Origin of the sequence: Roseibium sp. (assembly GCF_051016195.1) — a bacterium.
GTDB lineage: Bacteria > Pseudomonadota > Alphaproteobacteria > Rhizobiales > Stappiaceae > Roseibium.
Genome location: NZ_CP134616.1, coordinates 4,447,287 through 4,504,957, shown reverse-complemented (window position 1 = coordinate 4,504,957; position 57,671 = coordinate 4,447,287). Strand labels below are relative to the sequence as shown.

The 57,671-nt window shown below is 58.2% G+C and carries 48 protein-coding genes (2 of these 48 cut by a window edge); 24 read left to right on the top strand and 24 right to left on the bottom strand.

Annotated features, from left to right (window positions below; translation table 11 throughout):
- From accC to RDA78_RS20625, 3 genes are all read left to right on the top strand, one after another.
- Positions 1-168 carry the 3' end of an acetyl-CoA carboxylase biotin carboxylase subunit gene (gene accC / locus RDA78_RS20635; protein WP_434051671.1) on the top strand. 1,179 nt of this gene lie to the left of the window's left edge, so 168 of the gene's 1,347 nt are visible here — the last part of the coding sequence; the start codon falls outside the window, past its left edge; the stop codon is at positions 166-168.
- Between the two features lie 50 nt (positions 169-218).
- Complete coding sequence (aat, locus tag RDA78_RS20630; RefSeq protein WP_434051670.1) at positions 219-899, top strand: leucyl/phenylalanyl-tRNA--protein transferase; 681 nt, start codon at positions 219-221, stop codon at positions 897-899.
- A gap of 266 nt (positions 900-1,165) precedes the next feature.
- Positions 1,166-2,074: a hypothetical protein gene (locus RDA78_RS20625; protein ID WP_434051669.1), complete on the top strand. Its 909-nt coding sequence runs from the start codon at positions 1,166-1,168 to the stop codon at positions 2,072-2,074.
- A gap of 60 nt (positions 2,075-2,134) precedes the next feature.
- Here RDA78_RS20625 and RDA78_RS20620 read toward each other — a convergent pair whose 3' ends face one another.
- Both RDA78_RS20620 and RDA78_RS20615 read right to left on the bottom strand, forming a co-directional pair.
- Entirely contained in the window at positions 2,135-2,521 is a 387-nt protein-coding gene (locus RDA78_RS20620) for an NADH:ubiquinone oxidoreductase subunit NDUFA12 (protein WP_434051668.1), read from the bottom strand.
- Positions 2,522-2,700: 179 nt separating this feature from the next.
- Positions 2,701-3,423 (bottom strand): response regulator, encoded by a 723-nt coding sequence (locus RDA78_RS20615; RefSeq protein WP_306143780.1) that lies wholly within the window; start codon positions 3,421-3,423, stop codon positions 2,701-2,703.
- Between the two features lie 638 nt (positions 3,424-4,061).
- Between RDA78_RS20615 and RDA78_RS20610 the strand changes: the two genes are divergently transcribed.
- Complete coding sequence (locus tag RDA78_RS20610; protein WP_434051667.1) at positions 4,062-7,748, top strand: vitamin B12-dependent ribonucleotide reductase; 3,687 nt, start codon at positions 4,062-4,064, stop codon at positions 7,746-7,748.
- 499 nt (positions 7,749-8,247) lie between these two features.
- Positions 8,248-9,396, top strand: a complete 1,149-nt coding sequence (locus RDA78_RS20605) for a manganese-dependent inorganic pyrophosphatase (protein ID WP_434051666.1) — start codon at positions 8,248-8,250, stop codon at positions 9,394-9,396.
- 296 nt (positions 9,397-9,692) lie between these two features.
- On the opposite strand, the gene RDA78_RS20600 is transcribed toward RDA78_RS20605, so the two are convergent.
- Positions 9,693-10,664, bottom strand: coding sequence for a LysR substrate-binding domain-containing protein (locus tag RDA78_RS20600; protein WP_434051665.1), 972 nt, complete (start codon positions 10,662-10,664; stop codon positions 9,693-9,695).
- 151 nt (positions 10,665-10,815) lie between these two features.
- Here RDA78_RS20600 and chvE point away from each other — a divergent pair, with 151 nt between their 5' ends.
- The 12 genes from chvE to RDA78_RS20540 all read left to right on the top strand — a co-directional run bounded on the left by chvE (position 10,816) and on the right by RDA78_RS20540 (position 28,163).
- Positions 10,816-11,880 (top strand): multiple monosaccharide ABC transporter substrate-binding protein, encoded by a 1,065-nt coding sequence (gene chvE, locus RDA78_RS20595; RefSeq protein WP_434051664.1) that lies wholly within the window; start codon positions 10,816-10,818, stop codon positions 11,878-11,880.
- Between the two features lie 75 nt (positions 11,881-11,955).
- Complete coding sequence (mmsA, locus tag RDA78_RS20590; RefSeq protein ID WP_434051663.1) at positions 11,956-13,470, top strand: multiple monosaccharide ABC transporter ATP-binding protein; 1,515 nt, start codon at positions 11,956-11,958, stop codon at positions 13,468-13,470.
- 9 nt (positions 13,471-13,479) lie between these two features.
- Positions 13,480-14,733 (top strand): multiple monosaccharide ABC transporter permease, encoded by a 1,254-nt coding sequence (gene mmsB / locus RDA78_RS20585; protein WP_434051662.1) that lies wholly within the window; start codon positions 13,480-13,482, stop codon positions 14,731-14,733.
- 4 nt (positions 14,734-14,737) lie between these two features.
- The gene (araD1, locus tag RDA78_RS20580; RefSeq protein ID WP_434051661.1) at positions 14,738-15,733 is read left to right on the top strand and encodes an AraD1 family protein; all 996 of its coding nucleotides are present in this window, start codon (positions 14,738-14,740) and stop codon (positions 15,731-15,733) included.
- 4 nt (positions 15,734-15,737) lie between these two features.
- Positions 15,738-17,480: an L-arabinonate dehydratase gene (gene araD / locus RDA78_RS20575; RefSeq protein ID WP_434051660.1), complete on the top strand. Its 1,743-nt coding sequence runs from the start codon at positions 15,738-15,740 to the stop codon at positions 17,478-17,480.
- A complete protein-coding gene (locus tag RDA78_RS20570; RefSeq protein ID WP_434051659.1) occupies positions 17,480-18,403 on the top strand; it encodes a Gfo/Idh/MocA family protein in 924 nt (307 codons plus the stop codon). Before araD ends, RDA78_RS20570 begins: the two co-directional genes overlap by 1 nt.
- A gap of 385 nt (positions 18,404-18,788) precedes the next feature.
- On the top strand, positions 18,789-19,778 hold the full coding sequence (locus tag RDA78_RS20565) for a helix-turn-helix domain-containing protein (protein WP_434051658.1): 990 nt from the start codon (positions 18,789-18,791) through the stop codon (positions 19,776-19,778).
- A 440-nt stretch (positions 19,779-20,218) separates the two neighbouring features.
- Positions 20,219-20,680 carry a hypothetical protein gene (locus tag RDA78_RS20560; RefSeq protein ID WP_434051657.1) on the top strand — a complete coding sequence of 154 codons (462 nt, stop codon included), beginning with the start codon at positions 20,219-20,221 and terminating at the stop codon, positions 20,678-20,680.
- Between the two features lie 72 nt (positions 20,681-20,752).
- A complete protein-coding gene (locus RDA78_RS20555; protein ID WP_434051656.1) occupies positions 20,753-21,820 on the top strand; it encodes a hypothetical protein in 1,068 nt (355 codons plus the stop codon).
- 9 nt (positions 21,821-21,829) lie between these two features.
- Positions 21,830-23,398: a CHAT domain-containing protein gene (locus tag RDA78_RS20550; RefSeq protein WP_434051655.1), complete on the top strand. Its 1,569-nt coding sequence runs from the start codon at positions 21,830-21,832 to the stop codon at positions 23,396-23,398.
- Positions 23,386-26,598, top strand: a complete 3,213-nt coding sequence (locus RDA78_RS20545; RefSeq protein ID WP_434051654.1) for an FHIPEP family type III secretion protein — start codon at positions 23,386-23,388, stop codon at positions 26,596-26,598. The genes RDA78_RS20550 and RDA78_RS20545 overlap by 13 nt, the downstream gene beginning before the upstream one ends.
- Positions 26,595-28,163 carry an FHIPEP family type III secretion protein gene (locus RDA78_RS20540; protein ID WP_434051653.1) on the top strand — a complete coding sequence of 523 codons (1,569 nt, stop codon included), beginning with the start codon at positions 26,595-26,597 and terminating at the stop codon, positions 28,161-28,163. The genes RDA78_RS20545 and RDA78_RS20540 overlap by 4 nt, the downstream gene beginning before the upstream one ends.
- 125 nt (positions 28,164-28,288) lie before the next feature.
- Here the strand turns inward: RDA78_RS20540 and RDA78_RS20535 are convergent, their stop codons facing one another.
- Positions 28,289-28,960: a cyclic nucleotide-binding domain-containing protein gene (locus RDA78_RS20535; protein ID WP_434051652.1), complete on the bottom strand. Its 672-nt coding sequence runs from the start codon at positions 28,958-28,960 to the stop codon at positions 28,289-28,291.
- Positions 28,961-29,038: 78 nt separating this feature from the next.
- Between RDA78_RS20535 and RDA78_RS20530 the strand changes: the two genes are divergently transcribed.
- Entirely contained in the window at positions 29,039-30,364 is a 1,326-nt protein-coding gene (locus RDA78_RS20530; protein WP_434051651.1) for an amidase, read from the top strand.
- Positions 30,365-30,505: 141 nt separating this feature from the next.
- Here RDA78_RS20530 and RDA78_RS20525 read toward each other — a convergent pair whose 3' ends face one another.
- The gene (locus RDA78_RS20525; protein ID WP_434051650.1) at positions 30,506-31,810 is read right to left on the bottom strand and encodes an NAD(P)H-dependent oxidoreductase; all 1,305 of its coding nucleotides are present in this window, start codon (positions 31,808-31,810) and stop codon (positions 30,506-30,508) included.
- Between the two features lie 280 nt (positions 31,811-32,090).
- Here RDA78_RS20525 and RDA78_RS20520 point away from each other — a divergent pair, with 280 nt between their 5' ends.
- Positions 32,091-32,735: a spermidine synthase gene (locus tag RDA78_RS20520; RefSeq protein WP_434051649.1), complete on the top strand. Its 645-nt coding sequence runs from the start codon at positions 32,091-32,093 to the stop codon at positions 32,733-32,735.
- Positions 32,736-32,738: 3 nt separating this feature from the next.
- On the opposite strand, the gene RDA78_RS20515 is transcribed toward RDA78_RS20520, so the two are convergent.
- Positions 32,739-33,377, bottom strand: a complete 639-nt coding sequence (locus tag RDA78_RS20515; RefSeq protein WP_434051648.1) for a DUF938 domain-containing protein — start codon at positions 33,375-33,377, stop codon at positions 32,739-32,741.
- A 59-nt stretch (positions 33,378-33,436) separates the two neighbouring features.
- The gene (locus RDA78_RS20510) at positions 33,437-34,186 is read right to left on the bottom strand and encodes an SDR family oxidoreductase (RefSeq protein ID WP_434051647.1); all 750 of its coding nucleotides are present in this window, start codon (positions 34,184-34,186) and stop codon (positions 33,437-33,439) included.
- A gap of 142 nt (positions 34,187-34,328) precedes the next feature.
- Between RDA78_RS20510 and RDA78_RS20505 the strand changes: the two genes are divergently transcribed.
- Positions 34,329-35,213, top strand: coding sequence for a LysR substrate-binding domain-containing protein (locus RDA78_RS20505; RefSeq protein ID WP_434051646.1), 885 nt, complete (start codon positions 34,329-34,331; stop codon positions 35,211-35,213).
- 305 nt (positions 35,214-35,518) lie between these two features.
- Here RDA78_RS20505 and RDA78_RS20500 read toward each other — a convergent pair whose 3' ends face one another.
- From RDA78_RS20500 to RDA78_RS20475, 6 genes are all read right to left on the bottom strand, one after another.
- Complete coding sequence (locus RDA78_RS20500) at positions 35,519-36,082, bottom strand: hypothetical protein (protein ID WP_434051645.1); 564 nt, start codon at positions 36,080-36,082, stop codon at positions 35,519-35,521.
- A 162-nt stretch (positions 36,083-36,244) separates the two neighbouring features.
- Positions 36,245-37,192: a cation transporter gene (locus RDA78_RS20495; protein ID WP_434051644.1), complete on the bottom strand. Its 948-nt coding sequence runs from the start codon at positions 37,190-37,192 to the stop codon at positions 36,245-36,247.
- A gap of 99 nt (positions 37,193-37,291) precedes the next feature.
- Positions 37,292-38,413, bottom strand: coding sequence for a hypothetical protein (locus tag RDA78_RS20490; protein WP_434051643.1), 1,122 nt, complete (start codon positions 38,411-38,413; stop codon positions 37,292-37,294).
- A 132-nt stretch (positions 38,414-38,545) separates the two neighbouring features.
- Positions 38,546-40,090 carry a sulfatase family protein gene (locus RDA78_RS20485; protein ID WP_434051642.1) on the bottom strand — a complete coding sequence of 515 codons (1,545 nt, stop codon included), beginning with the start codon at positions 40,088-40,090 and terminating at the stop codon, positions 38,546-38,548.
- The gene (locus RDA78_RS20480) at positions 40,074-42,419 is read right to left on the bottom strand and encodes a TRAP transporter fused permease subunit (RefSeq protein WP_434051641.1); all 2,346 of its coding nucleotides are present in this window, start codon (positions 42,417-42,419) and stop codon (positions 40,074-40,076) included. The genes RDA78_RS20485 and RDA78_RS20480 overlap by 17 nt, the downstream gene beginning before the upstream one ends.
- Before the next feature lie 63 nt (positions 42,420-42,482).
- Complete coding sequence (locus RDA78_RS20475) at positions 42,483-43,526, bottom strand: TAXI family TRAP transporter solute-binding subunit (protein WP_434051640.1); 1,044 nt, start codon at positions 43,524-43,526, stop codon at positions 42,483-42,485.
- A gap of 135 nt (positions 43,527-43,661) precedes the next feature.
- On the opposite strand from RDA78_RS20475, the gene RDA78_RS20470 reads away from it, so the two are divergent.
- Positions 43,662-44,339, top strand: a complete 678-nt coding sequence (locus RDA78_RS20470) for a glutathione S-transferase family protein (RefSeq protein ID WP_434051639.1) — start codon at positions 43,662-43,664, stop codon at positions 44,337-44,339.
- Between the two features lie 100 nt (positions 44,340-44,439).
- On the top strand, positions 44,440-46,053 hold the full coding sequence (locus RDA78_RS20465; protein WP_434051638.1) for an alkaline phosphatase family protein: 1,614 nt from the start codon (positions 44,440-44,442) through the stop codon (positions 46,051-46,053).
- A 19-nt stretch (positions 46,054-46,072) separates the two neighbouring features.
- On the opposite strand, the gene RDA78_RS20460 is transcribed toward RDA78_RS20465, so the two are convergent.
- From RDA78_RS20460 to RDA78_RS20420, 9 genes are all read right to left on the bottom strand, one after another.
- On the bottom strand, positions 46,073-46,816 hold the full coding sequence (locus RDA78_RS20460; RefSeq protein ID WP_434051637.1) for a hypothetical protein: 744 nt from the start codon (positions 46,814-46,816) through the stop codon (positions 46,073-46,075).
- Positions 46,813-47,331, bottom strand: coding sequence for an RNA polymerase sigma factor (locus tag RDA78_RS20455; RefSeq protein ID WP_434051636.1), 519 nt, complete (start codon positions 47,329-47,331; stop codon positions 46,813-46,815). The genes RDA78_RS20460 and RDA78_RS20455 overlap by 4 nt, the downstream gene beginning before the upstream one ends.
- A gap of 51 nt (positions 47,332-47,382) precedes the next feature.
- Positions 47,383-47,826 (bottom strand): DUF4399 domain-containing protein, encoded by a 444-nt coding sequence (locus tag RDA78_RS20450; protein ID WP_434051635.1) that lies wholly within the window; start codon positions 47,824-47,826, stop codon positions 47,383-47,385.
- A gap of 142 nt (positions 47,827-47,968) precedes the next feature.
- The gene (locus RDA78_RS20445; RefSeq protein WP_434051634.1) at positions 47,969-48,514 is read right to left on the bottom strand and encodes a tetratricopeptide repeat protein; all 546 of its coding nucleotides are present in this window, start codon (positions 48,512-48,514) and stop codon (positions 47,969-47,971) included.
- A 123-nt stretch (positions 48,515-48,637) separates the two neighbouring features.
- Positions 48,638-49,816: a beta-ketothiolase BktB gene (gene bktB / locus RDA78_RS20440; protein ID WP_434051633.1), complete on the bottom strand. Its 1,179-nt coding sequence runs from the start codon at positions 49,814-49,816 to the stop codon at positions 48,638-48,640.
- 133 nt (positions 49,817-49,949) lie between these two features.
- The gene (locus tag RDA78_RS20435; protein WP_434051632.1) at positions 49,950-50,939 is read right to left on the bottom strand and encodes an NADPH:quinone reductase; all 990 of its coding nucleotides are present in this window, start codon (positions 50,937-50,939) and stop codon (positions 49,950-49,952) included.
- 197 nt (positions 50,940-51,136) lie between these two features.
- Entirely contained in the window at positions 51,137-51,646 is a 510-nt protein-coding gene (locus RDA78_RS20430; RefSeq protein ID WP_434051631.1) for a fasciclin domain-containing protein, read from the bottom strand.
- Between the two features lie 148 nt (positions 51,647-51,794).
- A complete protein-coding gene (locus tag RDA78_RS20425; protein ID WP_434051630.1) occupies positions 51,795-52,457 on the bottom strand; it encodes an SDR family NAD(P)-dependent oxidoreductase in 663 nt (220 codons plus the stop codon).
- Positions 52,454-52,948: a nuclear transport factor 2 family protein gene (locus RDA78_RS20420; protein WP_434051629.1), complete on the bottom strand. Its 495-nt coding sequence runs from the start codon at positions 52,946-52,948 to the stop codon at positions 52,454-52,456. Before RDA78_RS20420 ends, RDA78_RS20425 begins: the two co-directional genes overlap by 4 nt.
- Before the next feature lie 127 nt (positions 52,949-53,075).
- On the opposite strand from RDA78_RS20420, the gene RDA78_RS20415 reads away from it, so the two are divergent.
- Positions 53,076-54,014 (top strand): LysR family transcriptional regulator, encoded by a 939-nt coding sequence (locus tag RDA78_RS20415; RefSeq protein ID WP_434051628.1) that lies wholly within the window; start codon positions 53,076-53,078, stop codon positions 54,012-54,014.
- 54 nt (positions 54,015-54,068) lie between these two features.
- Here the strand turns inward: RDA78_RS20415 and RDA78_RS20410 are convergent, their stop codons facing one another.
- Positions 54,069-54,455 carry a Rap1a/Tai family immunity protein gene (locus tag RDA78_RS20410; RefSeq protein ID WP_434051627.1) on the bottom strand — a complete coding sequence of 129 codons (387 nt, stop codon included), beginning with the start codon at positions 54,453-54,455 and terminating at the stop codon, positions 54,069-54,071.
- A 64-nt stretch (positions 54,456-54,519) separates the two neighbouring features.
- On the bottom strand, positions 54,520-56,865 hold the full coding sequence (locus RDA78_RS20405) for a hypothetical protein (protein ID WP_434051626.1): 2,346 nt from the start codon (positions 56,863-56,865) through the stop codon (positions 54,520-54,522).
- Positions 56,866-57,102: 237 nt separating this feature from the next.
- Here RDA78_RS20405 and RDA78_RS20400 point away from each other — a divergent pair, with 237 nt between their 5' ends.
- Positions 57,103-57,671 carry the 5' portion of a Crp/Fnr family transcriptional regulator gene (locus tag RDA78_RS20400; protein ID WP_434051625.1) on the top strand. 238 nt of this gene lie beyond the right edge of the window, so the window shows 569 of its 807 coding nt (coding positions 1-569); its start codon is at positions 57,103-57,105; its stop codon lies beyond the right edge, outside the window.

The following is a 57,671-nucleotide window of genomic DNA, read 5'->3' as shown; positions in this document are numbered from 1 at the left end:
CGCGTGGAATGCATGATGCGCCTGAGGCGCTGTCTGGACGAATTTGTCGTTGACGAAATCAAGTCAACTATTCCGCTGTTCCGCGATTTGGTGGACAATCAGGCGATCGCGAACGGTCAGTACGACATTCACTGGCTGGAAAAATATCTGGCTGACAAGTCGAACTGACCGGGCAATGACGGGGAAAAATCCCTCGCACCTGGAAGGCGAGACCACGCATGGCCGGATATAAAGACGATATTGTCATGGAAATAACACCGCAGGTGCTGCTGAAGGCCTATGCCTGCGGGCTGTTTCCGATGGCAGAATCGGCGGATGATCCCGGGCTGTTCTGGCTCGAGCCCGAGCAGCGCGGCATCTTGCCATTCGATGCATTCCACCTGCCCCGCCGCCTCAAGCGCACCATCCGCAACGATGTATTCGAAATCAGGGTGAGCACCGACTTTCAGCGCGTCATCGACGGCTGCGCCGAACCGATGCCGGGACGCCAGAAAACCTGGATCAACCGCGAGATCCGCCGCCTTTATGGCGAACTCTTCGACATGGGATACTGCCATACGATCGAAGCCTGGCTGGAGGGCGAACTGGTTGGCGGACTTTATGGGGTCAGCCTGAACGGAGCTTTTTTCGGCGAGAGCATGTTCACTTTCCGGACCGACGCCTCAAAGGTCTGCCTGGCTCATCTGGTTGCACGCCTGATTGTCGGCGGTTACTCCCTTCTCGATACTCAGTTCGTGACGGATCATCTCAGCAAGTTCGGCACGCTCGAAGTGACCCAGTCCGATTACAACGAGCGGCTGTCCGAAGCCTTGAAGCTGGAAACGGACTTTTATGCATTGCCCACAAACGCAAGCGGGCACGAGGTATTATCAGTCCTCCAAACGCACCGGATACCTTGAAGGCTTATCAGAAACTCCGCCGCAACCTTGACACAGCAACCAAGACGCGCACACGCGGTTGTAGGTGATCAAAGAGAACTTTGCTAAGTTTCCCTTTAGTAAACTCAGTTCAGGGAAACGATATGGCGGGGGACACCAAGCAAACAGGTAACAACAACGGCCTGGGCAGATCGGCAACTGCAACAGGAGCGAAAGAAGAACAACGTTCTGTTTCGGGTCGGGACCAACGTCTTCCAGAGACCGTCAGCCCAGGCCAGCCAACACATGTGGCGCAGCACCCTGCAACACATTCAGGCCTCGTCAGCGACATCAAGAAGGCAACGAAAAGCGTTACGGACTATGTGACCACCGCCGGTCGGACATCGGACCCGGAGAACACCATTGTCGATGCCAAATTCAACAAGGATCTGGAAACGCTGCGCGACCTGCATTCCTTCCTGATCCGGGAAGCGAAATCGCTGCCGGAAGATTTTTCACTCGGCATTCTGAACGCGCTGAAGGCCGGCGGTGCAAACGAAAAGGGCCGCAGTCCCACCGCAGATGAATGGAAGGCGATCGAGAAAAAGACACAGGTGTTGTTCGCACAACTGACCGACGCCGACAGAAAGAAGTTCCTGGCTTCCCAGATGCCGAATTTCCTGCCGAGGATCGCAGTCTGGCTCGTGGCGGTGTCGATCGGATCGATGATCATGTCGGTGGTGATGGCCGAGTTGACGCTTTTCAGCGTCGGTATCAACGGCGCCTTCATGGTCTTTTTCTTCCTGGTATGGCTGATGTCGCTCGGCGCAATTGGAGCAGCCGCGTTCATCGGATTCAATGCGATCTCGGTGAGCAACGACATCACATTTGATATCTCCGATTCCCGTTTCATCATTCAGCGCATCGTGTTGGGTGCGCTGTTCGCCTTGTTCTTCACCCTGCCCTTCGGCTTCCACGAATTCATCAGCTTCGCCCGCAGTCTGAGCACCGCCGCACTGAACCGTGCGACCGTGCCGACACAATCCGAACTTGCCTTCACCAATCAGTCCCTGCTTCTGATCATGCCCTTTGTGCTCGGATACAGCACCTCGCTGGTGATCCTGATTCTCAACAGGCTGATCTCCTCCGCGAGCACCCTTTTTGGAGCGCAGCCGGAAACCAAGGCGAAGATGAGTTCCGGTCAGGACGGACGATAGACTTGGCAACAAAAAGCCCCGCGAAAGCGGGGCTTTGAAACGACTTCTTCTTATCCGACTTTAACTACCCGGCGTCCAGGCCTCGTAGTCGCCCGTAACTTCCGGGCGTTTTTCAGGCGTCAGAATCGAACCGTGAGGCCTGTAGGCCTCCGGCGTTCCCGTTGGATTGCTCTTGTGCTGCTGCTGCCAGTGCTTCGGGTGATAGGTCTCATCGGACGGCGGCGTGTCCACGCGGTGATGCATCCAGCCGTGCCAGCCCGGAGGGATCGAAGACGCTTCGGCAAGCCCGTTGTAGATAACCCAGCGCTTCTTGCCGCCGCGCTCCTTGTAATACTTGTTGCCGGCTTCATCCTCGCCGACAAACTCGCCCTTACGCCATGTAAAAAAGCGCGTGCCCATTGTCTGGCTGTTCCACCAGGTGAAGATTTCAAGCAGAAGTGTCTTCATGGCCCTTGAGAGGTCCTCTTGGGAAATTTGTCCTTGGTCCGGCCTCTCCACTCGGAGCGGCGGCAATTTCGCGGAATATGGCCTTAAGATTGGCTCCTGTCCAGTGCCGCACTGCCGCATGGCACCAGAAATCGGCCGATACCGCGAACCGGCAGTCCGCAATGCGCAGGTCTGAAAAGCTAGTGGAGCTTCAGGTCCTTGGACTTTACATATTCCGCATTCCGGATGTGCCTTGCCGCAGCGGAGTGCTTTGCGGTCGTTCCGCCCTTTTTCACGCCGGCAAACACCTCTTCCTTTTTCTCCGGTTCCACCTTCGGCGCCCTGTCGAACTCCTCTTCGACCACCTCTTCGACTTCGGCCCGTTTCTGGATCGCGATCTTGTGGTGAAGGCGTGCGCCCGCCAGCGATTGCATCTTTTCCGCCTGCTCGTCGAGCGTCTTTTGAATGCCGTAGATGTTGTAGAACCCGGAATGTTCCAGGATCATCGGCCTCTCGTCGGCCATCAGCCATTGGAGGCGCTTGCAAAGTGTCGAAGGTGACACGGGCTTGACCAGCACATGATGAGCGCCCGCTCTAAGTGCCTTGTCGACAAGCGGACGCGTGCCGTGAGCGGTGATAAAGAGAATCGGAACATAGCACAGCGGCTCCATGTGGCGGTGCCGGACAAGGCGCAGAAACTGGTATCCGGAAGTCGGCTCCATCCGCCAGTCGGTCAGAATCACGTTCGGCGGTTCGGCGAGACTCGCTTCCAGGGCATCGTCGACCGAATCAAACACCCGGACACGCGATACCTTGAAGCTCAGAAGAATCGATCGGAGAATCGTTTGCATCGGTTTGCTGTCTTCAACAACGACAGCATCGATATCCTCCATCGCAAGTCCGTAGGCTGCGTGATGCTTCATGAATTGCGGGGTCCTTTCGTGGCCATTCCCGCACTAAAGCAAAGCTGGCTTAAACCCGGCTGAAGCCGCTGCCAGCCATTTTCGTCAAATTTTCATAAAAGCGGGGTAATCGTCATCCACAGCGAAGTTCGAACACGCATGCGATGAGCGATCAGCGTGTTTGCAAGAGGAAATTTCCCTGCGTTCCCGCTGACCTCGCCTTGCTCCCCACAATCCACATGACCACACAATATTTTGCGTTTGCCCACAAGCACGGCACAAGCTGTTGTCACTCACGCCTTGACCTTAAGAATTCATTTACATTAGTTTTTCATTATTGCGATGTGCGTAATCGGGAGCCCTTTCCGGGCCCCTCGGTCATCCAGCAACCCTAAAGTAGCCGCGTACCTCTTCCGCTTTCCTGATCGAATCCGGAAGCTGGGTTTTTGCGTGCCGAATTCAGGAGGCACATCGTGACAAACCTGTTGATGACTACTATATATAGTAGACCCTGATACAGTTAACGCTACATACAGAAATTGCCTGTAGGCATGTGAGGTGGCATCCGGCAAGACGGCAGACGGTTTCGTCGCGGCGGATGAGATGCGGAATGAGCTGGTTCGGGGCGAACCGGCTGGGGACATAAGGGGACTTTTAGAATGCGGATCGAGCGGCGCTACACCAAGGAAGGCCAATCGCCTTACGCCGACATTGAATTTCGGACAGCAACGAGCGAAATCCGTAATCCGGATGGCTCGATCGTGTTCCGTTTGGAGGACATTCAGGTCCCGGCGCAGTTTTCGCAGGTCGCCTCGGACATCCTCGCCCAGAAATATTTCCGCAAGGCCGGTGTTCCGTCCAAACTGAAGCCGGTCGAGGAAAACACGGTTCCCTCCTGGCTGTGGCGCCACGAAGCCGACGAAGACGCGATGGGCGACCTCGCCGAAGACGAACGCTATGGTTCGGAGATCGACGGCAGGCAGGTCTTCGACCGTCTCGCCGGCACATGGACATACTGGGGCTGGAAAGGCGGCTACTTCGACCAGGAATCGGACGCCCAGGCGTTTTACGACGAACTGCGCTACATGCTGGCGACCCAGAAAGTCGCCCCGAACTCACCGCAATGGTTCAACACCGGGCTGCATTGGGCCTACGGCATCGACGGTCCGAGCCAGGGACACTTCTATGTCGACTTCCAATCCGGCAAGCTGACGAAATCCAAGACCGCTTACGAACATCCCCAGCCGCATGCCTGCTTCATTCAGTCCGTGCAGGACGATCTGGTGAATGACGGCGGCATCATGGACCTCTGGGTTCGCGAAGCGCGCCTGTTCAAATACGGCTCCGGCACCGGCTCCAACTTCTCGTTCGTCCGCTCCGAAGGCGAAAGGCTTTCCGGTGGCGGCAAGTCCTCGGGCCTGATGAGCTTCCTGAAAATCGGCGACCGGGCAGCGGGCGCGATCAAGTCCGGCGGCACGACCCGCCGCGCGGCCAAGATGGTGGTGGTCGATGTCGATCACCCCGATATCGAGGAATACGTCAACTGGAAGGTCAAGGAAGAGCAGAAGGTGGCGGCGCTCGTTACCGGCTCCAAGATCTGCCAGAAGCACCTGTCCGCGATCATGCGGGCCTGCGTGAATTGCGAAGCCGACAATGGTGACTGTTTCGACCCGGCCAAGAACCCGGCCCTGAAACGCGAAATCCGCGCTGCGAAAAAGATGATGGTTCCGGAGAACTACATCCAGCGTGTTATCCAGTTCGCACGGCAGGGTTTCACCAAGGTCGAGTTTCCGACCCTTAACACGGATTGGGATTCCGAGGCCTACCTGACCGTCGCCGGACAGAATTCCAACAACTCTGTCCGCGTGACCGATGGCTTTCTGTCCGCTGTTGTCGATGACGGCGAATGGGACCTGACGGCCCGCCGCACCGGCGAAACTCTGAAAACGATCAAGGCAAAGGAACTCTGGGAGCAGATCGGGTATGCTGCCTGGGCGTCAGCCGATCCGGGCCTGCAGTACCACACCACGATCAACGACTGGCACACCTGCCTTGCCGACGGCGAGATCCGGGCCTCAAACCCGTGCTCGGAATACATGTTCCTGGACGACACGGCCTGTAACCTGGCGTCTTTGAACCTGATGCAGTTCCGCAATGAAGACCGGTCCTTCGCCATCGACAATTATGAGCACGCGGTCCGTCTGTGGACGATCGTTCTCGAAATCTCGGTGCTCATGGCACAGTTCCCGTCGAAGGAAATTGCGGAACTCTCCTACAAGTTCCGCACACTCGGACTGGGTTACGCCAATATTGGCGGCCTCCTGATGACGTCCGGTATTTCCTACGATTCCGATGAGGGCCGCGCTCTGTGTGGCGCTCTGACAGCAGTCATGACCGGTGTTGCCTACGCAACTTCTGCGGAAATGGCCGGCGAACTGGGCTCATTCCCAGGCTACAAGAAAAACGCCAAGCACATGCTGAAGGTGATCCGAAATCACCGCCGCGCCGCGCATGGCGAGACGACGGGCTACGAAGGCCTCAACACGCCGCCGGTCGCGCTTGATCACGCAAGCTGCCCGGACAAGGAGATCATCGAGCGGGCCCGGAAGGCCTGGGATCGCGCCCTGGAACTCGGTGAAAAGAACGGCTACCGCAACGCGCAGTCGACGGTGATCGCACCGACCGGCACGATCGGTCTTGTCATGGACTGCGACACGACAGGCATCGAACCCGACTTTGCCCTGGTCAAATTTAAGAAACTTGCCGGTGGCGGCTACTTCAAGATCATCAACCGCGCCGTTCCGGAAGCCCTGCGTGTGCTCGGCTATTCCGAAAGCGAGATCGGCGAGATCGAAGCTTACGCGGTCGGTCACGGGTCGATCGACCAGGCGCCCGGTATCAACCCGGCCAGCCTCTCCGCGAAAGGCTTCACCGGGGAAAGTCTCGGCAAGCTCAAGGACGGCATGAAGTCGGCTTTCGATATCAAGTTCGTGTTCAACCGCTGGACCCTCGGCGACGACCAGCTCAAGACGCTCGGCGTTTCCGATGAACAGCTGGAAGACACCGAATTCGATCTGCTGTCGTTCCTCGGCTACTCCAAGGCCGATATCGAGGCTGCGAACACACATGTCTGCGGCGCCATGACGCTGGAAGGTGCGCCGTTCCTGAAGGAAGAGCACTACCCGGTCTTCGACTGTGCCAACCCGTGCGGCCGTATCGGCAAGCGCTTCCTTTCGGTGGAAAGCCACATCCGCATGATGGCGGCGGCCCAGCCCTTCATCTCCGGCGCGATCTCCAAGACGATCAACATGCCGAACGATGCGACGGTCGAAGACTGCAAGGAAGCCTACATGCTCTCCTGGAAGCTCGCCCTGAAAGCGAATGCGCTCTATCGCGACGGCTCCAAGCTGTCGCAGCCTCTGAACGCGCAGCTTCTGGCCGACGACGACGAAGAGCAGGACGAGGCAATCGAGGACATCGCTGCCAAGCCGCAGGCCGCCAAGGCCGAAGTCGTGGCGGAACGGATCGTCGAGCGCATCGTCGAGCGCGTTGTCCGTGAACAGGAAAAACTGCCGACGCGCCGCAAGGGTTACACCCAGAAGGCCAAGATCGGCGGACACACCGTCTTCCTGCGCACGGGCGAATATCACGACGGCCGTCTCGGCGAGATCTTCCTGGACATGAACAAGGAAGGCTCCGCACTGCGCGCCTTCATCAACAACTTCGCCATCTCCGTCTCGCTCGGCCTGCAGTACGGCGTGCCGCTCGAGGAATATGTCGACGCGTTCACTTTCACCAAGTTCGAGCCGGCCGGCATGGTCCAGGGCAACGACGCGATCAAGAACGCAACGTCGATCCTCGATTACGTGTTCCGCGAACTCGCCGTGTCCTATCTCGGACGTCACGACCTGGCACATGTTCCGCCGGAGGTGTTCGGCAGCACGGGCGAAGGAGCCTCTTCGGGTGAAGACCGCGGTCAGAGCGGGCAGATCGTCTCTCACGGTCTCGTCCGTGGCCAGACCGAACGGTTCCGCCTGGTTTCCAGCGCCGGAGAACCGGCCGGCGAAACCACGGAGGCCATCTCGGTGCAGACGGCAAACACGCCGGCGGCCCAGGTGTCCGCTGTCGCGACGGCCTTCGCCCGTGGCACGGAAGCCGCAGCGGCTGTCGAAATCGGCACCACGGCCCCTGCCCCGCAGGTCGCCACGGCCGCCCAGCAGATCGCACAGGCCCGCATGAAGGGCTATGAAGGCGAGAGCTGCGGCGAATGCGGCAACTTCACCATGGTCCGAAACGGCACCTGCCTGAAATGCGACACCTGCGGCGCGACCAGCGGCTGCAGCTGACGGTTCAGCCGGAAGGCCGCCAAGGCCGGCCAACCACCGGCCACGCGCGGCTTCCGGCGCCCAGACAGAAAAGACCCGCCCATCGGAAACGATCGGGCGGGTTTTCTTGATGAAATTGCCGGTTCCTGAATCCTGAATGCGCGACGCATCGGCAAGACCTGGCTCACGCAGTGGACCAGCACCCGTGTCAAAACTCAGTCGCACGGGTTGTCCTTGCCAATCATCACTCGTGAAGGGCAAGGACCGGAAATACGTCGCAGTTGCCAATGGACACCTGGATCGAGGGAATAATCGAAACGCTCCGACTTTGAGATAAATTCTAGTAAAAAAGTTGTATCTGATAAAAATTTTTCGACAAAAAATCAGATTGACTAATTTACCGTAATATATATTACAATCATTTAATCTTATTTCATGAAAAAAATATAAAATCGACATGTAGTTTGAAAATTTATTCACCATATCTGTTTCACCTAATGCATTTTTACTGGAGGATAATATGAAGAGTTTTAATCTCAAACCAATTCAGTGCACGGATTCGGGCAAAGAAGCCGTTTCCGGTCTCTCGAGAACAATCAGAACAGTTGCGATAGCGCTGGGTTTGATTGTCGGCCCTGGTCTGATCTCGGTATCGGCCGAAGAACACTCGAACGCTCAGGGAACATCGGAAAGCTCGCCCAACGTCAGAAGCTACCTGAAGACCAAATTGGCGGGCTACGACAATCTGGTCTGGACCGGTCACCTAAATCCGGACACCGATGCCATCAGTGCAAGTTTGATTGCTGCCCATATCTACGGCGGCACGCCGGGCAGCGCAGGCCCCCCAAACCCGGAATCGCGCTTTGCCATTGATGCATGCATGGCCGACACACCAGAATTATTCGAAGATTTCACCGGCAAGAGCGTTGGTGTCGTCGACTTCAATCAGACAACACAGTTACCGCCATCAATCGAGTCGGATCAGGTCGTGGCAATCATCGACCACCACGCGATCGCCGGTTCGCCGATCAACCTGTCAAAAGTGGTCAATCTCGACATCCGGCCGTGGGGATCTACCGCAACAATCCTTGCCGACCGTGCAGACGTGCTCGGCGTCGACATTCCGGCCCCGCTGGCATGCATGGGCATGGCGGCAATCCTGTCCGATACGCTCAACCTAACGTCCACGACAACGACTGACTATGACCGCTACTATGCGAGTAAACTTGCCGAAACCGCAGGCATCGAGAACACAGACGCGTTCGCGGAGAACATGTTGCAAGCCAAGTCCGATCTGAGCTCCATGTCAGCGCTGGACATCGTGCTTCTCGATTACAAGGACTTCGAGTTCGGCGGCAAGAACGTCGGCATAGGCGTCGCGGAAACACTCACACCGCAAGATCTGGTTGACCGGAAACAGGAACTGAAGACGGCTATTCTGGACCAGAAGCAGAAGAGCAATCTCGATCATCTGTTTTTCGCAATCGTCGATGCTCGTGACAAGAAGTCTTTCATTTTGTGGGGAGATGATATCGACGAGGGCGTTGCCATCTCTGCGTTTGGCGATGACGTCACAGACGACATGCTTGAGGTCGACAATGTGGTCTCCCGCAAGAACCAGATAGCACCTGCCATCCAGAGCGCGGTGGCAACGGCAACCCCGAACTGACCGCGAATAGCGATCCTGTCATCGGATCCGGTTCCTTGGAGCCCCCTGGACGCGTTTCAAGCGAGGCCGCTTGCACGCTGAGGCCTTGAACAAGGTTTCAGAAAGATGTGATCCGCCGCAAGCCTGGGGGCGCAGAAAGACGGGCCACGTTGGGGCACAGCGCGGCCGCCGGAGCCTGGACGACTGGACCTACCCACCGGAGACGATTGTGCGGGTTTTTGCCGCGCAGCGGCGTGCGATCTCGTATGGCTGCGCGCTCCGATGGTCTTCGACCGGGCACGCCCGTTCCATGTTTCTTATGAGCCGCTGCCTATTGCCGGGTGCTGGGTGGTCGCGACCGTCTTGAGTATTTCCTTCGCGACAATCCGGGCGACCGGAGTGAGCGTTTGCGCACGGCGGGTCAGGAATGAGTAGGTCTCGACGGAAAGAGGAAGGTCCGTATCCAGGATGGCGATGGTTCCCGGAGATCCATCCGGCAACAGTGCGAAACTCTCGGCAACCGACCGGGCAACTGGCCCGATGGCGTTCGATCGCTGGATGGTTGCGAGCGTAAACAGAAAGGACGACGTGGTCAGGATCTTGGTCGGCAGTTGAAGTCCCATATCGCGCAGGGCACTTTCAGCCGTCGTTCGAATGGGAGCGCCAATCGGAGGAAACACCCAGTCAAACCCTAAAAGCGCATGCGCCGGGATCGGTGACGGGTGCCGGATCAGGGGATGATCCAGACGAGCCACCATGCAGGCCGGTTCCCGCCGAAGAGGCTGTTCGTCAAAAAGATCCGGATCCACATCCAAAGGCACACGGCTCAGCGAAAAATCAAGCCGTCCCTCCTCGAGCATGGGTGCCAGCACCGTACTCGGTCCGATTTCGACGGAGACGGATATTTCCGGGTAACTCAAACGGATGTGCCGGATCGCGGGCAAGACATATTCGACCGCTGGCCCGGTGACCGAACCGATATGAACATGCCCCCGCTGCCCCGAAACGTGATGCTCGATATCCATCGCCGCATCGGTCAGTTCCTGAAGCACCCGGACACAACGCTCCGCAAGGGTTTTACCGACCTCAGTCAGTTCGATACCGCGCCCGCTTCGCACGTAGATTTCCGCGTCCGCGACATGCTCGATTTCAGCCATCAGCCGTGACGCCGCAGGCTGTGTAATTCCCAAGGTCGCCGCAGCGTCCGTCAAGCGGCTCTGCCGGCTGAGTTCGGCAAGAAGCCGCAAATGCGAAATCTTCATGCCGCGCCGCAACAGGTCCAGGGTCAAACTGCCTCCCTATCGATACATACCAATTTCTGTAAGTATTGATAGCAAACAATGATTTGACCGTCATGTATCTTTTCGCAAGTTTGAAAACGGTATCCGCGGATGCCCCATCAAATTTGCGGTCGGTCTGATGCCGGCCAGGGAGGAACACATGAAATTCTTTTCCAAGGCGCTGATTGCAGTCGCCGCGACGGCAACGCTCATGTCCGGCGCGTCATTCGCTTCTGACAAGGGGGCAGTCGGCATTGCCATGCCGACAAAGTCCTCTGCCCGCTGGATTTCCGATGGAAACTCCATGGTCGAACAATTCACCGCCGCTGGCTATTCGACCGATCTGCAATATGCGGAAGACGACATTCCAAATCAGCTGGCGCAGATCGAAAACATGATCACCAAGGGCGTCGATGTCCTGGTGATCGCGGCAATCGATGGCACAACACTTTCAAACGCCCTGGAAAACGCAGCGGCGTCCGGGATCAAGGTGATCGCCTATGACCGGCTGATCCGCGACAGCGCGAATGTCGACTATTATGCGACCTTCGACAATTTCAAGGTCGGCGTTCAGCAGGCAACCTCGCTGGTCAACGGCCTGAAAGAGCGGTTCGGCGACGGCCCTTACAACGTCGAACTGTTCGGCGGCTCACCGGACGACAACAACGCCTATTTCTTCTATGACGGCGCAATGTCGGTCCTGCAGCCACTCATTGATGCTGGAACGGTCAACATCGTATCTGGCCAGATGGGCATGGACACGGTCGGAACGCTTCGCTGGGATGGTGCCGTTGCCCAGGCCCGGATGGACAATCTCCTGTCGGCGCACTACACGGACAAACAGCTTCATGGCGCACTGAGCCCCTATGACGGTCTTTCCATCGGCATCCTGTCGTCGCTGAAAGGCGTCGGTTACGGATCCGGCGATCTCAAGATGCCGATCGTGTCCGGGCAGGACGCGGAAATTCCGTCCGTGAAGTCCATTCTTGCCGGCGAACAGCATTCCACCGTCTTCAAGGACACGCGTGAGCTTGCCCGTGTCACGGTCGGTATGGTCGAGGCCATCCTCAACGACGGTGAGCCTGAGATCAACGATACCAAGACCTATGACAACGGTATCAAGGTTGTTCCGTCCTATTTGCTGGAGCCGGTCGCGGTCGATGCCTCCAACTGGGAAGATGTCCTCATCGGCAGCGGTTACTACACGGCTGACCAAGTCAAGTAAGTCTGGCCCGGCAAAAGACCCGTCCACAACATGGCAGTTGCGGGCGGGTTTTTGGAATTATGGAGATCGGAGTAGATGGCACTCCTGTCCATGCAGAACATCAGCAAGACCTTTCCCGGTGTCAGAGCGCTCGATCAGGTCAATCTGGATGTGCAGCAAGGTGAAATCCACGCGGTAGTCGGCGAAAACGGCGCTGGCAAATCGACCCTCATGAAAATCCTCTCCGGTGTCTATCCGCACGGACACTACGACGGCGACATACTGTTTGACGGCACGCCGGCACGCTTCAACGGCATATCGGACAGCGAGCGCCGGGGGATCATCATCATTCATCAGGAACTGGCGCTCGTGCCCCAGCTTTCCATCGCCGAGAACATTTTTCTCGGCAATGAGCGTGCCACGAGCGGTGTGATCGACTGGAGGGAGACCAATCGCAGAACGGAAGACCTTCTTGCGAAGGTCGGACTGGCCGAAGCGCCTTCCACTCTGGTGGACAATATCGGGGTCGGAAAGCAGCAACTCGTTGAGATCGCCAAGGCGCTGTCCAAGGACGTCAAGCTGCTGATCCTGGATGAACCCACGGCCGCGCTTCAGGAAAACGACAGCCGCAAGCTCCTGGACCTGATGCTGGAACTCAAGGCGCAAGGCGTCACCAGTATCATTATCTCGCACAAGCTGAACGAGGTCCGCTACGTAGCGGATACCGTCACCGTCATTCGCGATGGCATGACCGTCTCACGGCTCGATGCCAAGGCAGGATTGAGCGAGGACGCGATTGTCCGGGACATGGTTGGCCGGGACATGACACACCGCTTTCCGGAGCATCGGCGCAATCCGGGTAAAGTCTTGCTGGAAGTCGAAAACTGGAATGTCTGGCATCCCGAACATTCCGGGCGCCAGATCATCCGCAACGCCTCATTTGCGGTTCGTTCCGGCGAGGTTGTCGGCATCGCCGGTCTCATGGGGTCCGGACGGACCGAGCTCGCCATGTCCATTTTTGGTCGCTCCTACGGCCGGAACATCTCGGGCTCAGTGAGGCTGAACGACAACGAAATCGATGTCGGCACCGTCGACAAGGCGATCCATGCGGGCATTTCCTATGTGACGGAAGATCGCAAGTCGCTTGGTCTGGTGCTTGACGAGAGCATCCGCTTCAACACCACTCTTGCGAATCTCGACGACGTCTCCTCCGGCTCTGTCTTGAAGAAGAACGAGGAAACCCGGGTCGCTGAACGGTTCAGGCAGGCCCTGGCAATCCGCACACCGTCGGTCTTCCAGAAGACCATGAACCTGTCCGGCGGGAACCAGCAGAAGGTCGTGCTCGCCAAGTGGCTGTTTACCGAGCCCGAGGTCCTAATCCTCGATGAACCGACCAGGGGCATCGACGTGGGCGCGAAATACGAGATCTACACCATCATCAATGATCTGGCGGACCAGGGCAAAGGTGTCGTCATGATCTCTTCCGAAATGCCGGAGCTGCTTGGGATGTGCGACCGGATTTACGTCATGAACGAAGGCGCGCTCGTCGGTGAACTGAACGCCGCAGATGCAAGCCAGGAGCGCATCATGTCGCTCATAGTCAACGAATAGAGTTTCAATATGGACCTGGCGCAAAGCGATACCAATCCGGCCTCCAAGGCGAAAACCAAGAGCATCGGTCAGTACCTTTCTTCACACCTGCGGCAGTATGGGCTGCTGTTTGCACTCATTGCGGTGATGGCCTTTTTCCAGATCGTCACCGATGGCACGTTGCTGCGTGCGGTCAACGTCACCAACCTGCTGCTGCAGAATTCCTACATCATCATCATGGCGCTCGGCATGCTGATCGTCATTGTGTCCGGCAACATAGATCTTTCGGTCGGTTCGGTCATGGGCTTCATCGGGGCGCTGGCCGCTGTCATGATCGTCAACATGGACCAGTCGGTTCCGCTGACGATCATGGTATGTCTCGTTGTCGGTGGCCTGATCGGCGCCGCGCAAGGCTACTGGGTCGCATACTGGAAGATCCCGTCCTTCATTGTCACCCTCGCCGGCATGCTCGTGTTCAGAGGGCTGTCTCTCTGGCTGCTGGAAGGCCAGTCGGTTGGCCCCTTCCCGAAGGAGTTCCAGATACTCGCGACCGGGTTCGTGCCGGACATCTTTCCGGTGAGCTGGGGCGACTCCCTGGCCGGCATGCTCGAGATGCGGCGTGTCAAGCACGTCAACATGCTGGCGCTTTTCACCGGTGTTGCGGCAGCGGCGATGATCGTCTGGATCGGCCTGCGTCAACGGGCGCAAAACCGGCTTTACGGCATTGAAGACGAGCCGAAACTCTTCTTCATAGCCCGGAACGTCATCGTTGCGGCCGCGCTCATCTTCGTGATGTACAAGCTGTCGCTGTTCCGTGGATTGCCCAATGTTCTGATCACGATGGGCGTCTTGACGATCATCTATGCCTTCATCACGGAATCCACCACGGTCGGCCGCCGCATCTATGCGCTCGGCGGCAACGAGAAGGCCGCCAAGCTTTCGGGTATCAAGACGGAGCGGCTGACTTTCCTGGCATTCACCAACATGGGCGTTCTGGCAGCTGCGGCAGGTCTGGTTTTCGCGGCCCGCCTGAACACCGCGACTCCGAAAGCCGGATTTGCATTGGAACTGGACGTCATCGCGGCGGTCTTTATCGGCGGTGCGTCCATGTCCGGCGGCGTCGGCACCATAATCGGCGCGGTTGTCGGCGCATTCCTGATGGGCGTCCTGAACAATGGGATGTCCATCATGGGCATCGGCATCGACTACCAGCAGATGATCAAGGGACTGGTCCTGCTAGCAGCCGTAATTTTCGACGTCTACAACAAGAACAAGCAAGGATAGTCACATGTTGCTCTCCCAGATCCTGGACGCGCGGGGAAACACCGCCGTCGTCGTGCGCAATGGCAGCGAAGCGGGCGTTCTCAAAGGAGTTTCCTCGACCTATCAACTCGTCATGGACGCGATCAGGAGAGGTCAGAGCCTCGCCGAGCGCATAAGAGCCCACGAGCTGGGTCCCGCCGTGGACCTTGAAAAGCTTGCAGCAGAGGGCCGTCTGCTCTTGCCGCTTCACCACCCGGACCCGGCGCATATGCACCTCACGGGAACAGGTCTCACCCATCTGGGATCGGCGGCGACACGCGATGCCATGCACACCAAGGCGGAAACCGACGAGACCCAACTCACGGACTCCATGAAAATGTTCCGCATGGGATTGGAGAATGGAAAACCGGAAAATGGCCACGCCGGAATTCAACCGGAGTGGTTCTACAAAGGGAACGGCACCAGCGCTGTCGCGCCCGGAGGCGACCTGGTCAGCCCCGGGTTTTGCAACGATGGCGGCGAAGAACCGGAAATCGCGGGAATTTATGTCATCGGACCTGACGGAACACCGAACCGCGTCGGTTTTGCGCTCGCAAACGAGTTTTCCGATCACGTGATGGAGCGGCAGAACTATCTGTATCTGGCCCACTCAAAGCTGCGCCCGGCGTCATTCGGGCCGGAACTGCGCGTCGGCGACCTGCCCGAACACGTTGAAGGCACCAGCCGGATCATCCGCGACGGCACTGTCTTGTGGGAAAAGCCGTTCTTGTCGGGTGAAAGCAACATGTCTCATACGCTGGCCAATCTGGAGCATCATCATTTCAAATACGGCCTGTTCTGTCAGCCCGGCGACGTGCATGTGCACATGTTCGGAACGGCGACCCTCTCCTTCGCCGACGGTGTTTCCTGCAAGGACGGCGATGTTGTCGAGATTGCAGCAGGCGGTTTCGGCGTCCCCTTGAAGAACCGGCTTGCCTTCGACGCAAAGGACAACGTCATGACAGCGGTCAGGGTGCTTTGAGGCAATGGCTTTCCAAGCGGCAAATTGGCCCCGGAAACTGAGATCTGCGGAATGGTTCGGCGGCACCAGCCGGGACAATATCTATCATCGCAGCTGGATGAAGAACCAGGGATTGCCCGACGATCTTTTTGACGGCCGTCCGGTCATCGGCATTTGCAACACCTGGTCGCAACTGACCCCGTGCAATGCGCACCTGCGCGATCTCGCCGAGCGCGTCAAACACGGCATCTACGAGGCGGGCGGATTTCCCGTCGAGTTTCCGGTTTTCTCTACGGGTGAAAGCACTCTGCGGCCGACAGCCATGATGTTCCGGAACTTGGCCAGCATGGACGTCGAGGAGGCCATTCGCGGCAACCCGCTGGACGGCGTTGTTCTTCTAGTCGGATGCGACAAGACAACGCCTTCCCTGCTCATGGGGGCGGCATCCGTCAACCTGCCAGCAATCGTCGTCTCCGGTGGTCCGATGCTGAATGGCTGGTTTCAGGGTGAACGGGTCGGCTCCGGAACGCATCTGTGGAAGTTTTCCGAAGCTGTCAAGGCAGGCGAAATGAACCGGGAAGAATTTCTGGAAGCCGAGGTTTCCATGAGCCGGTCACCCGGCAGCTGCAACACCATGGGCACAGCGTCCACCATGGCGTCGATGGCCGAGGCGCTTGGCATTGCCCTTTCCGGCAATGCCGCCATTCCTGCCGTCGACAGCCGGCGCCGGGTGATGGCGCATTTAAGCGGCCGCCGGATCGTGCAGATGGTCAAGGACGATCTGAAGCCATCGGACATCCTGACGAGAGAGGCTTTCGAGAACGCGATCCGGACCAACGGTGCAATCGGCGGGTCGACAAACGCCGTCATTCATCTGCTCGCAATCGCCGGACGCATCGGCATTGATCTCACGCTTGACGACTGGGACCGGTTGGGACGCGACATTCCGACAATCGTCGATCTGATGCCGTCCGGCAAATACCTGATGGAAGAATTCTTCTATGCAGGTGGTCTGCCCGTCGTGATCAAGCGCCTTGGCGAAGCCGGGTTGCTCAACGGGGATGCGATCACGGTATCCGGCGAAACAATCTGGGACGAGGTCAAGGATGTCAGAAACTGGAACGAAGAAGTCATCCTTCCAGCACAAAGAGCCCTGACGAGCCAGGGTGGTATCGCAGTTCTGAAAGGCAACCTCTCGCCGGACGGCGCGGTGCTCAAGCCCTCGGCTGCATCGCCGCATCTCCTGAAGCATCGCGGGCGGGCAGTCGTTTTTGAAGATATCGATGACTACAAGTCGAAGATCAACGACGAGGATCTCGACATTGACGAGACCTGTATCATGGTTCTCAAGAACTGTGGCCCCAAGGGTTATCCGGGATTGTCGGAAGTTGGTAACATGGGCCTGCCGCCAAAGGTTCTGCGCAAGGGCATCACGGACATGATCCGTGTTTCCGATGCCCGAATGTCCGGCACGGCGTATGGAACAGTCGTCCTGCACACGGCGCCGGAAGCTGCGGCCGGCGGACCGTTGGCCGTCGTGCGCTCCGGAGATTTCATTGAACTGGATGTGCCAAACCGAAGGCTGCATCTGGAGGTTTCCGACGAGGAACTGCAGCGGCGGCTGGATGCGTGGAAACCCCATCACGTTGTCCCGGAAAGCGGATATGCCCGCCTCTTTCATGATCACGTACAAGGCGCGGACACGGGTGCTGATTTTGATTTTCTGATAGGCTGCCGCGGCTCGGCAGTTCCGAAGGATTCACACTGATGGCTGAAAAACTCGCGCTGGTCGGCATCGGCAAGATTGCCCGGGACCAGCATATCCCGGCAATATCCGCCAATCCAGACTGGGCGCTCGAGGCCACCGTCAGCCGTCATGCCTCGGTCGACGGGATCCCATCTTACACAGAGCTTCAGTCTCTGTTGGACGAACGGCCTGACATTTCAACGATTTCGCTCGCAATCCCGCCGCAACCGCGCTTCGCCTACGCAGAAGCGGCTCTCAAGGCGGGCAGAAACGTTATGCTCGAAAAACCTCCCGGACAGAGCCTTGCGGAATGCTTTGCACTCAAAAGCCTCGCTGAAGAAATGGGAGTGACGATTTTTGCAACCTGGCACTCACGCTTTGCCGACTGCGTGCCGGATCTGAAATCCTGGCTTGCGGCCCGTGAACTCAAACGCCTCCGGATTATCTGGAAGGAGGACGTCCAGCATTGGCATCCCGGACAGGAATGGATCTGGGAACCGGGCGGCATGGGCGTGTTCGACCCAGGGATCAACGCGCTGTCGATTATGACCGAGATCCTGCCCCATGCCGTTCACGTCCGGGACGCCACGCTGGAATTTCCGGACAACCGGGCAACTCCGATCTCCGCCGAACTCAGGTTCACCGACCCAGAGGGCGCTGACGTCTCAGCCGTCTTCGACTGGCGCCAGCAAGGTCCGCAGACATGGGACATCGAGATTGAAACCACCAACGCAAACGCACGACTGTCTCTGGGTGGGAGCAAACTCGAAATCGACGGCGAACTGATCAGGGAAGGATCCGACAACGAATACTCGAACCTTTATGCCAGAATGTCCGAATTGGTCCGCCTACGAACCAGCGACATGGACCTCTCCCCATTCATCCATGTGTGTGATGCCTTTGCTCTTGGCCGCAGGGTTGTGACGTCACCCTTCCACTATTGATTTTACACACCTAAAAAGCTGCCTAAACCGCTTCAGCGATCTGCAAACCGTACGCGCGGTAATTGCGAACGTCGCCGCAATAGCCTGAGCATTCTCTCCATTGTAACAGCGCTCAACGCATTGGTCTCGACCGAAAAAACAGGCGCAGGCATTCTTGTTTGGGTTGTTCATTCCACCGGTCCAGAAACTGATTGTGTTTGGTCACCAACCAGCCTCAGGAACTCATCTTGAGTGAACAAACTTCTTGGACTCCACATCTGGAGTTCAAATAAAACATGGCTTTTGTTTTGCATTTTGAAATATCAGGTAGGTGAAAGGTTGGTGAAAGGTTCCTGCATTATAATTCAATCTACTAACTTTTACGTATCAATGAGGGTGGCGTAAAGTGAGTTATTGGTTTCCACCAAATGACCAGGTGACCAGATCTCAGTTCATTGACGTAAAAACTGTTCATGATATCGATCAGGCCTCCGAACTTCATCCGGGCGATCACCGGCGCACCCAGTTGAGCACTGGCGGATATTCGGGAAAAATCTTGAAAGGGAAGATGGGTGGGGTCACCTTCCTAAGCGAGAGCAGTTCTCAAGATATCGAGTGGGAAACTCATGTAGCGAAAAATGTGTTTTCATTCAGTCTTGTATTGGAGCAGCGTCAAGAGATATCGACCTACGGGGTGCGGCGTGACGCAAGTACCGTCCTTGTTATGCCACCACGCTCATCGATCCACACAATGTTCGCGGCCCATGGAACAATTGGTGTGATTGCCGTGAATCCGAAGGAGCTGCTCTCCTCCGAAGCGTTGTTGCCCGAGGCTGCAGACTGGCTTGTCAGGCTCGAAAGTCGCGGTGAGTTCATCCAATCGCACTGGCTGGCGGAACGACTGCGCGATGACTTGCGGCATCTGATGGAATGCTCGCTTTCAGCGAACGCGGCACGCATCCATGAGGCGGTTGGAACGTTCGCGGTAACGGGTGTTGCAACTGCCCTTTCGCTGGAGTTTCTGAGGCGCCGATACGAGAATGTGATCAAAAGGCCCCCCTCTTTCGAGACGTTCTGGCAAATGCGGGCCAACATGTTGGAGAAATTGAGCGACGCCGACTTGAACATTTTCGATCTCACACCGAGCAAGACCGTGTCCAAACGCACGATCGAAAACATGTTTTCGCGAAACGTGGGGCTTGCGCCCATGCGCTACTTTCGGGCGCTGCGCCTGAAAAGAACACGACAGAAACTACTCGACCGCAGCCGTCTGAAGGACAGCATTGGCGACATTGCCTCCGAAGACGGCTTTTGGGACTGGAGCCGGTTTTCCAATTATTACCTCAAACAGTTCGGAGAGCGGCCTTCAGAAACACGAATGAGGGTCGCAGGCTGACAGCCTGAGATTACCTGCAAGCCTGTGAATGCCAGGAAGCCGGATGTGTTTCTTTGCCAAGCAAGCGTGTCTGCAGATATTCTGCCTGCTCACATCCGGCAAATGGGTTTTTAATGTCACGTTCCCTCCCCTTTTAATGCGAAAATCAACCGGCCTCAGGTCGATTGGCATGGTTGTTCCCAACCATCCGCTCGGAAGCGCGACCGGTACAGAAATGCTCCGTGCCGCCCACAGTGCGATGACGTCGTGCATCGCGCTATGGTCGGCGACTTTCCGAAGGGTCATCGATGTGCTGTTCAAGGGAACCGTCCAGGGTACGGACCCGTATATGATACCGATTTAGCGGGGTCTCCTCTGCATATGCATCCGATCTTGCCGGTTTCCAACCGGGCGCTATTGTAGATTGAGGCGAATGGCGTGAGACAATGGAGGCGCGTTAATTGTCAAACGATACATTTAAGCTATCGACGGGCACGTTGGATGTGCCTGAAACCTGGGAAGTGCGCACCCAAGTGACCCTGTTGGAGCCCGAGGACAAAGCGCTTGTTGATCCAAAGCTGCCGCCGCCGGCGTCGCCGCCTCGCGCCAATCTGGTGATCAGTCGGCACGCAGCCGCCAACACCAACCCCGCTGAAGCGCTCCGGGATTTTCTGAAGAGCAGCGCGCGCGAGATTCCCCAGTTCAAACTGCTTGGCCAGGAAAGCGTGGAGTTTCATGATGGCGGCCAAGGAGAGTCCGTTGCGCTGACGTTCCCTGCGACGGCCACCGTTCAACTTGCGCAGCGGCATGTGTTTCGCGTGGACGATGACACCATGACCCAGATCGTGATTACGGTGGATGCCTATCGTGTCGACGAACTCGACACCACGCTCATGGAACTTTTGAAGTCATTCCATCCCTAGTTGGATGGCTTTTATTTTGCTTTGTTTCGTTGAATATGGTTGCCTTAGTCGGTTCTGCGTGGGGGAGTTGTTATGAAACTCATTGAGCGAAGCCAGAGTGTCTTCAAGTGGCTTGCAAGCACGCCCGCCCGACTGCCCAGTCGACTTGAAATTCCCAATGAACGCATCGACAACCCGGACAAGCTTGGCCCCACACTTGCCAAGGACAAGTGCTATTTTCAGGTGCGGGTCAACGAAATGTTCCTCGCCAACAAGAGGCAGTGGTTCAAGACGTTCTACCCGATGGTCTATGTCGGAACGGAGTTCCAGTATGACCGGGAAGAGGTCGCGATTCCGTTCGTGCTTGGCCCAAACACGATCAAGTCGGCAATCGATCCGTCCACCAAGAACGTTGTCTTCAAGAATACGCGTGTTGCTGGTGTCAGTCCCTATCGCGGTGGCAGGCTGACAGTCACGCTTATTCTGTATCGAGTGACGGAGAATAACTACGCGCGCGGCCTTCTGAACATGGTTGAGAACCTTGCAGGATCCCTTGACTTCGCGACTTCGCTGAGTGTGTACACAAAAATTGCGGGCGCCGTTCTGGACGGTATGGAAACCCTGTCGGCGAGCGAGGACAGTCAGCCGATCCTTGGCCATCGGATGGAGTTCGACCCGGACGCCGGAGACACGCTTAAGCCCGGTTATTTCGTGTTTGTCGACATGGATCGAGCGGAACTCGACCGGTACGAGCTTTGGGTGAAAGACGATTCGTTGATGCACGGCCCTTCGCTCGAGACGGCGCAACCTTTCCGGGACGCCGACTACGTTCTGACCAGCCTGACTGCACGGCCGGAGCGAAGCGACGTTAACATGCTGCCATTCGCGGAGGTCTGGGACAGGGTCATCAAGGAAGCCGCCATCCCGCGTGTCAAGAACTTCAAAAGCGCCAAAGCCAATATGGCGAGCTTGTATCAGACGATGCTGCTCAGCCCTGATCTGATCGAAGATCACGCCATGAATTTGTCGACCGGTTACATGGAAAGGATGGTCAAAGTCCATGAGCACGCACGCGCCATTTCAAATCTTGACGATGCGGAGGCCGAAGCAGATCAGATGGACAAGCTTCGCGACGCCTCTCTGAAAATCCTCGATCTGTAGCGGTTGACCATGTCGCAGTCGCGCCAACCAGAGTTTCGGATCACCGTGGAGGACGAAAGCAGCCTTCTGTACGCCTACAAGAAAGGACCACAGAGGGCTCCGATCAATCTTGACCGGTTGACCCGGCAGACGATCGAGGTGCTCACGCGCTGGTTTGCGGACGGCAGTATCCGCCAGCGCGATGAGGTCAAGCTGATCGGCTCCTACCTGTATCGCGTCCTCTTCAGCGACAAAATCGAAGAGGAATTTCTTGAGGCATTCCGCGCAGATGGCAACACGGCGAACCCGCTTCGCGTTGTCTTGTCGTTCGAGAACAAGGCACGGGAACTTGCCACGTGGCCCTGGGAATACCTCTATCTGCCGGATGACCTGCATCGCGGCACTGCGGGCACCTTTCTGGCGTCAGACACCAAGCTCACCTTGTCGCGCAACGTCCCGAAACTCGTGGCCGACACTCCTGCATCCGATGATGAGGAATTACGGATCCTCGTTGTGGTGTCGGAGCCGGACAATGCCAACGCGGTCGACACCAACGAAGTGCTTTCGAAACTATCGGAGTTCGAGAAGGAAGCCCCCGACAAGATCAAACTCAAGACACTTCCCGAAATCTGCCCTGATTGCTTGGGTGAGAGCCGATCTTTTGCCCGGTCGTGCGACACTTGCGACGGGAACGGCATCTACGGCGTACCGACCTTCCGCCAATTCGACAAGGCGATGAAATGGCGACCACACATCGTTCACTTCATAGGTCACGGCAAATTTGAAAACAAAGTCGGCTCTTTGGGATTCATAGATGAGGGGGAACAACATCTCGTCGACTGGACGGAAGAAACGGACGTTGCCGATTGCTTCGGCGATTGGAAACCGAACCTTGTTTTCTTGCAGGCGTGCAAGGGCGCGCATGCGGATACCACCGACGTTCTCAGCGGTGTTGCGCTGCGGCTGGCATATAATGGAATACCGGCCGTGATCGCGATGCAGTTCAAGACCGGCAATCAGGTCGCGCAAAGCTTTGCGACAAAATTCTACGACACGGTTCGCGAGCGGCCGATTGACGAAGCGGTTCAGCATGGTCGTGTGGAGATCCGCCGCTTCCTTTCATTCGGGGACATCACCTTTGGCTGCCCGGTGGTCTACCTCCACAATTTTTCCGACGTGCCTGAGCAGCGGTTTTTGCCATTTCCTGAAACAAAGCGCAAAGCACCGGCGCCTATCGACCATAGGCGAGAGCCCTCAAGACCAGGCGACCGTTCACCAGCGCCCGGCGAACGCTCGCCGGCACAGTCCTTTGTCGGTTCCCTGAGTGGCTATGTTGACACTTCGTTTTCAATGCAAGGTTCGTATCACTTCACTTCGTTTCCCCCCGCACGGGCAGTGAGCCAGAGCAACACAAATCCACGCGAACCATCGAAAAACGCAAGCGTTGAAACTGCAAGATCCTCTGCTGAGCGCGCAACAACGGATCGCGCCGGCTACCAGACAGGAAACAGCATGATCGGCGTGCGCCAGCCAACCAAGCCCGCGCAGCCGTCGACCCCTTCTTCAACCGAACCTCCGAGCGGGCCATGGCGCAGGTAATAGACGAACGGTCGGTCGAGAAAGTGACGCAGGGCTTTGCTGCGTTGGTGGAAACCATTGCGCTTAGTCCTGCGGACCGGAACCGGCTCACAAAGGAACTCCGGGCGCTGCTGGAGATGCAAGGCGCCCAAGATCCTGGCGCGCGTGAAGCAAAGACGGACCGATCCGCTACACGCTCCTCGCAGCGGCCAATGACAGATGTGATGCTGGCCGAAGCCTACCACGATGCTGCCTTGGCCGGAGCGGACATGGCAATGGTTGCAGCCACGCTTGAACACTTGCGGGACGAACGCCGTGAAAGCCGGCGACCATTCGAATTATGGAAGTCGTTGGACGACAGTGTCACTGCTTCTTTCGGGGCCTCTCATCACGGCGTGCTGGCCGCCTTGAGAGCACAATTTGTGGCACAGGTCATCGAGGCTGATTGCGCGCACGCTCAGCGCCTTTTTGAACAGGAAGACGCGGGCGCATCTCATTGGCTTTTGCAGAGCATCGCTGAGGCATTGACGCATTGGAGGCTGGACCTTGCGGTGGCACTCACCGAGCGAAGCAGCCGGTTCTCAATTGAAGACACCGAAACATTCGACATTTTGCGTCGGTGTATTCCTTTTGCGCAACACTATCGGTGGGCGGAGAGCTTCCCCATTTATCTGAGACTGGGGCGGCTCGGCACCCTGCCCGAAGACCGAAGAGCGGAGTTGCTCATCGCTGCGGCGACCATAAAGCAATATCACTTTGAGCACAGAAGGGACGATGAAAGCCTCTTCGAAGAAGCTCAAGCACTTGCACCAGACAATCCGGACGTGCTCTGCGGGTTGGGTCGGCAAAAGCTTGACGCCAACGATTTTGAAGGAGCTGAGGCTCTTGCACGCCGCGCGATTGCGGCGCAGGAAGATCACGTCAATGCCTATGTGCTCTTGGGAGACTGCGCCTTTGAAGCGGGCATACCCGGTGAGGCAGAAGAGGCATACCAGGAAGCGATACGGGTCCGGCCTGGAGATTCGAACCCCTATCAGATGCTGGTTCGGCTTGCTGCCAGGCAGAACGAAGCAGACAGCCTTGAACATGTCGTTGACTTAACGGAGCGGGGCGCGGTGGCGGAGCCTGCCTACGCCGCCCAGATCTATGTTGAGGCAGGACATGCTTTCGAACGTGCGCAACGCTTGCCGGAGGCACATGAATGGTATGCGCGTGCAATTGCAGCACATCCCCGGAACCCGCTGGGATACAGGTTTAAGGCTTCCGCGCTGCTTTCATCCAACGAAACGGACGCCGCCCGCACCGTTTTCGAGCATCTGTTGACCTTCGATCCACCGGACGCGAACGCTTTTTTTGGCCTTGGCTGGATTGCAGAAGCCCAGAAAGACTTTGTCCAAGCTGAAAAGTGGTACGAAGAGGGGGCAATATCGGTTTCACAGTATGCTGGTCAGTTTCGCACCAAGGCAGCACATGCCCGGTGGCAGCAAGGCCAAGATGGTCAGGTGAAAGAAATACTGCTCGCACTGATTGCGGACCATCCGACCGATATCGTTGTTTTGGAAACGATCGATCGCGTGATTGATGACGTCGCGCGCGACGAAGCGCAGCACGCACACGACTTCACGGAGGGGCTGCTTGACGCCGCAGGCGAAAGTTATCGCGCGCACTATCTGTGCAAACGCGGCGATATCGCCAAGGTGGCGGGCGCGCGCGATGATGCCCTGTCATTTTATGCCCAGGCGCGCGCACGCGATCCGAAGAATGCACAGTTCTACGCAGCCGAAGCTGTTGCGATTGGACACTTCAAGGCATGGGAAGCCGGTCGCAATCTGCTTTCGTCAGCGCCGCCCTCGGTGCAGAAAAACGCGCGATTTCGCTGGGAAATGGCGCTGCTGCGCAACGCGGAAGCCAATTCCCTATTCGGAGCAAACCGCTTCACCGATGCAGTCCCGCTTTATGAAGAAGCTGTTGCGCTGGCTCCGGACAACGTTGTCTTGCGCACGAATCTGGCCGACGCCTACGAAAAAGCGACAGATTGGCCTGACCCGCTGGAGCGGCTGGAACGGGCCGAAGGCGCAATGCGGCGCGCAAGCGAGTTGTCTCCGGATGATGATGAAATCGGTCGCAATGTGGAACGTCTGTCGAGACTGCGCGAGATGGTCCGCGACTTTGGTTCAACGGCAGAAACCATTCCCGCGGTCACGCCCATCGCGATGGAGGTCGCAAGCGACCTGGTCCCCTATTTCGAAGGGCAATCGGGAGAACTTGCGTCGGAATTCGCACAACTGGTCACAGACCTTCGGGACAAAATCCGCGAACAATTCGGCGTTGTCCTTCCAGGCGTACGCGTACGCGGAAACGACACTGATATGCCGGCCGGTTCGTATCTCTTCATGATCGAAGAAGTACCGATCGTCATGGGGACGATTACGAAGGGAATGCGGTTCACCCCGATCCCGGCCTCCCGGTTACAAGAAGCCGGTCTCTCTCCCGTGCCGTCCTTGGACCCGTTAACCGGTCAGGAAGGCAGCTTTGTCTCCGAAAGCGAATGGCAACCTTCTCTGGCCGGACAGGAACCACTGTGGAACTTCCTGGACTATCCGGCACGGCATCTGCGCCAGGTGATTGAGCAAAATCTCAAAGTCTTCCTGGGACATCAGGAAACCGCATGGCTGCTCCACGAACTTTCCTCTGACTCAGCCCTTCAGATAAGGGAAGATCCGAGGCTCTTGTCAAAGCTGACCGCCCTGTTGCGCGCTTTGGTTGACGAGCGCGTGCCAATTGTGGCGCTTCAGGCAATCTGCGACTGCTTTATGGATCTGCATAACCGCGGCGTCCCGTTGAGCACGATCGCGGAAGAGTTCCGGATGCTTCCGGAAGTGAGAAGCCGCCTGATTTCACCCAGTACCGAACTGGTTTTGCTCGAGGCCGATCAGGCGTTCGAAGAGATGTTCAAAGCCGCATTGCACCGAGACGGTTCACAGGCGCAACTCGCCCTGCTCCCCGAAGACTGTCAGGACCTTTTGTCAGCCGTCAGGAACGCAATGCTCGATGTGAGCGATGCCGCTTTGGTACTGCGCGACCCGGAACTCAGGCCGCTGGCCCGCAAGCTTTTCTCTTTGGAGTTCCCGAATTTACACATTCTGGCACAGCGTGAGATCGGCTCCGAGCTTGCGGCGACACCACGCCGGGACCTTCGGATAAGGGAGGCGCAGACATGACACCGGGCGCGGCTGTACCCGTTTCAATCATTTTCGGTTCGGGGGTTTTGGATCCTGCAGAAACCGAAGAGGCAGCCCGCTATGTTTGGGACTTGTGCGAACGTCTCGCATTGCCTGCGCTCCCGGAAATCAGCGTCGCACCGACGGAGCCCGCCGGCATGATTGTCGTTGACGGGACCAAAATTGCGCCACCTGTCCCGGATGCACAGGATGTGTCGGTCGTATCGACCGCGCTGTTTCGTAACCGTGTGTGTCTTGTGACCGACGATGTTGCCAGAGCGGTTTATGCGCAGTTCGGCCTGGTTGGGAATGAGACGGACTTTCACAAGTTTCACAAAGTGCTGCGGGAGTGCGTGCGCGCCGGGAGATCGATCTCGCACCTGCAAAGTGTCCAAACAGAGGCCTTTGCCGCTGACCCTGCAAGCTGGCTGGAGACAGCCCTGACCGCGGCTGAGGCACCGGACATCCGCATTCTTGTCTCGCAACACACGTATGACCAGCTTGTCGATCCGCAAAGCGGGGCGTATTTGCCCGTTGATGACGGAAATCAGGATTTCGGAGCGCTCCTGAAGATGATGTCCGAAGGGCTGTTCTGGGAACTTGGCATGCATTTCGGAGGGCGGCTTGAATTGGCGCGCGACCTCTCCGGGAGCGCGTTCCGGATCGGGCTGAACGACATTTCGACACCGGCCCTTCAAGGTCTGGAGGCTGGTCAGTTTTTGGTCAATGACACAGCGGATCGCCTGAACCTTCTCGGTATAGACGCCAGCAGCACCCTCAACCCGGTCAACCTGTCAGATGCCAGTATCGTGAATGCGAACGAGGCGAAGCGCTGCGAAGAAGAACTTGGCTTGACGACATGGACCTTCGCAGGTCACCTGATCCTGCACACGAGCTCGGAACTTCGCGGAAACGCCGCAGCGTTTTGCACGACCGACATTGTCACCTTCATGCTGGAACGGCTGCAGAACGCTTTCCCCGACCTCATTCATGCGGTACGGGACCGTTTTGACACGATTACTGTCACACAGGCCTTGCGTGCGCTGTTGACGGAGGAGATCTCCATTCGAAATCTTCGTGGTCTGCTGGAGGCAATGCTGGAGATTCAGGGAACCACGACAGTCAGCCAGAGAGAGCACATAGTTTTCGGTCCGCAGGTCGGCAGCCTGCTGCCGGTGGCCAATGGAGATGGCGAAAGCGATCGAAATGCGGAAGCAATCGGTGAGATGATGCGCGCTGCTCAGCGGGCTTATATCTCACATAAATACACGCGCGGGCAAAACACGCTGTTGGTCTACCTCGTTGACCCGGAATTTGAAGTTTTTCTGGATCCGGCAGCGACTTCTGCCGCGTCTGAACACACCGAAGAGGCCGTCCTCTCTGCTTTCCGCGAAACGGTGCAGGAATCGGATGCGAGCATGGTACAGCCCGTCGTGCTGACGACGACGGAAGTCCGAAAACACCTGCGCCTGCTGATCGAACACGAATATCCGCGTCTGGCAGTCTTGTCCTATTCCGAGTTGCAACCAACGATGAATATTCAGCCCTTGGCGAGAATAAGCTAAGCAAGGTGGCATGAGATGTGTCTTTGTGGACGCACCCCGCAGCACCAGCCCTCGTCGTTCAGAACTGTTCAGTGAAAAGACTGATCACAGAAAGCAAATTTGGAATGCTTGACGGGCTTTTGGTCTCACGCACGCAACAGCATTTGGCGGGTTGTGTGCAACCATCTGGAGACTTCCATACCCAGGCTGGCTTCCATCGCTATCTGCAGGTCAGAATTGCGCGAGAACTCTGCGGTCAATTTCGCAAAGCTCCATGTCAGCATCGTTGTCGAAGTCGATGCCGTCACCGTGACAGGCGCAGAGAAATCACTCTTTTGGCTGAGGAGCGCGACCGCGCCAACGAAATTGCCTTCTGTGAGGCTGTCAACGCGGCTGGAGCCCTCCTCAACCACGGCCTCGCCTTCGACAATAAGACACAGTTCGTCAACTGAACTGCCTTGCGTCACCAGCACGGTGCCGGCGGGAACGGATTTTCGCTCTGCCATTCGAAGGAACTTGAAGGCATCCCGTTCAGAAAGGTTCTGCAGCGCAATTGCGTAAAGATGCCGCTCCTCTGCCGTGAACGGGGCCGGTCGCCTCTCGGCCAACAGACGGGCGATCCAGAAAAGGTTGATGCAGAAGAAGAAGGTATTCCAGCCAATGGGAGCCCAAAGCGGTGAGCTTTGAAAGTAGTAATAGGGCATCAGCAACGAAATCCCGAGCACGGTCAGGATTCTCAACCAGAAAATGTCGCGGACGGAATAGGAAAGCAAATAAATGACATTCGCAACGTTCACCAAAACATCAAGCCCGGCCATCACTTAGCCCTTTTTCAAATGAGCATTGTAGGTTTAATCTAATCGACGGGACGACCCAGCGATAGACGGGGAAAAGCCATGTCGGAGACTGCCAGCATCCAGTTAGCGCACGCCCTCGACGCGGCCGCCCGAACCGAAGACGAGGTCCACGCCTACAGGTATCTGCTGACGCAGGAGGCCCGATCCGAAGCCAACAGCGCGGATCTGGAACCGACCCTATCGCCAATTTTCGGTTGGCCATTCGCAGTGAAAGAAGTGTTCGACGTGCAAGGTGTTGTCACTGCGGGAGGCTCGCGCGCCTACCAGGATCGCATCGCAACACAAGACGCTTCGGTCGTGGCGCGGCTGCGAGCTGCGGGAGGAACACTTGTCGGTACACAAATCGCACACGAGTTGACCTGCGGTCTTGATCAACCACCCACGCGCAATCCGTGGAACCTTGACTGCTATCCAGGTGGATCAAGTGCCGGAGCCGGCGTCTCGGTCGCTGTGGGTTCAGCGCGCTTCGCCCTTGGTACCGATGCCGCCGGCTCTGTGCGCATCCCGGCGGCGATGACGGGAACAACTGGACTAAAGCCAACCTGGGGGTTGATCAGTTCGCATGGCGTGATGCGTGAGGCATCGGCCCCATCGATTGATCATGTCGGAATTATTGCAAGGTCAGCGGCCGAGATCGCTCAGGTGCTTCCGCTTCTGACGCCTCCCGATCCTTGGGACAAAGCGACGCTGCAAGCACGCCCCGATCGGGCAGTAGAACCTCAACAAACGGGGCGCATTGCTGTTCTTGGCAAAGATACTCTTCAAGCCCTGTCGGACGTCAATCCGCTCGATTCGGAAATCGAAACCGCCTTCTCGAACGCTTGCGATGTGTTTCGCCAGACCGGTGCCGACATTGTCGAAATCGAGGTGCCAACTCTGCCTGAGGCGGTTGATGCAATTGTCACGCTCTTTTCCGTGGAACTGTCATGCGCCAACGCGCAATTGGTCAAGAACCGCAGAGACCTTTTTGCGTCCACGGTCGCAGACATGATTGAAACAGGGCTGGCGCTCCCGGCAGACCGCTTGATGCAAGCCGTGAGAACACGCTCAAAGCTGCGGCAAGAGTTGTCCGCTGCCTTTTCCGCCGCCGGTACCCGGTTTCTGCTCACGCCGACCACACCACGTCCGGCGATGTCCTTGACGAATTTTGATCCGACACAAGAGTTGGGAAGCCTAATCCCGTTTACCTGCGGCTTCAATCTGACCGGAAACCCGGCGATCAGTTTGCCCTGCGGGCAGACGAAGGACGGCTTGCCGATTGGTTTGCAAATCGTCGCTCGCCACTTCATGGACGCATCACTGCTCGAACTCGCCACCGAATTTCAGCACCGCACGCACTGGCATGAACTGCGTCCTCCCGTCTGAAGCCAGCTATTGCATTGCCTGTGCGGTCATCCGCCAAACGCTCGCATGACAGACGAACACGCAAAACTCCAGGCCGACAGAAACATCTTTGCGGCTCTGCTCACGACTGACCGCGGAACTCGCACGGCTGAGAAGACCAGGTTACCCGAACCGCTGTTCCATCTCGCGGCGGATCCTGATGGCGGCGGCGGTTTCATCGATGTCTACGTCGCCCCAGGTGACGATCTGGCCTGCGGCGACGTTGTTTTTCAGTTTCACCCCGTGAGCCAGACCGATGGGCAACGCGCCAAAATCGAGCGAGGTTTTGGCCGGCAACAGCTTGCCCCAGACCGTTGACCCACCCTCCCCGTCCAGTATCTCTCCTTCCACCAGGCTGCGCTTGGCGGTTGCGGCGACATCCCCATCGAAGGACAACGTTGAACCGGTTGGCTTTCCGAGCAATGCCGCAGACAGGATCGAGACGTTCAATTCCAGTCCGATCAGGTGAAAGGGCTTGTACATCGCCGAGTAACGTCCGGTGGCGTCGGTGTTCATGCCATACTGCCGGAAACAGGCGGCTGCGTAAGGATTTGGCGCTTCAATGACGACATAGACGCCCCAGCGCAGGTCGCGGCAAACCGGACGGCCATCCCTTTCCATGGAAGAAACGACTTCCACCATGCCCTTGCCCGCAAGCTGACCGCCATCCGCGATGGGCCGAAGAACATGAGCCAGGTCATCCATCCCGGCAGGTGGAAACAGCAGCCCGTCTGCCGGTGGTGTCAGGCCCGTCGCATTGGCGATCGCAGCCATTTCGAGCGCCGACTTGGTACCGTCGAGGAAACTGTTGAACATTTGGGCGTTCATGCCGGCCTCGGCAGCCTGTTCAGGGGTCAGGCCATAGTGATCCCAGACCGTATCGGGCGTCGAGGCATGGTAGCTTGGCAGGTATTTTGTACCCTTGCCTGCGGCGACGACGGTAAAACCGCAGGACCGGGCCCATTCCACCATCTCGCAGGTCAGCGCAGGCTGGTCACCATAGGCCATTGAGTAAACCACTCCAGCCTTACGCGCCTCTTCGGCCAGAAGTGCTCCGGCCAGTACATCCGCCTCGACATTGACCATGACGACGTGCCGGCCTTGCCGGATGGCCTCTCGGGCATGAGTGAGACCCGCGGCGGGGCTTCCGGTGGCTTCAACGATGACATCCACATCGTCCCGCGCCACCATGGCCGTGGCATCGTCGGTGAAGGTCACGGCGCTGATCAGATCCTCGGACCAACCGACTTCCGCGCAGGCCTTGCGGGCATTGCCGGGACGTAAATCCGCGATCGCTGAGACCGTCAAGCCGGGCGTGCTCGGGACCTGGCTCAAAAACATCGACCCGAACTTGCCGGCTCCGATCAAGCCCACCCTCACCGGTTTTTCCGCTGCCGCCCGTGCGAGTAACTCCTGATAAACGAACATGTTCCGCCCCTTTTGCCTGTTTTGGTACAAAGCCAACCCGGTCTTTGAACCACAATTCATAATTTGCGAAACCGATGTCAACTCGGCATTTACCGACACGCGCAAGCACGTCTTCAGATCTGCCGCGTGGTTGGACCCGAACGGGGCCAGGTTTTGGTCGAAGTCTGCCCTTCCCTTTGCGCGCCTTACCTGCCACGCTGCACGGATGAGCAGACTGTTTGAAGAACTTGACTACGCTCCAACCCCAATCGGTGCGATTTCGCTGCGGCGGAGACACATATTGTCGCTGCAGACCGATGTCTTCGAAATCCTGCTCGGGGATGAGCACCTGATGTCGAGCCTTTTCACTGCGTCCGAAATCGCTCTGGCTGACAAGGGGATGGCCGCTCTGAAAGGCGATCGCCTGGATGTGCTGGTTGGCGGCCTTGGACTGGGATACACGGCCAGCGCCGTGCTGGCGGATGAACGCGTTCACGCGCTTGACGTGGTCGATCTTCTGGAACCCGTGATCCGCTGGCACCGGGAGGGACTGGTGCCGATGAAAACAGCGCTCGCGGACAATCCGAAATGCAGACTTGTCCAGGGAGACTTCTTTACATTGGCAACCTCGCAGGAGGGGTTTGACGCGGAATGTCGCGGTCGCCGGTATGACGCGATCCTGATCGACATCGACCATACACCGGAACGGCTTCTCCATGGCGGATCGCAAGGGTTCTACACAACCGAAGCGCTTGGCGCCGTGCAGCGCTTCCTCAAACCCGGCGGGATCGTCGGACTTTGGTCGGATGAAGCGCCGGATGACGCCATCACGTCGCTGCTGGCCAGTGCCTTTGGCGAGGCATGGGCGGAACCCGTGGTGTTCGAAAACCCATTGCAGGACGGGCGCGAAGTCACCCAGGCCGTCTACCTGGGACGCAAAATCTGATCGTCATGGGATCGCGAAACTCAGGAGAAGATTGTTCGCCGGCATCGAGTCATTTGCGACCGGCGTGAACCCGGCCTCAACAGCAAGCTCGGAAACGGCCTCGACCGATTTGTACCCGATTGCAGGGTCCCGGGCGCGCAAGGACACATCAAAGGAACGGTCGCCCTCCGAGGCATAATCAAACCCGCGCAAAAACGGTCCATAAACAATCACGCGGCCGTTGTCACTCAACGTCTCACGCGCGTTTTCAAAGAGCCGGGAAACAAAAGTATCCGGCACCAGATGAAGAAGATTGACGGTCAGGACCGCCTGCGCGAACCCGTTCGTTACCGGCCACGGCGCCGCGATATCAAGGGCAAGCGGTTCGGCAAAATTCTGCAGGCCGCTCTCCCGCCTCCAGGCGGCAATGCTCTCCCGCTGGCCAGGGTCGACATCGGAAGGGACCCAGTCCAGCGCGGGAAACGCCTCCGCAAACGCTGTCGCGTGCTGGCCCGTACCGCTCGCCACTTCCAGAACCCGCCCCTCCGCGGGCAATCGGTGCCGCAGCGCCTCTATCAGGGGAGCAGCGTTGCGCAAGGCGGCCGGTGCCGTCCGCCGTCCGTCGGGAGCTTCGTTCGCCTGTTGAATGATATGTCTGGCCATGCTGCGACGATGCCAGCTGAAGACGGGTGCGTCCAGCCTCGAAAGTCAGCACGGGTGGTTCACCGGACCGCACGGTTCATCCCTCCGTCCGACAAGACGCTTTGGCCGTTGATGTACCGAGCTCCATCGGATACCAGAAAGACACAGGTTTGACCGATTTCTGAAAATGAAGCAGGTCTTTGCGCCGGGATCGATGTACGGGCGAACTCTGACAGGTTCACATTTTCGCAAAAGCCGGGCATCAGATTGTTCATGTTGATGTTGTAACGGGCGTAGCGGTCTCCAAAGAGCTTCGCAAAGCTGTGCAGCGCGCCGCGCAGCATGCTCATTGGATATGGCGCACGCGGCTCTACCGCGTTCATGGAAGAGATGTTCACAAACGATCCCCCGCCCTGATCGATCATGATCGGAGTGACCAGCCGAGCCAGCTTCACAACGTTCAGCACGTACATGTCTAGGCTCTCGTGCCAAAGCTCATCGGACAACTCAAGCAGGGGACCGTCATAGTGCGGGTCGAAGCCGACCGTCTTGATCGCTTCAGGCACGCCGCCACCATGCCCCATGTTGCTGACAACGGCGTCGATGCGGCCATAAGTAGCCATGGTCTCCTCAACCAGCGCCTGCAAGTCACCCGTATTGAGAACCGACCCGCTGCGGCCGATGCCACCGAGGTCCTCCGCGAGATCTCTTGATCTGTTCGACGGTGACATGAGCGAGACCTTGTAGCCGGCTTTCGCCATCTCGATTGCGCACCCTTTGCCGATTCCCTGACCTGCGCCGGTCATGATCGCAACCTTTAATGGCGGCATATCTGCTCTCCTGATTGTCCGGCAGAGCGATAAGCGCACTGCGACTGATATGAGTTTTCTGGACAGGCAGACAAAAATATGTGTATAAAATTGAGGTCAAAAGCGAGTTTTTCACACAGCAATATGAAGAAAAATCACACCCATGAAACAGCACGTCCGGCACTTGCGTGCCCTGCAGGCGTTCGACACCGCCGCCACTCTCTCCAGTTTAAGCAAGGCCGCGTCTGAACTCGGGGTCACGCACGGCGCCGTCAGCCGCCAAATCAAGCTGCTTGAAGAGTATCTGGGTGTTTCACTGTTCCATCGGCAGCCGAACGGCGTGGAAAAGACCGGGAACGGAGAGCGGCTCCATCAGGCAACTCAGAGGGCATTTGCCTCACTCAGCGACGGAATTCGTGACGTCAGCCGTATCGAAGATACCCGCTCTATCACCCTGTCACTGTCCGCCTCGCTGGCGACCAAGTGGCTTGTTCCCAGGCTCGCTTCGTTCCGGTCAATGCACCCCGGTCTGTCCGTGTTCCTCGATACCAATGACGAAATCGTCGACCTGCACTCCAGCCAGATTGACGTCGCCTTGAGATACGGTACGCCGGATTGGGGAGATCTGCACCACGAACTCATTGCCAGCGAAGAATTGATTGTGGTTGCCGCGCCGAAGCTCGTGGCAAGCTCTGAATTGCCATTGCCGCCAGAGGCCGTTTCCTCGCTGCCGCTATTGAATGACGAGTTCAATTCAGGTTGGGACCGGTGGGCCACAGGCCATGGCCTTAACCCGGCCGACATTGCGATTCCAGCTGTCAGATTTGCAGATTCCGCTGTGCTCATCGCTGCCGCGTGCGATGGCCAGGGAGTTGCTCTCGCAAGGCGGCGGCTCGTGGAAGATGATCTGGAAGCCGGAAGGCTTGTCCGTCTGGACAACTCCACGACGACATTGGACCGGGCGCTCTATTTCGTGTGCAGGCAAACGGACCGGGATCGCCTGCCCATTCGCCGGTTCAGGAACTGGTTGATCTCGTTGGGCTTGTAGCATCTCCGGACGATGCCTGCTTCAACCGGCAAAAATCGGATGCAAGGCACTTACCGCGTACTTGTCACCGTCTTGCATTTTAACCGATCCGCCACAATCAGACGGGGCTCGCTTCGCCCCTTGCAAGTCCCTGACCCAACACTCTCCCCCCCGGGCATGCCGCCACAAGATCCAAGGCGCGGATTTCAAGCCGGGGATAAACTGGCTTCTTCAGCAACGGGACCGACACTTCATGTCGCAACCGTCCTCGCCTCCGTCGGTTCGATCCACTCAGTTGCTTTTGCTCGAAACGGGAGCCTCGAAAGCTAGATCCGGAACGAAAGCCCGGTTTGTTTTTCGGCGAGCGTATCGATGTGCAAATCCAGAACCTTGTGATCGTCTTCCGCCGAGGTTTGAAAGCTCCGCCGGTTCGTATCCTTCACGATCAGAAACGCGGCAGCCCAGATGCCGACCAGGAAGCCTGTCTTGTCCCGAAGTTCCAACCTGTGACCGATGAGGTCGCTGCCGTCGAAGCCTTCGTTGTCCTTGCTGGCGCAGACTTCAAGGCAAATCAGCTTGTTGCTGTAAAAGCGCCACGACACCTTGTGAAGGATACAGTCCTTGATCTGCTGGTCGGTATCCCAGACGAATTCGTACCAGGTGACCGGGCCGTCCTTCGTTTCCACGGCTCCAGTGTTGAAGGTTGAGGATTCAGTCTGCTGATGCGTGGAGAAGTCGAGAGTGGCCGATGGACGCGACAGCGGTATCCAGGCCGTCCCGGCATCCCCGGTTACCGCCTTCTGCAGCGCCACGAACCGCTCTTTGGCCTCGTCGGTGACACCGAACTTCTCGAGAACAGGCTTTGCAAAAACCGAAGCAATATGAAACACCGTTGCCCCCACAGAACTGATGTGCCTTTGAGTTTCTAGAATTTCAAACACAAAAGACACGACTTTCCTAGTGGACGTTGTCTGTTCCAAACTGCGACCACACCGCGGAAACCGCTCCGGAAAGCTGAGGTCGCGGGCAAAACCGGCATAACCGTTCGTCTGTCAATCGCGCCCCTTGTTGGACACGACGATCATGACCGCGCTCGGGCCAACATCACGGGTGAGTTGATCGGCCATCGTACCGGTCAGTTGATCCAGTTCATCCGCAGTCACGGCACGGTTCGGATTGTAGTAGACCACCGTATCCAGCTTGCGCCCAAGGCGAACCACGGCAAGATCGACAATCTCACCGCCTTCATCCGCAACCGCGCGCCGCAGCGCGTGCCACACCGCCAGTTGGTCTGCAGGCGAAGCCGGAGCACCCGCAAGCTGTGCCATGCCCTTCCTGAAGGCCCGGAAGTAACTGAGGATGGCGATGCTGCACAGGATCAGCACCATGACGGAATCCATCACCGGCGCAATCGGCTCAAGCAACGTGTCTTTCAAATAGGGAGTTGAGAGCAGGCCCGCCCCTGCGAAGACCGTGATGACACTGTCGTACACCGACGCCTGGGCTTCCAGCTTCAGCATGTCGCTTCGCCGTCCGGTGCGTTTCCACGCACTGTGATGGACACCCGCAAGCCAGAAGCAGGCAGCTGCAACGATCACCGTGTAAACCGCCACAGGTTCAAGGCGGATCGCTTCGACGTCTCCACCGAGCACATAATCGCTTATTCCAAGGATCGCTTGCGATATGCCGAAGATCACGAGACCGATGAGCGCCAGGCTCCGGAACGTTGCACAGAGGGCCTCGTCGGCCGCGTAGCCGAATGGCCTCTGCCTGTCCGGACCAAGATGGGCGGTCTGGCTGATGCGCATGGCAAAGACAGCCGAGATGTAACCGATCAAAGAGAACAGACCGTCTATGAGAAGCGCTTGAGAATTTGACAGCCAGGCCGCAACCGCCCCTGCAAGCCCCATTCCGAGATTGGCCCACCTGGTCAGGTTCATGGCCCTTTTCTCAAGCACCATGTGGGTTACATGGGCGGTGTCTGGCGTTTTCTCCTGCATCAACGCGTCCTGACCGGGCAGGAAGCCTGCTTGCCGCGCTTTTCCTTGCAGCTCATCGCCGTTTGCTGAAACAATGATGCGAACTTCAAATTCACCGCACTAGATCGGATACCGCAAGAGCGCCGCCAGCGGCGTAGATCCCGGCAGGTCGTTCTGCCGGACACTCAGTACGTCGCCACCCGTCTGGATCACGCGGGATGCGATCTCCGAGAGGACATCGTAGGTGTCAGGTCCTGCCGAGTCGCTGAAGGCAACCTCGCCTGTAACCGCATCGATCGTTCCCGGAACAGCCGTTTCCATGTTGACCAGAAGCGTGTCTACGGCACCGAATGTTCCCAGTCGACCGGCTTCGCTCACGCTGTCGCTGGCACGCCTGTCGTTGACACGGGCAGCGTATGTTTCCCGGACGCTTTTCAGCTGGTCTTCGTAGTGGGCGTCGATGAGCTGTCGCGAGGCAGACGCAATGTCAGCGTCGGAGCTCTCTTCGGAAGCGCCCTCGGGCTGGCCGTGCAGCACGTTATCGTAACTGCAGACGGACAGAAATATCGAGCGCATCGGTTTGTGGGCAACCAGGACCAGGGGAATGTCCCGGCCCGCCAAAAGCGGCCGCAAGGCCGCATCGACACGCCTCGAATAGGCCAGAAGATGGACCTTCTGCCCCTCGCTCCCCTGCAGACGTCCCTTGGGTGCGCGTCCGAGAATGCTGCTTTTTCCGGCGACGCTCGCGGCATCGTCCGGCATGCCCGAAACCTTGATCTCACCGGCCGGTCGGTCTCCGTTGATCTCAATGACACGGACATCATTTTGACCGAGCACGAGCGCAACGGCGTTGTGTGGGAACGCGACGGCGCGCAGAAGCGGCGTCAGGTGAAATCGGTCCGAAATTTCAATTGTGTCGTTCAGGTGATTGGGCAGCCGGTAGGTGCGAACGCTTTCCGGGGTCGCAAAGACGACCAGGCTTTCGTACTGGCGTCCCCAGAAGTCGTCATCCTCAACAATGTCGGCGAGATTTGCCTCAAGGTCCGAGATCTCCGATTTCGTCAATCGGCCATCGCTGACCTCCTGAACGGCCTCGTGCGCCAGGTTGGAAAATTTGGTGCGGTCCTGCTGGGCGTCCTGCGTCACGGGTGTCGTCCGGAGCGTGAAGCTTACGGAAACCGGATTGCGCTTGCGCGCGAGTTTCTTGATGTCGGAATAGGTCGGGATGTCGACGTAGTGCAAGGTATCCTCCACCGATAGGAAGCTGCAGACGATCCGACGCTAACCCTGGGAGAGCAAACGCGCAATCACAGAGTGTGGGTTCGTTGGCATGTCGGCATGTGCTTGACCGCTGCAGCAGCGTTCAACTGCCATCTACGCTTGTGCTGTCGGCAACGGCATCCGGTCTACATTTTCAATTTCCTGGCGGACAAGCATCTCCATGAGCTCGGCGCGTTGCCGCGCATGCGCCGGGTTGTCCCACAGATTGCGGAGCTCACCGGGGTCTTCACGCAGATGGTAGAGTTCTCCCCAGGCGATCCCCTCGAACATCGACAGACGCCAATCCGCGGTTCGCAGTGTGTGTATGCGCGGTGCGCGCCCAAGCCCGCGGTTGGTCTTTTGATGGTCGTACTGGATGAACGCGGCCTCGCGACCGCCCGACAGCAGCGAACGCCCCTGCATACCGATCGCAGGTTCGACGCAGGCCCGCTCAAGTATGGTTGTCCCGATATCATGGGTCTGACCGATTTCACCGGTCCGCCCGCCTCCGTCAGCCTCGGGGTCCGACCAGATGAATGGAACCCGCGTCAGCTCTTCGTAAGCTGCAGGTCCCTTGAACAGCATCTTGTGGTCGCCGAGATGGTCGCCGTGGTCAGTCGTGAAAATCGTCACGGCATCGCTCGCGCCGGCCTGCGTGCGGACCCGCCCGATGGCATCGTCGATCATCGAGATCATGCCGCAGGTCAGTGCACCGGCCTCCCTCACCTCTTGGGCATAGACACCCAGAACCGCGTACGAACCCGGATTTGCCCGTCCGGCTTCCCGGTCTTCAAGCACACTTGCCACGTGAGCGGGCGGATCCCAGTCGTTCGTCCCGAAAACTGCAGGAAGCGCCATGTCCGCAGGATTGTACATGTCCCAGTAGCGTCCAGGCGGGTTGAACGGATGATGCGGGTCCGGAAAAGACACCATCAGGAAGTACGGCTGATCGTCATCTGCGTTTTCTGCAAGCCAGGCCGAAGCACGTTCGGCAATATAGCTTGTGGAGTAAAGCTCCTCGGGAAGAGCCGTGCGAATGGCTTGCGGGCAGACATAGTCATGCGGCAACTGGTTTTGAGCGCCAAGCAAGCGGTCGACATCCGGGTCGCGCGCCAGAACCCATTCCCGGTAGTTGCCGCCGCAGCCATCACCATGCCGGGTGACCAGTTCCACATGGTCGAAACCGTAAAACGGCACCGGCGTATTGTATGCAATCCGGGCCGGATCTTCGGCAAGATAAGTCTCGAGGTCGTGGCGGACCGCCTGCGACAGCTCGCCCGATGCGCGGTGGAACCCGGTTCGGGTTTGGGGTGCGTCGAGCATGGGCGGTTTGCCGGAAAAGGTCTGCAAGTGGCTCTTGCCAATGAGCGCCGTCTTGTATCCCGCATCACGCAGGAGGTCGACGAAGGTGACATTTCGCTTGTCGAGCGGGATGCCGTTAGCGCGCACTCCGTGGCTGGAAGGCATCCGGCAGGTCATGAAGCTCGCTCGGTTCGGCATGCAGACCGGGCTCGCGACGTAAAACCTGTCCCAGATTGTTCCGCTGGCGGCCATCGCATCGATGTTCGGGGTCTTCAGTACCGGGTGACCGCTGCAGCCCAGGAAATCGGCCCTGTGCTGATCGGTCATGAACAGGATGAAGTTAGGCCGTTTTGGCATGACCGCCAGTCCTGTTGTGCAAGACCAGCAGCAAGGCGGTCGCACCCGCCGCGCCGATCCAGATGAGATCGGATTTCATCATCAGCATCAATGCCAGGGCAAGCCGCAAGGCGACCTCCCAGGCAGGCAGCGCACGTTTATCGAAGGCCGCAAGCGCGGATGACAGCAGATAGAGCGCAACCAGCAGCCGGCCCAGCAGAAGCAGCATCGCGCCGAGATGAACCTCCGCGTCATAGCCGGACAGGAAGGCATTACCGCCGCTCGCCTGCGGGTCGAGACGTGCTTCGGGGATCAGGAGCAGTTCCGGGTAGAAAGCGAAGATAAACGGCACGACGAACATCACGATCCCGGAACGCACCGCCGAGAATGACGTCGCCACGGGTTCCGCCTTGGTGATCGTGGCGGCTGCAAATGCGGCCAGGGCAACGGGAGGCGTTATGGCGCTGGCAACGGCAAAATAGAAGATGAACATGTGCGAGGTGAACAGCGACAGCCCGAGACCTGCGAGCACCGGTCCCATCAACAGGGCTGCGTTGATATAGGCCGGAACGGCGGGCATGCCCATGCCCAGAAGTACCGCAAGGAACATGGTCAGCAACAATGCGACAAACTGGAAGTAGGCCGATCCGCTGCCGCCCAGATCAAGACTGTTCAGCCAGGCAAGGACATCAAGCGACAAGAACACCGGCAGGCCCGTAAAGGAGAGGCAGAAATCAATGATCGAGACCGCGAGAAACATCAGGTAGAGGGTCGAGATCAGGATGCCGGCATTCGATAGCGCATCGACGATCTTTCTGGGCCGCGCGCGAACTTCCGGGTCCAGGAACAGCAATCCGAGCAACAGCATGACTGCCCACCATCCGGCTGCCCCGGCAGAACCCGCAGAGTTCTGGATCGTCTGCTGGAACCAGCTCAGGCTCTGTATCTGGCAGCCTGCCTCGGTAAAGACGCGCTCCGCGCCCAGAAGACCGCCGAAAAGTCCGCAGCCAACGGCGTCTTTCGGGGTCAGCAACAACATGAGGATCAGCAAGATCGGGCCGAAAATCATCACCAGATTCAGGTAATCCTGGCGGTCCAGTGTCATCTCCTCGGTGATCTTGCCGATCGCCGTGATGTTCTGCTTTCTGGACTGGAAGACGGCAGACAGGAACAGGCAATAGAAATAGGCCAATGCCGGGATGATCGCGGCAATGATGACACTTGAATACGGGATTGCGGTGAGCGACGCCAGAATGAAGGCTGCGACGCCCATGACAGGGGGCATGATCGAACCACCCGACGAAGCAGCCGCTTCCACGCCACCTGCGAACACCTTGCTGAAGCCGCGTTTCAGCATCATCGGGATGGTCAGGACACCGGTCGACAGCACGTTGACAATCGGTCCCCCCGAAATCGTCCCGAACATGGCCGACGATACGATCGCCGCATGCGCGGGCCCGCCACGCAGATGCCGGGTCCAGCGGAACGCCAGCTTGATGAGCGACCTGCCGCCGGCTGAACTTCCGAACAGTGCACCGAGAACGAGATAAGGAAAGATCGTGTTCAGGACGATATCCATAAACCGCCCGAGCAGGCCGGATGAGTTGTTGACCAGGACATCGTGCACACGCGGCCGGCCGTCGGACAGGAGGCGCGGTTCACCGGCCAGCTTGGTGACGAAATACTTGTTGATGTCGTCCGCACCATAGACGTACCAAACCAGAACAGAGAGGATCGTGTAGGCCGAGACCAGGATCGCGACGATCACGAGCGGCAGTCCCCAGACCTTCACGTTGTAGGAAAGGAAAACGACGATCGCCAGGCCCACGATCAGCACGAGCCAGCCGCCGGTCGTGTTCACGCATTGCGGGTCTTCAACGGTGGTCGGAGCCGGAAGGCCGAGACTTTCGCTGAAGGCGGCCGCCGCTGCCAGGCTCTCTTCGATCAACCGCGCCCGGTCACCGGTTATGCGATCGACGAGACACACGGATTCGATCTCGATCAAGTAGGTGAGCGAAACCGTGAACGCCATCACAATGAGCGCGAGATCGAGATAGAGGCCGAACCGGCGCTTGATCACGCTCTTGTCGCGCCAGTCACGCCAAAGGGAATGCTTCAGCACGACGATCAGCATCATCAGCGCGAAAAAGAACGGATAGAACCACTCGAATGGAAACTTGCGGAGCTTTGCGGCGTCGTTCCCCGAAAGACCCGCAATCAGGGCATCGTAGCCCGGTATGCCGGGTGTGGAATTGACCAGCCCGACAAGAACCATTGTTACCGAGAGAACATAAAGCAGCTGAAGAGAAAAACTGCGACGATCCTGTGAACCGTTTGAACCGACCACCATGTTGCGTGTCACCCGCCAGACGCCGGGCGGGCGCCCCACGCGCCCGGCCGGTGGATTTGGACCTTATTTGGCACATTCAGGAAGGGTGTAACCGGCTTCCTCCCAGGCAGCGATCGCTCCCGGATGGTATTTCAGCGGGTTCGGACCGCACATGTCCGTAATTTCGATGGCTGTCTCCCCGTGCCAGGTGACAGGCATGAACGGCGCTTTGGCGTGGTAGATCGACTCGATGTTTTCAATCGCCGCCGCGGTCAGCGATTTGGCAAGCTCGAAATCCATGCTCTTGTTCACGATGTCCGCACCGACGGTGCCCGGCCCCCGGAATGTGTCGTCTTCGGAGACAATCGTGACCCCTTCGCCATAGCCCATGTCGGCGACAGGCATGGAGAACTTCACGGTACCGGGCAGCTTCGCCACGTTCTCGAACGGTTCGCTGTCATAAACCTCTTTCGAGACGGAATAGATCGTCATGTTGCCGGACGCCAGGCTTGCCGAAACGCGTGGGTCCGGGAACGACATCGGGAGAACAAAGGCATCGGCAGAGCCGTCCTGCATCGTCTTGACCGCCTGCCCCCAGTTCACCTGTACGCCTGTATAGCCAGACCCTTCCTCAAGACCGGTGTTGGTCTTGATGAGAAGCCTCGCGTTGGTCAACGCAGCGCCACGCGGCGGCCCGTTGAAGATGGTCTTTCCTTCAAGGCCGTTCCAACCACTGATTTTCGAACTGTCGAAGGCCATGAGCCCCTGGACCGAGATCCGGTAGGTGTAAAGAACGGCGAGCTGGTCTGCGAGTTCCGCACCTTTTTCGGCACCGAGCCCGGCATAGGGACCAACGCCTTTCGACAACAGGAACGGCAGAATGAAGGGTGCAGCGGCGATGTCGGTCTTGCCCTCGGCGACATTCTGAACCGAGTTTGTGAGCGTCTGGCCCGAGGTGACCTGTATATCCGCCACCCCGGCTTTTGCGGCCGCCTCTGATAGAGAGATGATGGAAATTCCCGGCGTTGTGTTCGGCGCAGCTGTCTCGGCGGACAGGATGGTTTGAGCTTGTGCACCGGCCGTCAGGCATAGCACCGCCGCAAGGCTTCCCAAGACATTTCGAGACATCGTTTTCCTCCCTGATCGATGTTTCCTTTGCCCCCGATGTTTCGTCCAACCCTCCCAAGCGGCGCGAAACAAGGCTTCAAAAATATCGACATTTTTTCTATTTTGATAGTAATAGAGGTATTATGGAGAGTTTCAATGCCTGAATTTTTGCTTTTTGTCGCCCCGAACACCTGCGCCCGCGTCCCGACGATCGCGCTTGAGGAAATCGGTGTGCCATTCGAGACGGAACTGGTGCGCACCGCCGCCAACCAGCAGAACTCGCCGGAATTCCTCAAATTAAATCCGAAAGGCAAGGTGCCGACCCTGCTTGTCGACGGAGTTCCGCTCACAGAAAACGTGGCGATACTCAACTGGCTGAATGCCCGGTACCCGGAAGCAAACCTGCTACCGGACACCACGAACGCGTTCGAAAACGCACAGCAGATTGCGGACCTGTCGTTCTTTTCCGCCACGGTTCACCCCATCGTCACCCGGGTGGCAATGCCGCTCAAATTCATCGAAGACAAGGCCTTGTCATTCGAGATCGTGCGTCCGGTCGGCATCGAGGCAATGAACAAGATCATGAACATGATTGAGGCGCGCCTCGCCGATGGCCCCTGGTGGTACGGCGACACCTGGTCAGCCGTGGACGGGTATCTCTACTGGGTCTGGGGGCGGATCACCGGCGTCGGTTACCCGACCGGCAACTACCCCAACATCCGGCGGCACTTCGACCTCAACAACGAACGTCCGGCCGTTCAGCGTGCAATGGCGCGAGAAGCAAAGAACGTTGAGGTTCTCAAGTCAGAGGGACTTTACATGGCACCGCGCTAGCCACTGTGGCGCGCCGGATCGTCAGCAGCGCGAGGCTTTCGCGAAACCGGTCCCGAAAGGCCCCTGGATACAATGTTCTTATGGAGATGATGGTCATCAGATGAACGTACTTTGGATCATGGCGGATCAGCTGCGCTGGGACTACCTGAGCTGCTACGGCGCAACGCACATTCACACACCTAATCTCGATCGCCTGGCAGCAAAGGGCGTCCGGTTCAATCGTGCCTACGTCCAGTCGCCGATTTGCGGACCCAGCCGGATGAGCTTCTACACCGGCCGTTACGTGCGCAGTCACGGAGCCACCTGGAACGGCTTTCCGCTTCGTGTCGGAGAACCGACCCTCGGCGATCACCTGCGCGAGATTGGCGTCGCCAGCACCCTGGTAGGCAAGACCCACATGCGCGCCGACGAGGAAGGAATGAAGCGCCTCGGGATCGATCCGGAAAGCACGATTGGCGCCTTGGTCAGCGAGTGCGGTTTTGACGTTTTCGTTCGCGATGACGGCACAAACGCGGCAACCGACAAGAACCGTCACGCCGAGGACTATGAAGAATACCTGCGCGAACACAACATGGGCGGCGATACGCCCTGGGAAGAATGGGCGAATACGGCGATCGGACCGGACGGGGAACTCAAGTCCGGCTGGCTTCTGGAAACGGCCCCCCTTCCCGCCCGCGTTCCCAGGGAACATTCCGAAACCGCCTGGCTGACGACCCGCGGCATCGAATTCATGGAGACGCAGGGAGACGATCCCTGGCTCTGCCATCTGAGCTACATCAAGCCCCACTGGCCCTATCTCGCCCCGGCTCCTTACAACGACATGTATTCGGCAAGCGACCTCCCTCCGGTCAATCGCAGGGATGGCGAACACACCCACCCGCTCATGAAAGCCTGGAGCGAGACCCGGATATGCCGGAGTTTTTCGCGGAGCAATGTCAGGGACATCGTCGCACCGGTCTACATGGGCCTGATCAAGGAACTCGATGACAATATGGGAAGGTTGTTCGACTACCTTGAACACAGTGGAAGAATGCAGGACACGATGGTCGTGTTCTGTTCGGACCACGGCGACAACATGGGCGATCACTGGCTTGGAGAGAAGGACCTGTTTTACGATTGCTCTGCGCGTATTCCACTGATCGTCTATGACCCCCGGCGAGAGGCTGACGGAATGCGCGGAACCTCGTCGGATGCCCTTGTCGAGGGCATCGATCTCGCGCCGACATTTCAACAGTTCCTTGGCGGGCCGGCAAAACCGCATGTTTTCGAAGGGCGCTCACTCGAACCGCTGCTTCACGGCAAGTCAGCTGACTGGCGCGATCACTGCATCTCCGAATACGACTACGCCACACGCGATGCCCGCCGTGCCGTCGGTGTGGACCAGAGCGATGCCCGGCTCGTGATGGTCTTCGATGGACGCTGGAAGTACATCCATGTCGAGAACATGCGCCCGATGCTGTTTGATCTGGAAACGGATCCGGACGAACTCAACGATCTCGGAGACAATCCCGGCTACATCGAGCAGATCGAGCGGCTGAAAGCACTTCATTTCACCTGGGCCCGCCGACATCACTCCCGCATCACCCGCACGCCCGAAATAATTGAAAAAATGACTGACACGCGCGAGCCGGAAGGCATCTACATCGCCTATTGGGACCCGGCGGAACTCGAGGCCGACGGGCTGAAAATGCCGCCGCACATCAAGAGCAGCTAGTGGGTCCGAATCCCCACGCTTAAAGCACGCTTTTCAGCTGGGACGCGACTGCCCCCGTTTTTTCCAGATCGTCGCCACCTACAAAGATGTAGCGGAAAGACCCGTCCTCCCAGGCGGTTGTCGCAAGGCCGTGAAGCATCTCCGATGATGGATCGCTGGCTTCGCCGCGCGGGCCGGCCGTCGTGACGCAAAGCGCGAAAGGTGTTCCTTCGGCATCCTGATAGACGATCTGGATCAGCGGTGCGTCGTCGAGACCGAGGACCTGAACGCGCGCAAGTCTGAGCAAGGACGGCGCATCAAGCGGCGCCTGTTCAAGCGGCCGGCCGAGCTTTTTGCTGGCTACTTCGAGCTGACGTTCCAGGACATCGGCGCTCGCAATGGTCAGTCTCACGGTGTCTGCGACATAAAGCGACTGGTACTGCGCAACCCTGCCGCGCCAGTCATCCGCAGACGGCATGCCAAGCCACATGGCGCCGCCGCCAAGCACGGCCCCGAGAACCAGCACCGCAGCCAGTTTCGTCCATTGCGTGTGGTTTCTGCCGCGCTTTTCTCCGTCAGGCACAACGCGTTCAAGATCGGCCAGAACCCGTCTGCCGGGCAGTCCTTTCATGGCACCGCGCACGGGCGCGGCAATCGGGTCGAGCGTCATCACACGGTGTTCCAGTTCGCGGTCCACGCGCATGGTCTGTTCGATCTGTTCCGCGCGCCGCGGGTCCATGTCACCGCTCAGAAAGTCAAGAAGCTCCTGATCTGAGTAGGTCATGTCTTCTCCTTTCTGTTTCCGCCGGCCGGACGTTCGGCAAAGTCCCGCAAAACCTTTCGTGCCGCGTGAAGACGGCTCATGATTGTCCCGATCGGCACGTCCAGGATGACCGCCGCCTCGGAATAGGTGAATTGTTGCACGAAGACGAGTTCCACCACGCTGCGCTGAGCATCCGGCAGCGACATCACTCGAGCAATGACCTCCCGCGCAAACAGGTTTGTCTCGATCTCAGGCGCGATATCCGCAATCTGGTCGATGTCTACCGTTGCAAATGCTTTGTCCTGCCTGCGCGCACGGCTCCTCAACTCGTTCAGCCAGATCGACCGGCAGATCCGAAGGCACCAGCCTTCGAAACTGCCTGTTTCCTGAAACTGATCGGCTTTTTCAACCGCGCGCAGGCAGGTGGATTGCGCGAGATCATTTGTCATCTCAATGTCACCCGTCAGGCTGAGCGCAAACCGCCAGATTGACGGCAACGCTTTTGGCAGCATGTCCCTGACCGAGCGAGATTTCATGGCAGACTCCAGCCGGCCGGCGGCTGGAACACCGCCGGCAGCCAACAAAACCTATTCGACCGTAATGGTGATCACGTCGGAATAGATCGGCGGATCGTGCGGGACATGGTTGAGGTCACCGAGAACCAGCTGGAGCGTGTGTTCGCCCGGGCTGAGTTCAAGCACGGTCTCTGTCTGCCCGCCACCGTAATGCTTGTGGTTGTCGTCGGCCGGAACGTTGTAGATGAACTCGTCCTCACCATCCTCTCCCTGGCCGATCGGCGCACGGTTGAGCAGAAGATGGTGATGACCTGTGTTTTCCTTTTCAATACCTGCCGGCGCAACACCCATTCCGGACAGACCGAAGACGACCGTTACCGGCCCGTTGACCTTGTCCCCATCCTTCAGATTGACGAAATAGACCTTGGCATCCGGATTGGCCGGCGTTTCACCGGCAATGGCCTGCGATCCGAAAAGGCCAAGGGCCACAACAACAGGTGCAACAATGAATTTCATGACATTTCTCCTCCCGATCAAGTCTCCGTATGCCCTATAGACACCATAAGACCGGATTTATTCATCCCAGGAGTATTTTTTTGAGCAATGTCCGGAACACCCCGGAATTCCGTCAAGCCAATGTCCACCGGAAACGGGCCTCTCAGTAAAACGTCGCCCCTCCAGACCTCAGTGACAAGAGCAACGCCCGTTCGGGCCATGTTTCACGCCCACCCCTTGACCGGATTTCAGCCAATTGATCTCGCGCCGCTGCAATATCCCCTTTTTCCGCGAGACCCATTCCGAGATAAGAGCGTGCCGAGAGATTGTCCGGATCGGCGGAAAGTGCGCTTTCATAAAAGGCAAGCGCCACGTCCCAGTTCCCTGATTTGCGCGCAAGAAAGCCTCGATAGGTCAGGACGCGTGTGTTCGTCTGGTCGGTGATTGCATTGAGCGCAAGCGCGGCGGCATGGAGCCTGCCGGCATAGGCAAGTTCCCGCGCAGCGCGGAAACGATCCGGATCGCCGAAGACCCGCGACTCCAGCTTCACGCACTTCTTCGACTTGTCGTCCCAGGCTTCGCCATCTGCGCATTGCTTCGAGGTTGGCGTCGGCTCCGGCGGTTTTGTGTTCCAGTCATCGGGATCGACCGCACCTGCCAAGTTGATTATCGCGCCGTAGATCGCGAAGGCGAGCGAAAGTTTTATCAAGCTAAATTTCATTGATGCGACCAGCCGAATGCGTTTTCCCCGCGCGAGTGTCTGTCTCCGCCCTGCGCAAGTCAATTGTCCGGTTGGCCGTACACGCTCTCATCAGGTGCAGGCGCTGCCACCTCACAGGCTTTCGATAACCACAGCAATGCCCTGCCCGCCGCCAATGCACATGGTCGCTGCACCGAGCGTCTTGCCTGTCCGGCCAAGTTCATAGACCAGCTTGGTCATCAGGATCGCCCCTGTTGCGCCGATCGGATGCCCGAGGGCAACCGCGCCGCCATTCGGATTCACCTTTTCGGACGGAAGACCAAGGAGGTCGTTGACCGCGCAGGCCTGTGCAGCAAAGGCTTCGTTCGATTCAACCACGTCCAGATCATCTGCGCTCACCCCGGCGCGTTTCATGGCAATCTGCATGGCCGGCACCGGACCGATGCCCATGACCGCCGGATCAACACCGGCGACACCATACGAGCGGATTCGCGCAAGTGGCTTCAGACCAAGCTCGGACGCCTTGTCAGCCGACGCAAGAATGATCGCGGCCGCCCCGTCATTCAAACCGGACGCGTTGCCCGCCGTTACCATTCCGTCCTTCTTGAACACCGGACGCAGTCCTGACATGTCGTCCAGCTTCGCTTCGCGCCGGACATGTTCATCCGTATCGAAGACGCGCTCCTTGCCGCGACGCCCGACCGCAAGCGGAACGATCTGGTCCCTAAAGTGGCCGTCCTGAATGGCCGCGCTCGCGCGGCGATGGCTTTCAACCGCAAACTCGTCCTGTCTTTCACGGGATATGTCGTAACGCTCGGCGACATTTTCCGCAGTCACACCCATATGGCCTATTCCGAACGGGTCGTGCAGCGCGCCGATCATCATGTCGACGATCCCCGTATCGCCCATCTTCTGTCCCCAGCGCGCGCCCGGCAGCTGATACCCCGCACGGCTCATGTTTTCGGCCCCGCCCACGAGTGCCGTCTCGCCATCGCCCATGGAGATCGCCTGAACGGCCGAGACGACCGCTTGCAATCCGCTGCCACAAAGCCTGTTCATCGTCAGAGCTGGTGCATGATCCGGCACCCCCGCCTGACGCGAGGCAACACGGGACAGATACATATCGCGCGGCTCGGTGTGGATGACGTTGCCGAAGAAAGCCTGCTCGATCTGATCCGCCTGAATTCCGGCCCGTTCGATCGCAGCCTTTGCCGCCGTCGTCGCAAGATCACAGGGTGGTGTGTCCTTCAGCGCTCCGCCGAAACTGCCGACGGCCGTACGCGCAGCACTTGCAATCACGATCTCTTTCATTGGTCAGTTCCTTTGTGTCTGGGCCGATTCAATAACCGGTGTTGCCGGTTCGGATCTGGTGGCATCCAACAGCTTGCCGCGAACAGAACACCGAGGCAATTCCGCCAAAAGGTCATCCCGGGGAGAAACACTGTCACATTTTGAGGAGAACGGACCCTGATCGGGTTCCAGCCGCGATCATGTCATGCGCTGCCGCACAGTCTTCGAGCGGCAGAACGTCGGATATCTGAAAGTTCAGTGCGTTTCGATCAAGCAGGTCCGTGAGATTGGAGAGAGTTGTGGCGCGTTCGGAGGCAGACAGGATGTAGACCAGAACCAGGTCGATTGTCACAGCCTTGAACATCAAGGGATAAAACGGCAGCACCGGCGTCATGTCCTTCGCCGACCCAAAGGCTGCGATCGTACCGCGTTCGGAAATGATCCGGGTGTTCGTCTCGACGTTCTTGCCAAATTCGACTTCGACGATCCGGTCGACGGTCCGGCCACCGGTTGTCTCAAGAATGCGGTCTGCCAGGTGTTCGTCGGTGTAGTCGAACACCTCTTCGGCTCCGGCGCCTTTCGCGGTCGCGATCGCCTCGTCTCCGCGCGCCGTTGAAAGCACCCGGGCTCCCGAGGCCGCGGCGACCTGTATGGCGAGGCGCCCAACGGTGCCCGCACCACCGCTGACCAGCACGGTTTGTCCATCAACCTGACCGCCGCCAAGCACGGCATGACAGGCGGTAAGACCGGGAATGCCGAGAACAGCCCCTTCTTCGAAAGAAACGTGATCAGGCATTGCAACTGCCTGCTCAGCAGGCAAGACGATATACTCTGCTGCCGTCCCGAAGGCGCGTTGCCACTGGCCGTTCCAGATCCAGACACGTTCCCCGATCCGGCTTGACGGCACACCGTCGCCCACGGCCTCGATTACACCTGCACCATCGCTGTGCGGAATGATTTTCGGAAAAGGCGGTTCCGTTACGCCGGGGCGTCCGCCCGCCCTCGCGCGGATGTCCGACGGATTGACGCCGGACATGTGGAGCCGGACCAGCACTTCGCCTGGAGCCGCCGCCGGAGGCGCAATGTCTTCTAGGGTCAGGACGTCTGCTGCCGGCCCGAACCGGCCGTAGGTGATCGCGCGCATGATTTGTCTCCCGGACAGGCAAGATTCTTTAAGATCCATTTGTGCGATGCCAGAACACGATCGGGCAAGACAAAAGACAAATGCGGGCAGCGCGCACCAAACGTAAAAAGCAGGCCCACCGTTGCTGCCGGTGAACCTGCTCGGGACTGATAAGGGATCAGGCTTTGAAAACGGGCCGTATCCGACCCGCATAAAGCTTAGTGACAGTCAGGACGCTGGCCCGGCAGCAAAACCTTGTCGATCACGTGAATGACGCCGTTGTCCGCCTTGATGTCGGCAATGATGACGTTGGCGGTGGAGCCGGTACCGTCGGCAATGTCCACGCCGCTGTTCGAGCGCGTGATACAGGTGCGCTCACTGGTCAGGAGCGGCTTGAAGTAGTTGGAACCGACCGGAATCTTGTTGGAGGTCAGTTCACGATCGTCGACATGATACAGAAGCACGTTGGTGAGCTGATCCTTGTTTTCCGGCTTCAGCAGCGTCTCAACGGTTCCTTCCGGCAATGCGGCGAACGCGTCATTTACTGGAGCAAATACAGTGAAAGGACCCGGCCCTTGAAGTGCATCGGCTAGTCCCGCGGCTTGAACAGCAGCAACCAAGGTGGTGAAACGCTCATCACCTGCTGCGATATCCACGATTGTATTTGCGTTTGCCTGGCCGGCAAAAAGACACACTGCTCCCGCAAGGGCCATGAGGCTCTTTTTCATGACAACTACTCCTGGTGTTGATTGAATTACAGGGACATTACGCCGCATTGACTGGAGCAGATCTTACGGATTTGGAAAAAATCGATATTTATTATTGCCGCGAGAGCCAAGCCGACTGAAATTGCTGCCGGATTGAATGAAATGTGTTTCACCAATCAATCGGTTTGCGGTCGCGGAAGAAGCCGCCGGTCGGTCCGTCTGCATCAAGTGTCGCGAGCCAGATGGCCGTATCGGCTCCCTCTTCCGGGGATTTTGCAGCCGATGCTCCACCCATGCGCGTGCGTACCCAGCCAGGACACATTGCATTCACCTTGACGGTGTCGGGCAACGTTCTGGCCGATGCCAGGGTCAGCGCGTTCAGGGCCGCCTTGGCAACACCGTAGGCGGCCGGACCTGAGACACCATCCGAGAATGCACCCCAACCGGACGAAACATTGACGATCCTGCCGTAACGATTGTGCACCATTGCCGGGACGAGCAAATGCATCAGCCTGTAGGGTCCATGCACCATGACGGACATCGATCGCTCAAAGTCCTTCGGATCATCAAGCAACCGGCCCGCCCCCAGAACGCCGGCGTTGTTCACAAGAATGTCGACGGTGCCGATCGCCTCGACAGCGTGATTGATGCTCCTCTGGTCCGAAACGTCAAGCTCAACAGCGCTTGCGTTCATATCGTGTGCGATTTGATTTCCCGCCGCCAGATCGCGCACGCCCAAAATGATATCGCACCCCTTCGCCGCCAGTCCTTTTGCGATCGCAAGTCCGATGCCGCGGTTGGCACCGGTGACAAGTGCACGCCTTCCCGTCATTGCGCCAACCTTTCCGGCACAGGTGCTAACTCGTACTGAGACCAGAAAAACGTGTTTGCCGCGTCCTGATCGGCACTCAGATTTGTGGCTTCGACAATCTTGCCGTTCTCGATCCGGTAAACGAGTGCCCAGGTGGTATCGACATTCGGCTTGCCTTCCGCGTTGGACCAGCCCCTGTGAATATCGACAACGTGGGTCTCATCTGCCCCGAAATAGATCGGCTCGGCCTTGAAGCCAGCAACCCCCAACTGGGAAAAAAAGGCGAGAACCTCGTCACGGCCATGCCTGGTCCCGGACAGGGGATGACGGCCTGGAATGTGCCATGCCACGTTCTCGTCCATGACCGCGGCGATCCCTTCAAGGTCCCCTGCCCCATAGGCCTGGAAGAAGTCCTGAACCACCTTGATGTTGCCTTCCGGCGACGCCGCCATGCTCTGACCCCCGGCAAAAAGCGCGCCGGCAAATACGGCGCATTGAATGGCTGCTCTCATCTTTCCTCTCCTCTTGATCCCGGAAATCGGCCGAAAGCCGCTTACCTCTGGCACGACCCGGCGGGACGCAAGACAGGTATAAAATGCTGTATTACAGATGATAATTACCTCATTTTTCAGGATACTCATGTATAGAATCGAACAATTGAAGGAAGACAGGATCAACTCCATGCGGCTGCCACTCACGACGCTTGAGGTCTTTACGGCGATTGCAAACCACGGATCTCTGAAAAATGCGGCTCGCGCCCTTGGCCTGAAACCTTCAACGGTCAGTCATCAGTTGAAGAACCTGGAAGAAAGGATCGGGACAGCACTTTTTGTCAGGACAACACGCACCATCAACCTGACCGAGGCCGGCCGTGCTCTTTTACGCGGCACCTCGCCGGCATTCGAACAGATCGCGGAAGCCGTGGAGAGCGCGCGCACCACCGGCCATGCGGCAAGGGGCAGTTTGAAACTCGCGCTGCCCGAATACGCTTACGATCTCGTTGTCGCAGCCATGCTGCCCTCGTTCCGAAACGCCTACCCGGAAATACAGATCGAATTGTCTCTCACGGATGCGTTTGAAGACATTCTGGACACCGGACTGCATGCCGGAATACGGCTGGGCGATTTGATCGCGCAGGATATGATCGCAATCAGATTGACCGATCCCCTGCAGCTGGCAGTCGCCGGTTCGCCAGTATATTTGGAAAAGGCTGGGACCCCGGTAGCGCCGGAAGATCTGCTGGCACACGAATGCATCCGATACAGGTTTCACAGTTCCGGCGAGTTCGCGCCGTGGAAAGTCGACGGACCGGCTGGACAGTCTGACGTTGCGGTCACGGGGTCACTGGTCGTGAACTCACTTTCCGTGGCCGTGGACGCAGCGCGGCGCGGCGAAGGCCTGATTTATCTCCTGCAGGATTATATCGCAAAGGATGTTGTCGATGGGCACCTGGTACCTGTTCTTCAGGAGTTCATGCCACACGTGCCCGGCTTCTTTCTCTATTTCCCGCGTGCCTACCGCGAGATGGTGCCGCTGAGACTTTTTGTCGACCACATTCGTCAGCGCGGCAGCAAATGAAAGGCGCGGCTTTCCGCTATCGAAAAACCGCGCCATTGCCGCATTTTCCTGTGTTTAGTTGTTGCAGGGGAAATCCTGCTTCATCGTTTCCATGAGCGCCTCTCCTGCCATCATGGCCTTGCGCCTGGTAAAGTCGCTGTGCACCCAGCGCATGAACGCCCAGCGCACTTCGTCCGGAGTGTTCTGCTCCGGCAGACAGATGTCCTTGCCGTCGCCAACGGCACCGGTCACCTCAAGCGCGTCCACGAAGCCGATGATATACTGTTCGCACTCGATTTCGGCGGCCTGACCCCAACGTGCATCGTTGTCGGCTTCCTGGCACGGAGAAAGGAGCTCTTCGGCCGTGTAGTTCGAGTGGATGAGCAGGACCGACCCGGGGGCCGCTGCTGCGGGTGCCGCCATCAGCGTGGCTGCGAGGAAGGGTATTAGGCTGAAACGCATTGGTTCGCTCCAAGGATAGGCCAAAACGCCCCCCGCGCGTCATGTGCGGGGGGACGCTTGCGCATCATTGCGCGCTCTTCTTGTCGGCAAGGGCATGGACGGCCTGGTCCATGACGTCCTGGTGTTCCTCATTGCTGAGGAAAGCCGGGCTGTTGACCTTGTTCCACAGGTCTTCGTCCGTCATGTTCTGGTGACAGCCCATGCACAGGCCGGTGCGCTCCATCTTCTCGCGCATGTCCTGCGGCAGCGGACCGGTCAGCGGCCAGTGGGACCCGACCGTGACCAACTGCTTGCCGTCCTCCGTCACGATCCGGCTGAGGTCATGATCGAGGCTCGGAACAGCCTGCGACTGCATCTGGGTCTGGTTCGGGATGATTTCACCCGTCGCCGTTTCCAGATCCACCACGAAGCCCTTGTCGTAGCCCTTCATGAAGCGGCCGTCCGAGATGCCGTAACCCAGTGCTTTCGGGTTGTTGTGGCAGCTCTCGCATGTCCGCGCTTCACGGCCGGCAGTATGCGGCTGCACGGCGGCATGATCGAGCCCTTTGGTGCCACCCGCGTCCGGCGTCATCCAGGTTTCGTTATGCGCGACTGTGTTGCCGTCCTTGTCGATGACCGTCGTGATCACCTGACAACCGGGCATCAGCGGGCTGACGCGGCCTTCACCGTTGATGCCGAGGGTCGGCTCTTCCCAACGCAGGTAGGAGCGTGTTTCGGCGACCTTGCCCGGACTGGTCAGACCATTGCTGCCCATGGCGTTGTCGGCGGTCAGGCCATTATCGCCGCGCGAGTTGGCATTGTTGATCCAGTCGACGTCGGTCTTGCCTTCCGAATAGTCCACGGTGATATGGCAGCCGTAGCATTGCGGGGCCCAGTCGGCATGACAGGCATAGCATTCCATGCTCTCCATATGCTTGCCGACACTCATCATTGCAACTTCCGCATTCGGTGACTTCCAGTTTCCGTCAAGCGCGAGCTGGCGCAGGACCGGAACTTCGAAGTCGAGACCGGAAGCCGAGTGCAGGATAACCTGGTCTCCACGGCGAATGACATTGCCAAGCGGGTTGCCCCGTGCGCTGAGAAGATATCCGTCTTCCGGCTCGTAGACTTCCGCCATGTACTGCTCGGCAGTGACGTCGTCGGCCAGGCCGCGAGCGGTGTCGCCAATGTCCGTGGAATGTTCTTCGCCGTAGCCCAGCGGCAGTTCCCAGGGGAACTTGGACACGGTTCCGTGGCAGTCCTCACACTCGATTTCCACCTGCGCCAGTGTTGTGCCCGGAAGGTTTCCATCGCCATGCATGTCGATCGAGGTGTGACAGTCCTGGCAGAGCATGCCGCCCGCCGGGTTGCCGTCCCGCGATTCAATGGAATGGTGAAGATCGTCCTTGACGTAAACGTAGTTCTTGGTGTGCAGCTTCGGCTGCTTGCCGCCCTTCTCGTTATAGGGTGAGCCATACGGGAACTCCATGATGCCCTGGTAGCTCACGCCGATCCGCTTGCCGCGGTTATGGCAGGAGTTGCAGGTCTCAGACGGAATACCCGAATACTCGACCTCGCCGACTTTCACCTTGGATTTGCGCGTTCCCTGCATCTGGTGGGTCAGGAGCTTGCCCGGCTGGTCCTTTGCGATCGTCGGGTCACCGCCCTCGTAAAAACCGTCATTCGAATAGGGAACGTGACAGGACGAACAGCCGGCCCCGCGGAAGTCACCGCGTTTCTCGCGCCCGGTCACACCGACATGGCACCGCTGACACTGCTGCCGCGAATACGTGATGCCCGCCAGATTGGGATGCTCGGAGATCGCGTTCACATCCACTTCAGGAACCTGTTCCATGGAACTCGGCATCTGGTCCGGATGGGCTTCGATAAAGGCGACCATGTAATCCTTGTAGGCATCTGTGCCCACCGACGGGACGTTGCCATCCTCATCGACCAGATCGTAGTTGCCGTAGACCGAACGGTGCGTGTCGATCACACCCCAGGACCACAGGTTGCCCTGCAGCTTGCCGGCCTCGGTGTTCATGAGAGACTTTGTCAGCCGCTCGGCATATCCGTCGTGGCACTGGCCACAGGACTTGTCGGCAATCCAGAGCGCTCCCGGATCGGGATAAAACGTGTGCGGTCCTCCCGCATCGGCCAGATCGGCCGGCGTACCCTGGTGGGCTTCGGCAGCCGTCAGTCCCTGCGGATTGCCGCCATGACAGACCACGCAACCCGCGGGGTCACCCAGATCGGGCCCCATGGCTTCGATGGACTCCATCATCGCACCGGAGGTGAATTTCTCGATCCCTTCATGACAGGACATACAACCCTTATCGGCAGCAACGGCCTGATTGACCGTTTCGGGGACCTCTTGTGCATGAGCCGTTCCGCAAAGCAGAAGGCCCAATGCCAGAATTAATGATCTCACAGACCCGACTCCTCTTGAGCATAGTCGTAGCCTTGAGACGGTAAGACGGCTTGGTGGACCGGTTCTCTGACAATTCGCAGGAAAGGTCGATTACCTGCTTTAAGTCTTACCTGCAAATATTCACAAGTGTGAAATGATCTAGGTCATGGCCCGCGCAAGGTGCCTTTTCTACGCTTCGGTCAAGCTGGGTGACTGGCCGGTGGGAGAGACCGCGCCGAACTCACAAGCGGGGCGCAGATGAACAGTTACGACATCTCTTTGGGTGGCAAGCTGGAATGCAGCGAAGCCATGTGCAAATCCCGACTATGCCAACTTGTTACAGGTGGCAGCCCGGACAAGAGGCACAAGGTCCTGCAGCGTGGCGACAGGCTGAGCCTGGGCGACGGTGCCTGCCGAAAAGTCTGGATCATCCTCTACGGCATGGCGGCGATTTGCTTCGGCCTTGCAGACGGACGCCGGCAGATCCTCGGCCTGGAAACGAGCGGCCACATCATGTGCGGCATGAACAATGGCGGTCAGAACGGTTCCTGGATCGAAGCCCTGACCGAAACGGTTCTGTGCGAGATGGACCTGGCAAGCCTTGGTTCCCCGGCTTATCCGGGAGGACCCTGCAGGGATGGCCAACGGCTGGTGAGCGAACTCTTCAGCGTCATTCACCAACGGCTTGAAGCATGCTCGGCCCATCTGGTCACACTGGGCCGATTGGACAGCACGGAGCGCGTGACGCTGTTTCTGGCTGACATGGCAAACCGCCTCGGCCGGCCGGTCGGACAGTCGACTTACCTTGAACTGCCCATGACACGCGA

Coding starts and splice junctions, on each gene's coding strand:
- RDA78_RS20435 (WP_434051632.1), bottom strand. CDS start 50,939: ATGCGCGCGATCACCTACGGCCGGTTCGGGCCGGCAGCAGACGTCCTG.
- RDA78_RS20525 (WP_434051650.1), bottom strand. CDS start 31,810: ATGTTCGTTTATCAGGAGTTACTCGCACGGGCGGCAGCGGAAAAACCG.
- mmsB (WP_434051662.1), top strand. CDS start 13,480: ATGGACCTGGCGCAAAGCGATACCAATCCGGCCTCCAAGGCGAAAACC.
- RDA78_RS20425 (WP_434051630.1), bottom strand. CDS start 52,457: ATGACGGGAAGGCGTGCACTTGTCACCGGTGCCAACCGCGGCATCGGA.
- bktB (WP_434051633.1), bottom strand. CDS start 49,816: ATGAAAGAGATCGTGATTGCAAGTGCTGCGCGTACGGCCGTCGGCAGT.
- RDA78_RS20450 (WP_434051635.1), bottom strand. CDS start 47,826: ATGAAATTCATTGTTGCACCTGTTGTTGTGGCCCTTGGCCTTTTCGGA.
- chvE (WP_434051664.1), top strand. CDS start 10,816: ATGAAATTCTTTTCCAAGGCGCTGATTGCAGTCGCCGCGACGGCAACG.
- RDA78_RS20535 (WP_434051652.1), bottom strand. CDS start 28,960: ATGGCCGGGCTTGATGTTTTGGTGAACGTTGCGAATGTCATTTATTTG.
- RDA78_RS20480 (WP_434051641.1), bottom strand. CDS start 42,419: ATGGTGGTCGGTTCAAACGGTTCACAGGATCGTCGCAGTTTTTCTCTT.
- RDA78_RS20430 (WP_434051631.1), bottom strand. CDS start 51,646: ATGAAAAAGAGCCTCATGGCCCTTGCGGGAGCAGTGTGTCTTTTTGCC.
- RDA78_RS20605 (WP_434051666.1), top strand. CDS start 8,248: ATGAAGAGTTTTAATCTCAAACCAATTCAGTGCACGGATTCGGGCAAA.
- mmsA (WP_434051663.1), top strand. CDS start 11,956: ATGGCACTCCTGTCCATGCAGAACATCAGCAAGACCTTTCCCGGTGTC.
- aat (WP_434051670.1), top strand. CDS start 219: ATGGCCGGATATAAAGACGATATTGTCATGGAAATAACACCGCAGGTG.
- RDA78_RS20420 (WP_434051629.1), bottom strand. CDS start 52,948: ATGAGAGCAGCCATTCAATGCGCCGTATTTGCCGGCGCGCTTTTTGCC.
- araD1 (WP_434051661.1), top strand. CDS start 14,738: ATGTTGCTCTCCCAGATCCTGGACGCGCGGGGAAACACCGCCGTCGTC.
- RDA78_RS20465 (WP_434051638.1), top strand. CDS start 44,440: ATGAACGTACTTTGGATCATGGCGGATCAGCTGCGCTGGGACTACCTG.
- RDA78_RS20505 (WP_434051646.1), top strand. CDS start 34,329: ATGAAACAGCACGTCCGGCACTTGCGTGCCCTGCAGGCGTTCGACACC.
- RDA78_RS20485 (WP_434051642.1), bottom strand. CDS start 40,090: ATGCCAAAACGGCCTAACTTCATCCTGTTCATGACCGATCAGCACAGG.
- RDA78_RS20510 (WP_434051647.1), bottom strand. CDS start 34,186: ATGCCGCCATTAAAGGTTGCGATCATGACCGGCGCAGGTCAGGGAATC.
- RDA78_RS20530 (WP_434051651.1), top strand. CDS start 29,039: ATGTCGGAGACTGCCAGCATCCAGTTAGCGCACGCCCTCGACGCGGCC.
- RDA78_RS20415 (WP_434051628.1), top strand. CDS start 53,076: ATGTATAGAATCGAACAATTGAAGGAAGACAGGATCAACTCCATGCGG.
- RDA78_RS20615 (WP_306143780.1), bottom strand. CDS start 3,423: ATGAAGCATCACGCAGCCTACGGACTTGCGATGGAGGATATCGATGCT.
- RDA78_RS20470 (WP_434051639.1), top strand. CDS start 43,662: ATGCCTGAATTTTTGCTTTTTGTCGCCCCGAACACCTGCGCCCGCGTC.
- RDA78_RS20515 (WP_434051648.1), bottom strand. CDS start 33,377: ATGGCCAGACATATCATTCAACAGGCGAACGAAGCTCCCGACGGACGG.
- RDA78_RS20540 (WP_434051653.1), top strand. CDS start 26,595: ATGACACCGGGCGCGGCTGTACCCGTTTCAATCATTTTCGGTTCGGGG.
- RDA78_RS20555 (WP_434051656.1), top strand. CDS start 20,753: ATGAAACTCATTGAGCGAAGCCAGAGTGTCTTCAAGTGGCTTGCAAGC.
- RDA78_RS20475 (WP_434051640.1), bottom strand. CDS start 43,526: ATGTCTCGAAATGTCTTGGGAAGCCTTGCGGCGGTGCTATGCCTGACG.
- RDA78_RS20610 (WP_434051667.1), top strand. CDS start 4,062: ATGCGGATCGAGCGGCGCTACACCAAGGAAGGCCAATCGCCTTACGCC.
- RDA78_RS20455 (WP_434051636.1), bottom strand. CDS start 47,331: ATGAAATCTCGCTCGGTCAGGGACATGCTGCCAAAAGCGTTGCCGTCA.
- RDA78_RS20460 (WP_434051637.1), bottom strand. CDS start 46,816: ATGACCTACTCAGATCAGGAGCTTCTTGACTTTCTGAGCGGTGACATG.
- RDA78_RS20495 (WP_434051644.1), bottom strand. CDS start 37,192: ATGCAGGAGAAAACGCCAGACACCGCCCATGTAACCCACATGGTGCTT.
- RDA78_RS20570 (WP_434051659.1), top strand. CDS start 17,480: ATGGCTGAAAAACTCGCGCTGGTCGGCATCGGCAAGATTGCCCGGGAC.
- RDA78_RS20410 (WP_434051627.1), bottom strand. CDS start 54,455: ATGCGTTTCAGCCTAATACCCTTCCTCGCAGCCACGCTGATGGCGGCA.
- RDA78_RS20545 (WP_434051654.1), top strand. CDS start 23,386: ATGGCGCAGGTAATAGACGAACGGTCGGTCGAGAAAGTGACGCAGGGC.
- RDA78_RS20620 (WP_434051668.1), bottom strand. CDS start 2,521: ATGAAGACACTTCTGCTTGAAATCTTCACCTGGTGGAACAGCCAGACA.
- RDA78_RS20550 (WP_434051655.1), top strand. CDS start 21,830: ATGTCGCAGTCGCGCCAACCAGAGTTTCGGATCACCGTGGAGGACGAA.
- araD (WP_434051660.1), top strand. CDS start 15,738: ATGGCTTTCCAAGCGGCAAATTGGCCCCGGAAACTGAGATCTGCGGAA.